Source organism: Chitinophaga sp. 9-1-y (genome assembly GCF_059511905.2).
The window spans coordinates 2,303,768-2,361,438 of the sequence record NZ_CM197955.1 but is presented as its reverse complement, the minus strand read 5'-3'; the positions used below and the strand labels follow the sequence as shown (position 1 = coordinate 2,361,438).

General features: G+C 45.3%; 45 protein-coding genes, 1 tRNA gene and 1 riboswitch (2 of these 47 running past the window's edge). Of the genes, 23 read left to right on the top strand and 23 right to left on the bottom strand.

Annotated features, from left to right (window positions below; translation table 11 throughout):
* Window positions 1–321: the start of an aminotransferase class V-fold PLP-dependent enzyme gene (locus AC5ZC7_RS09405; RefSeq protein ID WP_496159564.1), read on the bottom strand. It extends 852 nt beyond the left edge of the window; 321 of the gene's 1,173 nt are visible here — the first part of the coding sequence; the start codon lies at window positions 319–321; its stop codon lies off the left edge, out of view.
* Window positions 322–472: 151 nt separating this feature from the next.
* Window positions 473–590: riboswitch (SAM riboswitch) on the bottom strand.
* A gap of 125 nt (window positions 591–715) precedes the next feature.
* Window positions 716–1,963, bottom strand: coding sequence for an ElyC/SanA/YdcF family protein (locus tag AC5ZC7_RS09400; protein ID WP_496159565.1), 1,248 nt, complete (start codon window positions 1,961–1,963; stop codon window positions 716–718).
* Between the two features lie 358 nt (window positions 1,964–2,321).
* Between AC5ZC7_RS09400 and AC5ZC7_RS09395 the strand changes: the two genes are divergently transcribed.
* Window positions 2,322–4,370: an ATP-binding protein gene (locus tag AC5ZC7_RS09395; protein ID WP_496159566.1), complete on the top strand. Its 2,049-nt coding sequence runs from the start codon at window positions 2,322–2,324 to the stop codon at window positions 4,368–4,370.
* Between the two features lie 8 nt (window positions 4,371–4,378).
* Window positions 4,379–5,071 carry a uracil-DNA glycosylase family protein gene (locus AC5ZC7_RS09390; protein WP_496159567.1) on the top strand — a complete coding sequence of 231 codons (693 nt, stop codon included), beginning with the start codon at window positions 4,379–4,381 and terminating at the stop codon, window positions 5,069–5,071.
* 18 nt (window positions 5,072–5,089) lie between these two features.
* Here AC5ZC7_RS09390 and AC5ZC7_RS09385 read toward each other — a convergent pair whose 3' ends face one another.
* From AC5ZC7_RS09385 to AC5ZC7_RS09345, 9 genes are all read right to left on the bottom strand, one after another.
* Entirely contained in the window at window positions 5,090–5,305 is a 216-nt protein-coding gene (locus AC5ZC7_RS09385) for a hypothetical protein (protein WP_496159568.1), read from the bottom strand.
* 43 nt (window positions 5,306–5,348) lie between these two features.
* Complete coding sequence (locus AC5ZC7_RS09380; protein ID WP_496159569.1) at window positions 5,349–5,633, bottom strand: DUF6881 domain-containing protein; 285 nt, start codon at window positions 5,631–5,633, stop codon at window positions 5,349–5,351.
* A gap of 2 nt (window positions 5,634–5,635) precedes the next feature.
* Window positions 5,636–5,941, bottom strand: coding sequence for a hypothetical protein (locus AC5ZC7_RS09375; RefSeq protein ID WP_496159570.1), 306 nt, complete (start codon window positions 5,939–5,941; stop codon window positions 5,636–5,638).
* A gap of 375 nt (window positions 5,942–6,316) precedes the next feature.
* Window positions 6,317–7,147: an SDR family oxidoreductase gene (locus tag AC5ZC7_RS09370; protein WP_496159571.1), complete on the bottom strand. Its 831-nt coding sequence runs from the start codon at window positions 7,145–7,147 to the stop codon at window positions 6,317–6,319.
* A gap of 133 nt (window positions 7,148–7,280) precedes the next feature.
* Entirely contained in the window at window positions 7,281–8,231 is a 951-nt protein-coding gene (cbiB, locus tag AC5ZC7_RS09365; RefSeq protein ID WP_496159572.1) for an adenosylcobinamide-phosphate synthase CbiB, read from the bottom strand.
* Entirely contained in the window at window positions 8,216–9,238 is a 1,023-nt protein-coding gene (locus AC5ZC7_RS09360) for an aminotransferase class I/II-fold pyridoxal phosphate-dependent enzyme (RefSeq protein ID WP_496159573.1), read from the bottom strand. The genes cbiB and AC5ZC7_RS09360 overlap by 16 nt, the downstream gene beginning before the upstream one ends.
* 12 nt (window positions 9,239–9,250) lie before the next feature.
* On the bottom strand, window positions 9,251–10,720 hold the full coding sequence (locus AC5ZC7_RS09355; RefSeq protein WP_496159574.1) for a cobyric acid synthase: 1,470 nt from the start codon (window positions 10,718–10,720) through the stop codon (window positions 9,251–9,253).
* Between the two features lie 158 nt (window positions 10,721–10,878).
* Window positions 10,879–13,488: a M1 family aminopeptidase gene (locus AC5ZC7_RS09350; RefSeq protein ID WP_496159575.1), complete on the bottom strand. Its 2,610-nt coding sequence runs from the start codon at window positions 13,486–13,488 to the stop codon at window positions 10,879–10,881.
* A gap of 145 nt (window positions 13,489–13,633) precedes the next feature.
* Entirely contained in the window at window positions 13,634–14,203 is a 570-nt protein-coding gene (locus AC5ZC7_RS09345; RefSeq protein ID WP_496159576.1) for a DUF308 domain-containing protein, read from the bottom strand.
* A 168-nt stretch (window positions 14,204–14,371) separates the two neighbouring features.
* Between AC5ZC7_RS09345 and AC5ZC7_RS09340 the strand changes: the two genes are divergently transcribed.
* Window positions 14,372–15,283, top strand: a complete 912-nt coding sequence (locus AC5ZC7_RS09340; RefSeq protein WP_496159577.1) for a fatty acid desaturase — start codon at window positions 14,372–14,374, stop codon at window positions 15,281–15,283.
* Between the two features lie 143 nt (window positions 15,284–15,426).
* Window positions 15,427–16,419 (top strand): L-glyceraldehyde 3-phosphate reductase, encoded by a 993-nt coding sequence (gene mgrA, locus AC5ZC7_RS09335; RefSeq protein WP_496159578.1) that lies wholly within the window; start codon window positions 15,427–15,429, stop codon window positions 16,417–16,419.
* Between the two features lie 20 nt (window positions 16,420–16,439).
* On the opposite strand, the gene AC5ZC7_RS09330 is transcribed toward mgrA, so the two are convergent.
* Window positions 16,440–17,510 carry an oxidoreductase gene (locus tag AC5ZC7_RS09330; RefSeq protein WP_496159579.1) on the bottom strand — a complete coding sequence of 357 codons (1,071 nt, stop codon included), beginning with the start codon at window positions 17,508–17,510 and terminating at the stop codon, window positions 16,440–16,442.
* A gap of 148 nt (window positions 17,511–17,658) precedes the next feature.
* On the opposite strand from AC5ZC7_RS09330, the gene AC5ZC7_RS09325 reads away from it, so the two are divergent.
* The 4 genes from AC5ZC7_RS09325 (at window position 17,659) to AC5ZC7_RS09310 (ending at window position 27,202) form a co-directional block, all read left to right on the top strand.
* Entirely contained in the window at window positions 17,659–22,521 is a 4,863-nt protein-coding gene (locus tag AC5ZC7_RS09325; RefSeq protein ID WP_511911470.1) for a PKD domain-containing protein, read from the top strand.
* Between the two features lie 209 nt (window positions 22,522–22,730).
* Complete coding sequence (locus AC5ZC7_RS09320) at window positions 22,731–25,109, top strand: ABC transporter permease (RefSeq protein ID WP_496159581.1); 2,379 nt, start codon at window positions 22,731–22,733, stop codon at window positions 25,107–25,109.
* A 127-nt stretch (window positions 25,110–25,236) separates the two neighbouring features.
* Entirely contained in the window at window positions 25,237–26,487 is a 1,251-nt protein-coding gene (locus tag AC5ZC7_RS09315) for a hypothetical protein (protein WP_496159582.1), read from the top strand.
* Window position 26,488: 1 nt separating this feature from the next.
* Window positions 26,489–27,202, top strand: coding sequence for a phytanoyl-CoA dioxygenase family protein (locus AC5ZC7_RS09310; protein ID WP_496159583.1), 714 nt, complete (start codon window positions 26,489–26,491; stop codon window positions 27,200–27,202).
* 109 nt (window positions 27,203–27,311) lie between these two features.
* On the opposite strand, the gene AC5ZC7_RS09305 is transcribed toward AC5ZC7_RS09310, so the two are convergent.
* From AC5ZC7_RS09305 to AC5ZC7_RS09290, 4 genes are all read right to left on the bottom strand, one after another.
* Window positions 27,312–29,120, bottom strand: a complete 1,809-nt coding sequence (locus tag AC5ZC7_RS09305; protein WP_496159584.1) for a RagB/SusD family nutrient uptake outer membrane protein — start codon at window positions 29,118–29,120, stop codon at window positions 27,312–27,314.
* A gap of 27 nt (window positions 29,121–29,147) precedes the next feature.
* A complete protein-coding gene (locus AC5ZC7_RS09300) occupies window positions 29,148–32,699 on the bottom strand; it encodes a SusC/RagA family TonB-linked outer membrane protein (RefSeq protein ID WP_496159585.1) in 3,552 nt (1,183 codons plus the stop codon).
* Window positions 32,700–32,758: 59 nt separating this feature from the next.
* Window positions 32,759–33,802, bottom strand: a complete 1,044-nt coding sequence (locus tag AC5ZC7_RS09295) for a FecR domain-containing protein (protein ID WP_496159586.1) — start codon at window positions 33,800–33,802, stop codon at window positions 32,759–32,761.
* A gap of 66 nt (window positions 33,803–33,868) precedes the next feature.
* On the bottom strand, window positions 33,869–34,480 hold the full coding sequence (locus tag AC5ZC7_RS09290) for a sigma-70 family RNA polymerase sigma factor (protein ID WP_496159587.1): 612 nt from the start codon (window positions 34,478–34,480) through the stop codon (window positions 33,869–33,871).
* Window positions 34,481–34,584: 104 nt separating this feature from the next.
* Between AC5ZC7_RS09290 and AC5ZC7_RS09285 the strand changes: the two genes are divergently transcribed.
* The 3 genes from AC5ZC7_RS09285 (at window position 34,585) to AC5ZC7_RS09275 (ending at window position 35,475) form a co-directional block, all read left to right on the top strand.
* The gene (locus tag AC5ZC7_RS09285; RefSeq protein ID WP_496159588.1) at window positions 34,585–34,752 is read left to right on the top strand and encodes a phosphatidate cytidylyltransferase; all 168 of its coding nucleotides are present in this window, start codon (window positions 34,585–34,587) and stop codon (window positions 34,750–34,752) included.
* A gap of 98 nt (window positions 34,753–34,850) precedes the next feature.
* Window positions 34,851–34,924: transfer RNA gene (locus tag AC5ZC7_RS09280), tRNA-Pro, on the top strand.
* A gap of 260 nt (window positions 34,925–35,184) precedes the next feature.
* Window positions 35,185–35,475, top strand: coding sequence for a DUF3892 domain-containing protein (locus AC5ZC7_RS09275; RefSeq protein WP_496159589.1), 291 nt, complete (start codon window positions 35,185–35,187; stop codon window positions 35,473–35,475).
* Between the two features lie 356 nt (window positions 35,476–35,831).
* On the opposite strand, the gene AC5ZC7_RS09270 is transcribed toward AC5ZC7_RS09275, so the two are convergent.
* Window positions 35,832–36,200, bottom strand: a complete 369-nt coding sequence (locus tag AC5ZC7_RS09270; protein ID WP_496159590.1) for a hypothetical protein — start codon at window positions 36,198–36,200, stop codon at window positions 35,832–35,834.
* 558 nt (window positions 36,201–36,758) lie between these two features.
* Here AC5ZC7_RS09270 and AC5ZC7_RS09265 point away from each other — a divergent pair.
* From AC5ZC7_RS09265 to AC5ZC7_RS09250, 4 genes are all read left to right on the top strand, one after another.
* Window positions 36,759–39,428: a sigma 54-interacting transcriptional regulator gene (locus tag AC5ZC7_RS09265; protein WP_496159591.1), complete on the top strand. Its 2,670-nt coding sequence runs from the start codon at window positions 36,759–36,761 to the stop codon at window positions 39,426–39,428.
* Window positions 39,429–39,583: 155 nt separating this feature from the next.
* Entirely contained in the window at window positions 39,584–40,339 is a 756-nt protein-coding gene (locus tag AC5ZC7_RS09260) for an NAD(P)H-binding protein (protein WP_496159592.1), read from the top strand.
* An 80-nt stretch (window positions 40,340–40,419) separates the two neighbouring features.
* On the top strand, window positions 40,420–40,596 hold the full coding sequence (locus AC5ZC7_RS09255) for a hypothetical protein (RefSeq protein WP_496159593.1): 177 nt from the start codon (window positions 40,420–40,422) through the stop codon (window positions 40,594–40,596).
* Between the two features lie 137 nt (window positions 40,597–40,733).
* Window positions 40,734–41,627, top strand: coding sequence for a bestrophin family protein (locus AC5ZC7_RS09250; RefSeq protein WP_511911468.1), 894 nt, complete (start codon window positions 40,734–40,736; stop codon window positions 41,625–41,627).
* 206 nt (window positions 41,628–41,833) lie between these two features.
* Here AC5ZC7_RS09250 and AC5ZC7_RS09245 read toward each other — a convergent pair whose 3' ends face one another.
* Window positions 41,834–42,568, bottom strand: coding sequence for a PIN domain-containing protein (locus tag AC5ZC7_RS09245; protein WP_496159595.1), 735 nt, complete (start codon window positions 42,566–42,568; stop codon window positions 41,834–41,836).
* 469 nt (window positions 42,569–43,037) lie between these two features.
* Here AC5ZC7_RS09245 and AC5ZC7_RS09240 point away from each other — a divergent pair, with 469 nt between their 5' ends.
* From AC5ZC7_RS09240 to purE, 7 genes are all read left to right on the top strand, one after another.
* Entirely contained in the window at window positions 43,038–43,520 is a 483-nt protein-coding gene (locus AC5ZC7_RS09240; protein WP_496159596.1) for a MaoC/PaaZ C-terminal domain-containing protein, read from the top strand.
* A 293-nt stretch (window positions 43,521–43,813) separates the two neighbouring features.
* A complete protein-coding gene (locus AC5ZC7_RS09235) occupies window positions 43,814–44,440 on the top strand; it encodes an RNA polymerase sigma-70 factor (protein WP_496159597.1) in 627 nt (208 codons plus the stop codon).
* A gap of 52 nt (window positions 44,441–44,492) precedes the next feature.
* Window positions 44,493–45,431: a FecR domain-containing protein gene (locus AC5ZC7_RS09230; RefSeq protein WP_496159598.1), complete on the top strand. Its 939-nt coding sequence runs from the start codon at window positions 44,493–44,495 to the stop codon at window positions 45,429–45,431.
* Window positions 45,432–45,573: 142 nt separating this feature from the next.
* Window positions 45,574–48,747 carry a TonB-dependent receptor domain-containing protein gene (locus AC5ZC7_RS09225; RefSeq protein WP_496159599.1) on the top strand — a complete coding sequence of 1,058 codons (3,174 nt, stop codon included), beginning with the start codon at window positions 45,574–45,576 and terminating at the stop codon, window positions 48,745–48,747.
* Between the two features lie 12 nt (window positions 48,748–48,759).
* The gene (locus tag AC5ZC7_RS09220) at window positions 48,760–49,557 is read left to right on the top strand and encodes a hypothetical protein (protein ID WP_496159600.1); all 798 of its coding nucleotides are present in this window, start codon (window positions 48,760–48,762) and stop codon (window positions 49,555–49,557) included.
* A 225-nt stretch (window positions 49,558–49,782) separates the two neighbouring features.
* Window positions 49,783–50,901, top strand: a complete 1,119-nt coding sequence (locus AC5ZC7_RS09215) for a 5-(carboxyamino)imidazole ribonucleotide synthase (RefSeq protein WP_496159601.1) — start codon at window positions 49,783–49,785, stop codon at window positions 50,899–50,901.
* 5 nt (window positions 50,902–50,906) lie between these two features.
* Window positions 50,907–51,404, top strand: a complete 498-nt coding sequence (gene purE / locus AC5ZC7_RS09210) for a 5-(carboxyamino)imidazole ribonucleotide mutase (protein WP_496159602.1) — start codon at window positions 50,907–50,909, stop codon at window positions 51,402–51,404.
* A gap of 46 nt (window positions 51,405–51,450) precedes the next feature.
* Here the strand turns inward: purE and AC5ZC7_RS09205 are convergent, their stop codons facing one another.
* The 4 genes from AC5ZC7_RS09205 to AC5ZC7_RS09190 form a co-directional block, all read right to left on the bottom strand.
* Window positions 51,451–53,448 (bottom strand): WD40/YVTN/BNR-like repeat-containing protein, encoded by a 1,998-nt coding sequence (locus AC5ZC7_RS09205; protein WP_496159603.1) that lies wholly within the window; start codon window positions 53,446–53,448, stop codon window positions 51,451–51,453.
* 311 nt (window positions 53,449–53,759) lie between these two features.
* Window positions 53,760–54,818, bottom strand: coding sequence for an ankyrin repeat domain-containing protein (locus AC5ZC7_RS09200; protein ID WP_496159604.1), 1,059 nt, complete (start codon window positions 54,816–54,818; stop codon window positions 53,760–53,762).
* A gap of 5 nt (window positions 54,819–54,823) precedes the next feature.
* Entirely contained in the window at window positions 54,824–55,540 is a 717-nt protein-coding gene (locus AC5ZC7_RS09195; protein WP_496159605.1) for a DUF6882 domain-containing protein, read from the bottom strand.
* Between the two features lie 66 nt (window positions 55,541–55,606).
* Window positions 55,607–56,557, bottom strand: a complete 951-nt coding sequence (locus tag AC5ZC7_RS09190; protein WP_496159606.1) for an MBL fold metallo-hydrolase — start codon at window positions 56,555–56,557, stop codon at window positions 55,607–55,609.
* Between the two features lie 146 nt (window positions 56,558–56,703).
* Between AC5ZC7_RS09190 and AC5ZC7_RS09185 the strand changes: the two genes are divergently transcribed.
* Complete coding sequence (locus AC5ZC7_RS09185; RefSeq protein WP_496159607.1) at window positions 56,704–57,195, top strand: hypothetical protein; 492 nt, start codon at window positions 56,704–56,706, stop codon at window positions 57,193–57,195.
* A gap of 6 nt (window positions 57,196–57,201) precedes the next feature.
* Here the strand turns inward: AC5ZC7_RS09185 and AC5ZC7_RS09180 are convergent, their stop codons facing one another.
* Window positions 57,202–57,671, bottom strand: partial view of a phosphotransferase gene (locus AC5ZC7_RS09180; RefSeq protein WP_496159608.1) — the end only. The gene runs 517 nt beyond the window's last position; 470 of the gene's 987 nt are visible here — the last part of the coding sequence; its start codon lies off the right edge, out of view — the gene reads right to left on this strand; it ends in the stop codon at window positions 57,202–57,204.

Below are 57,671 nucleotides of genomic sequence, written 5' to 3'. Positions count from 1 at the left end.
TACTTTATGAAAGAGGCGGAAAGCGCCGCCATAGATATCGTCTACCGCCACAATTTCATCGCCGGATTTCAATAATTTAATGACAGCATCAATGGCTGCCAACCCGCTACCAAAAAGGGATGCAGCGGCCCCTCCTTCCAGTTGAGCGATAATTTTTTCTGCCGTTTCGCGGGTAGGATTATTGGAACGTGCATAGTCGTATCCTTTATTTACACCGGGTGCGTCCTGCACAAAAGTAGACGTTTGATAAATAGGTACTGCAATAGCGCCAGTGCGGGGATCTACGGGAATAGAATGGATTAATTCTGTAATTGTGCTCATCTGTTTTTGATTTTTAGTTTGATGAAAATTGATTAAACAGGTCCGTTAAATGAGCGTATCGCGGGAAGGTAGGGGCATAAAAAAACTCACCTGGAGCCAGATGAGTTTGATCATTATATAGATATAATAATGTATTGCAAAACTTGTATCTGACTTATCTTTCCCCGCTAAAAACGGGGATGGATGCAGCACCTTTCTCCCCGCTTTTAGCGGGGGGATGGTTGCTAAGGTATCGTTGGGCCATGTCCCTCCTCCTTTCTTGATAAGCTATTTAAAGAACTGGTGCAAAGATAAGGCAGAAAATCAAACCACCAAATTTATTTTCCTACAAAATTAGTAGACTATTGTTTCTTTAGTTTTTATGGGAGATAAATACCTCCCGGCAGCCCGCGTATCAAGGATCTAATGGATCGAGCGGATTAGCCTGCAGGGAACGGAGGTCAGGTAAGAACGACAAAAAATAGAGATCCGATTGCTGGATATCTGCCGCAGGCATATATCCCAGTTCTGTAGTACAACGCTGTTTAAACACCGGGCTGTTTACATATACCAGGTGCATGGCATCAGACACGCACAACATTCGTTTATTAACGGGGATGCCGCTTCTCCACGCGATGCGGATGGCATTGCGCACATTGGTGGTGGTGTGTCTCGCGTAAGGATCTACCATTACCGCGTCTGCTGGTATTTTCAGTTCGTTGACCAGGTATTTCTTCATCTCCACCCCTTCTGCATAAGCGGTGCCTACCGGTCTTACATGTCCGCCGGAAACAATGATAAATGGTGCCAGGCCTTTACGGAACAATTCTGCGCCGGCGCGGCAGCGTCCTTTACCCGCGTCGCTGATCACCTCTTTGCCTGCAGGGCTGGCGCCGAGTATGAGCATGGCCGAATAGGTATACTTTGTCCAGTCCGTTTTTTTTATTTGCGTATATGCTTCTGCGTTAGTAGCAGACATAGGTTCATAGCGACCGGCTTCGTCGCGGCGATTGAGAACGAGCAGGTCCAGCGCCAATGCCAGGGATGGCTGGAAAAATAAATAAACCTGTTGCTGCTGCTTCCCTATTTGCGTGATACTTCGTTGTACGGCGGTTTTATAAGAAGGAGCCTGCACATAAAACCTTGCCGAGTCAATCATGGGATAGCGCATACCGCTGCCATTCGTATAGGCGTTAATGATATAGTTAACCCCTTCGGCGGCATCTTTCCAGGCAGCCGTAAGCAGCCCGGCGTCACTTTCGGAGGCATGTAGTTCAAATAGCCCGCTGGCACGCATTTCCTGCAGCAGCCTTCCAAAAGGTGCAGGGTGTTGTTGCAACAACCGGTTAAGAGCCTCACCAGTTTGCTGAATAACGGCATCCGAAAATAAAAGTGCGGGGGCATTTTCCCCTTTACCCACGGGATGGGTTATACGCTGTTTATAGGTATCTGCCAGCGATTTAAGGACGCTGTCTTTACACAGCAATAACGGTAAGTCGGGCAATCGTTCCAACAGTGTAAACAGGTAAAAATTACGGTCCTGCAATACGTTTGGGCCGGTTACAAACTTATACTGCGGATCCGGGTTTACTGATTGACTGTAAACAAATGGTGATAATGCAAGGAAGAGCAAACAGGTAAGACAACTTTTCAGATAGTGCATCAGGGAAAAATTATATCGCAACAATACTACAAAAAATAATAAAGGCCTTCGTTCCCTTTAAAGTTGTCTTGTATACCGAAACTAAAACAGGGACTACCTGTATAGCCATCTTTCAATACATAAAAAAATATAATGTATGAATTACCACAATACATATATAATTCAGAAGTGTACAAATACCCATATCATTGTTTTACATTGATTATCCATTAGTTACGCCCAATAAATTCATTTATTTTCGTGGGCCGTATAACGAAATACGAAGCCAACGTCCAATTTTAATATCACGATGTATAGAACCCACGAGAAAAAAACCTTTGTACGCTATACTGTACTAACGATAATGGTTTTGGTGCTGATGACATTTTTTATGATCATCTTTTTACGAAAACGCGAATCTCAACAGTTAGGTATTGTTGTGAAGGACCTTGTTGCCACAAAAACAGATGCCGGTCATATTGACCTGGCCATGCAGTTGTTATATGGCGCTGATAACAATTTTCGTATTTATACGCTCACCTACGATAAACATTATCTAAATATCTATGCAGGTCAGCTGCAGGCGATTGCCGCGCACCTGGACAGCGCCGTTAGCTCCCGGCAGGATGAACGGCAGATGGACGCCCTACTCGCGGATAAAGCCCGGAAATCACAACTGTTCTTACAAACACGGCTATACGTAGATTCCCTGTTACAATTATCACAGGTATGGGATACCGCCAACCAACCACTGCCCATGCAGCAGTTAGGCGATATCAAAATATCGCAGCCGATACGGCAGGCCGATACGTTGATTACTACGGAAACGGCGCAGACCAAAGGCCGGAAAAAATTGTTCGGCCGCATCAAAGATGCCATCAGCAACAAGCCCAATATCCAGCAAACAAAAAAGGAAGTAAAAATTGTGCAGTATGATGCCCCTGCCAATAACAAAGCATTTACCAAAGAGCAGCTACAAAGAATACAGGACGCCTATACGAAGTTTATCAAAAAGGCGGCAGAAAGCCATAATAACCTGAAGCAGAAAGAATATGCGCTGGTAATTGCCAATGAGCGCTTATTTACAGAACTGCTTCATCAAATGGCAGCGCTGAAGCAGCATATGCTGGAGGAAACAGATAAACGACGCCTGCAACTGGGACAAGATATTGACCATTCGTTATATAAACTGGATAAGCATAATTACTGGGAAATTCCTTTAATCCTGCTAATGGCGGGCATTATCATTTATGGTCTTATTCGCTTATACCGGTATGAGCTGGCCCTGTTGAAAGCCAAGCAGGATGCCGAACACTTTGCGCAACAGAAAAGTGATTTTGCCGCCACTATCAGCCATGAACTCCGTACTCCGGTACAGTCCATCCTGGGCTTTACCTACCTGCTGGAACAGGATAAAACGCCCGAAACGGTATCGGCTATACGCCATTCGGCGGACCTGCTGCTGCAGGTAGTGAATAACGTGCTGGATTACACGCGGATGGAAACAGCAGAACCGGTACTGCGACAGGAAAAATTTGCGCCCCGTACTGCTATCGAAGAAGTATGTCATTCACTGGCCGTGCAGGCGGAAATGAAATCGCTTTCTTTAATCGTGAACATCTATTTTCCCAGCACCCTGCTGGTGATGGGTGATGCCTTCCGGCTTAAACAGGTACTGATTAACCTGGTGGCCAACGCCATTAAATTTACGGAACAGGGCAGCGTTACAGTAACAGCGCATGTGCGGGAGAATAACTTGTTGCAGGTCAGTGTAAAAGATACCGGGCCGGGTATTTCCCATAAAGAATTACCTTTGGTGTTCGACGCTTTCTCCCAGGGAAATAATCATTATCATAAAGGCAGTGGATTAGGATTACATATTTCCAGGAAAATCATTGATCTTCACAAAGGAAAAATCAATGTAGAGAGTCTTCCCGGGAAAGGCACGACATTCTATTTTGAAATCAGGTACCAGTTGATAACACCCTCTCCTGCTACCAAAAAAATTATTGTCCCCGTGAACAGTTCATCCGCAAGCCCCATTATTCCAGCGGGCATTAGATTGTTAGTGGTAGAAGACAGCATCCTGAATCAGAAGCTACTGGCCCTTATGCTGGACCGGATGCAGGCATCTTACCTGATTGTTTCTTCCGCCGAAGAGGCGTTGGAAGTATACCAGCGGGAATCCTTTGATTTTGTGCTGACAGACATCGACTTACCGGGTATTGATGGCCTGATGCTGACTGCCATGATCCGGGAATTACCCGATAAAAAGAAGGCTGCCGTGACCATTATTGCCATTACGGGTAATGTGTTGGAAGATGATATTGCGCTGTACCTCCGCTCCGGCCTAAATGATTACATCATGAAGCCTTACCGGGAAGAAGACATCCTGGAGAAAATTACCCGCCATCATCAAATGGTGTAAATTGCGGCATGACCATCGCCGATCAGATTATTGCATTCAACAGCCACCTGCATTTTCCGGGCAAACTGCCGGCAGGTATCCGTGTCATGAATCCTTTTAAGGAAGGCCCCGGCATTATGGATATCATGACACAGTTTTACAAAAAATTTTATGATGATCAACGCCCCCGGCAGCTGATCCTGGGCATTAATCCCGGGCGACTGGGCTCTGGTTCCACCGGTGTTCCCTTTACCGATACCAAAAGAATGCTGGATAAGTGTGGTATCGAAATTAAAGGGCTGAAAACCCATGAACCCTCCTCCGTATTTGTTTATGATGTAATAGACGCCTATGGCGGCGTAAAACCCTTTTATCAACACTTTTATATCAGCAGTATTTGTCCGCTTGGATTTACGGCATTACAGGCTGGCGGGAAAGAAGTGAATTATAATTATTACGATAGTGCCGCGCTCACCAAAGCTGCCTATCCTTTTATTGTGAGTAGCTTAAAAGAGCAGTTGGAATGGAATATCAGTCGTGAGGTTTGTTACTGTATGGGTACGGGAAAAAATGCAGCATTTCTGCAGGCATTAAATGCACAGGAGCGATTCTTCAAAACAATTGTGCCATTGGAGCATCCGCGGTTTGTGATGCAGTATAAAAGCAAAACCAAGGACCAGTACGTTGATAAATACCTGTCGGCTTTTGCGGAACATCCATAACCACGCTTTGTGGATTTTTTACGCTGTTTGCATGGCAATCTGATCGGCGATACTGTTGAGTAAACCCATTTCGAAACGATGGCCGTTGTCTGTAGCGCCTGGTGCACGTACATATCCGTCTTCATCTTTCTCCATCATAACTTCCTCTCCATTTACATCTACCAGGAAGCGTTCGGCGGAACTGGGCTTTACATAAAAGCGACCTCCGGATGTTTTAATCATGAAAGCGTTCATAAGATCTTTTTCCAGATCTTCAGCAAATCACGGACCAGCTATGTCAGGACAAAAAATAATAATATTGATTCCAGATCAGTTCAAATTCCGCCTGCGTAATCAGTTCAGGAACAAATTGTTTATCGCCGCTGATATCGGCTATTTCAGGCATTACGAGGTCTGACAGCGCGGTGCCGCCAAAATGAAAATTACAATTGGCGATCCCGAAGCTTCCATCTTCATAGATTTCTATCTTCCGGTTTTCAAAACGCTGATTGTCAATTTCACTATACAGGAATATTGGCTGATCTTCAAAGCGATGCAGCCATGAAATTTTCAGGTATTCCATGCCTATACTTTTACCAAACGGCAGTCCCACGTATCTGTTGGTTTTTCAGTGGGCGAATCCGGCGTCACGACGCCCGTTATCTGGTAAATATTTCCTTCCTCGTGTAACCGGTCCCCTATCTGAGGTGTGAGATCCTCTTTAAACCTGATAGTGGCAATGATACCAAAGGATTTGTAACTGTGAATTTTTACAATATTCGCAGATCTTACGGGCAACAAGTATTCAGACTTCTTGCGATTGTGACTCCGGTAAAGGGAGAACATCAGCCATAATGCCAGGGCAAACAGGCTAAGTAGCAGCAGATTCACGGCTTTAATTAGGTTTAGGTGATATAATCTTTCAATGGTTAAAGCGTACCTCCCGTTGGCTTGGTGAGGCAGTATAACAATATAGCGATTTTAATATATGTAAACAAATTTTTTTGAGCGGAAAGCATAAAGCGGAAAGCAAAAAGCTATTTTAGCGGATAATCAGAGCGGATTTTGTCTTTTTCAGGATTAGGCTGATTATACTGATTTTATTTTTTGATTAAGAAAGGAAAGGGGAGATAGCAGCGGATATCCGCTATTATCTCCCCTTTCCTTTTAAATCTTTAAAGATAAAATCGATCTAATCAGTATAATCAGCCTAATCCTGAAAAAGACAAAATCCGCTCTGATTATCCGCTAAAACGGCTTTCCGCTTTATGCTTTCACCTCATTGAACACCATTAAAGGATCATCATACTTGAAGGGGTATTGCAGTGCATACCTGAGTTTACGGGAACTGACTATTTTGTAGGGCTGCTCTTCTGCTGGTAGCTTGCGGGGTAATGGTACCCCCATTGCCAGTGCGGCGGCTTTATAATAGTTGGATCGCTGCGGATGTCCGCTGGCGCAAGCGTTGAACACTTCTCCCCAGATTTCTTTTTCAATGACGGCCTGGATAACGCCAATACAATCGTCCCGGTGTATGACATTCATAGGTTGCTCATTGTTCCGTTTGCCCTCGCGGATACGATTGGCATCGGGCAGGCGATCGTAACCAATCAGCCCCCCGAAACGCAGGATGGTCGTTTCAAAGCGGGTGGCCATGAGCAGTTGTTTTTCGGCAGCCCGTAAAGCAAGTCCATTTGGGGTTTCAGGCAACTCCTGGCTTTCCTCTGTGACTAGTCCGTTGACATCCGCATATACAGAAGTAGAACTAATGAATATTACTTTGGTGATGGGCGTGGTTTCCAGGAAACTGCTCAACAGGGCTATTTCTTCCACATGTGCTTCCGCCCCCCTTTCTTTGCGGGGAGGAATATTGATGATGAGTATATCTGCGTCCCAGAACGCATCGGGGCCGGTGAGAACGTCTGTAGATAAAATAACTTCATAGGCTTCCAGGCCCAGGGCGGTGAGTTCTGCCACGCCGGCGGCAGAAGTTCTGGCTCCCTTTACCCGGTAGCCTGCTTCCTGGAGATGAAGCGCCAAAGGCTTACCCAGCCAACCACAACTTAAAATACTAATCTTCGTTTGCTTCGTGTGCATATTAAAACTTTACCATGACCTAACCACTTCCTTACTATATCCGTAATAAAACGCCGTTTGGATTTTACCGGGTTATATTCTATCCCCCTGACAGGTGTGCGGAAAGCGCCGGCGCGAAGTTATAGTATCGGGACTATTGTTGGGCATGCCAAAGCAGGTAATATTTTATGGATGCAATACAAATAATCATAACGAAAGTAACGGCATGGTTGATATATATGACTTTGCTGAATTCTTCGTGCTCAATATCCCTTTCATTTTCGCCGATAAAAGGTTTGTGTACCAACTCGCCTCCGTAGGTATTGGGTCCGCCGAAGCGGCAGTCGAGAATACCTGCCAATGCGGCTTCCGGGTAGGCGGAGTTAGGGCTGGCATGTGCTGAACCATAGCGGATCATGAAATGCCAGGCACGGCTGCTGCCGTACAATAAAATCATGAGTAATGCGGTGATGCGTGCCGGGATATAATTTGCCACGTCATCGAGCCGGGCGGCGAAACGGCCAAAATACCGATACTGCTCATTTTTATAGCCGATCATTGAATCAAGCGTATTGATCATTTTATACAACATCATCCCGGGTAAACCGAGTATCGCATAAAAGCAAAGCGGCGCTATTACGCCGTCGCTCAGGTTTTCTGACATAGATTCCAGTACGGCTATACGAATTTGCTGTGGTGATAACTGCGCCGTGTCGCGGCCTACAATCCATGATAGTCGCTCACGCCCTGCTTCTACCCCATTTTTGTGCAGGATATCGAATACTGCTTTACCTTCCTGCAACAGGCTTTTATTAGCCAGTGCAAAGAACACAAAAATGCTGCTGAAAGCGTACCAGGCCACTGGCCATTGTTCCAGCCCCCGTTGGGTAAAGTAGAAAAAACAAAAAGCGGCGGTACACAAGAGAATCGTGAGTAAAGCGCCCTTCCAAAAACGGGCAGCTCCCCTGTTCAGCCATTGGGTACCTTTGCGGATCAGTGTACCATACAGCTTTACCGGGTGAGGCCAGCTACGTGGATCTCCCAGTAATAAATCAGCGGCATATCCTAACAGTAACGGCAATACGAATTTTAATACAGGCTCCATTGGCGCAATGCGGTAATCAGTAATGTATTATCGGCGGAACTTTGACAGGCCACGCGGCAATGTCCCTGTTCCAGTCCGTAAAAATTAGAGGCATCCCGGATAAGGATACCATGGTTTTCCATCAGCCATGCTTTCAGCGAAGCCGCGGTTCCTGTCAGTGTTTCGAACAGAAAAAAATGTGTATGCGTACGCGATACCTTAAACTCCGGCATTTTACGGATACCTTCCCAGAAATGAAAGGTATCCTGTAATAAGGATTCTTTTGATAAAGCAAATTGTGTTGGATGTTCCAGGATGTAATAGCCCGCTTCCAGCGCCAGGCTGTTGACTGACCAGGGCATTCTGTAGGCACGTACACGGTCCAGCAGCTGCTTTCTGCCGGCAATATACCCCAGGCGTAAACCGGGAATACAGCAGCTTTTTGTGAGCGAACGGAGCACCAGTACATTAGGTAAGCGGTGCAAGTATGGCAGCATAGTAGCCGTAGCCAACGTAAATTCTATATAGGCTTCATCGATAACAAATATGGTGTGTTTATTCCGTTGAACCAGGTTTTGCAAAGCATGATCATCCAACGCCTGCCCCGTTGGATTGTTGGGGTTGCAAAGAAAAACCATATCTGTATTGAAGCTGGTATCCGGCGTTAGTTTATCCCACAACAGGTATTGTACCTGGTGACGGTACAGTTTGCAGGCATCCGCATATTCTGCGAAGGTAGGTGCAACGATGGTCACCGTAGCACCGGCAAAAGCCTGTGCTACCAGGTAAATCGCTTCCGTGCCGCCATTAGTGACCAGGATGCTGCCTGCGGGAAGGCCTGCCTGCTTTTCCAGCATGCCCTGCAATTTTTGGGCCCCCGCATCGGGATAATGATCTATGCCACCAATCTTATTGCCAAGATGAGTTTTCAGTCCTGCCTGCAGACCACCATACCACACATTAGAGCTGAAGTCCGCTTTAACGGGTTGGTCAAACAGGTAGCCATCGTCGCCGTGTCCTTGTATCATAAGATCCTAATATTATAATTCCAGTGCCTTATAAACAGCTGAAATGTCAAGATGTTCACGAATATGTGTGGCCAGTTTGTTATATTGTTCTTCTTTGAAACTTTTATAGTCAAATTCCTTTACTGCTGCGGGTTTACCACATTGTGCCAACAGATCGCTGACAATAATATCGTTATCGAGGATCCCATGCAAATAAGTACCCCAGCACCTGGAATGAAGGAAATAGCCATCGGTGGCGCCAGTGGTCAGTTCATTGAGCGGAGCAGGCTGCCGGGCAGTAGTTTCTCCCATATGAATTTCATATCCTTCGCAAATTTTTTCTTTCCCCCGGTAGCGGAAGCTACGTTGTTGTGTCGTTTTTTCACGGGTAAGGACGGTGGTTACCGGTAATAATCCCAGCCCGGGAATGCTGCCCACAGGGCCTTCTACGCCGAACGGATCCGCTATCTCCTCACCCATCATCTGGTAGCCACCACAAATACCGATGACTACTTTATTTCGTTTATACGCTTCCGTTATAGCGGCCGCGGTACCATTATTTTTAATGGCCACTAAATCGCTGATGGTGTTTTTACTGCCGGGAATGATAATAATATCAGCAGCGGTAATTTCAGCGGGATTATCGGTATAAAAAATGTGGACGCGCCCGTCTTTCTCCAGCGCGTTGAAGTCCGTAAAGTTAGACATATGCCGCAATAAAACTACGGCAATATTGATGCGACCGGCCATGTGCTGTTTATGCTTCAGCGAGCCGGCTACGGAATCTTCTTCTTCAATATGGATATCGTGATAATAGGGCAGCACACCTGTAACCGGTACACCGGTGAGGCTTTCCAGCTGTTTGCGCCCGTCTTCAAACAGGCGGATATCGCCGCGGAATTTGTTGATGATGATACCTTTGATCAGTGCTTTTTCTTCCGGTGGTAACAGCGCGATGGTACCATATACGCTACCGAAAATACCGCCGCGGTCAATATCTGCAATGAGGTATACAGCAGCGCCTGCGTGTAGGGCGATACGCATGTTCGTGATATCGCGGTTCCGGAGATTGAGTTCAGAGATACTACCGGCGCCTTCCATCACAATAGGATTATAGCGTCCGGCAAGCCGGTTAAAGGATTGTTTTACTTCTTCAAATAAGGCGTGCTTATCCTTCTCCATAAAATATTCCCAGGCTGACTGGGTACCGGCAGGTTTGCCATGTAAAACCAATTGCGCGCGCTGATCGCTGGTAGGCTTCAGTAGCACCGGGTTCATATCTGTATGAGCAGGAACACCCGCTGCTTCTGCCTGAACGGCCTGTGCACGGCCTATTTCCAGTCCATCGGGTGTAGCATAGCTGTTGAGCGACATATTCTGCGCCTTGAAAGGGGCCGGCGTATATCCATCCTGCCTGAAAATACGGCAAAACCCGGCGGTAATCACGCTCTTTCCCACGTCGGAAGCGGTACCCACAAACATGACTGGCCGAAGTTGTTTCATATGCATCTCGTCGTTAAGTGGGACGAAGATATATAAAGAAGCAGAAAGCTTAAAGCAGAAAGCAAAAAGCGATTGGAGCGAATGAACTAAAGCGAATGTAATATTCGCCGTCATCATTCGCTCCAATCGCTTTTTGCTTTCTGCTTTAAGCTTTCTGCTTACTTAAACTGATCGTCGCTTAACCCGCCGTTAACGGTAGCAGTTTTCAGTCGCAGGTTAGTATTATATCCGCCCATGTTGGTCTCCATTTTGAATGGAAACTGGATACCACTTACTTCGCGATAATCGCTGTAATCGACGGTACCTTCTGTGCCACCGCCTTCTTGTCCGGCGAGTGTTACTGCGCGTACTTTCAGGCCTGTTTTAGCATCGTAATAGTTACGAAATAATGCACCACTGGGGGTTGCAATGTTCACCACATAGGCAGGGGAACCATTCACATCTTCCGTTACCGGTGCCAGTTCCAGCTTGGCATTGTACTCCGGTGCTGCAAAGTAAAGTTCAGGAAACAGCAGGTATTTATCTTTCTGGATCGCTTTCTCTGTTGCGGAAAGCGGCATTTCCTTTCCGGCGTTCATCATGGTGATATTATTACCATTTATCACCAGCTTCATAGCCGTCAGATTTGCGATAGGAATAAATACCTGCACTAATGCCTTATCGGGTTGTTTGTGTTTCATGGTAAATTCCAATGCTGTGCCGGCTACTTCCCCCTCTTCGAGCAGCGCAACGTCTTTTACGGCTTTCAGTTTATCGGCGCCGCCAATGGCATCAATGTACTTTTTCAGTATAGTCGTGGCCGTAGTACCGGCAGGTACCGGCTGACCGGCATCCGCTTTCCAGTTGTTATTGGAAGGATTGATATCCGGGAAGTTACCCAATGGATCAATCAGTACGCTGCTGAGTTTAACGGTAGACGGGTAGTGGAATGTCCAGGAGGAACCACGTTGCCATACTTCAACCGGGAGGCGTACGGTATCTGATTTACCATTTACGTCTTTGATGGCAATTACTACCGGCATTGGCAATTGTTCCAGGTTCTGGACGGTAATCATAGCACCTTGTGCCGGATCACCTTTTACGTATTGTACCCCTTTCACACCCTGATCCAGTTTCCAGGTGTTAAAGAACCAACCCCGCCAGAACCAGGCCAGGTCTTCACCGGAAGCATTTTCCATGGTACGGAAAAAGTCCCATGGCGTAGGGTGCTTAAATGCCCAGCGTTTAATGTATTCACGGAAAGCGTAATCAAAACGTTCTGGTCCGAGGATTTGATCGCGGAGCAAGCTCAGTCCCATACCGGGTTTGAAGTAAGCGGCGATGCCGAGGTAGCCCATGTCGAGTACATCGGGGGTATTTAAAATAGATTCTGCTTTATTGGAGAACAACATTGGTGCAATTCGCTGTGCCGGCTGTGGCACTTTGAATTCTCCTTTGTTGAATGCAGCCGTAGAGATACCATTGATGAAGGTGTTGAAGCCTTCATCCATCCAGGCATATTTACGTTCGTTGGAGCCAACGATCATCGGGAACCAGTTGTGGCCGAATTCGTGATCGGTTACGCCCCACAGGCCTCCTTTAGTGGATTTCCAGGAGCAGAACACGATACCGGGATATTCCATCCCTCCTACCGTACCTGCTACGTTGGTAGCTACCGGGTAAGTATATACGTACCACTGTTTAGAGTAGTGTTCGATACAGCCTTTTACAAATTCGGTGGATCTGCCCCAGGCGCTGTTGCCGGCAACTTCTACCGGGTAGAGTGACATCGCCAGGGATTTCTTTCCACCGGGTAAATTAATACGGGCAGCATCCCAGATAAAGGCGGCAGAAGCGCCCCAGGCTACGTCGCGGGAGTTCTGGCATACGAAATGCCAGGTGCGGTTACCTTTTGCGGTGCCGGTATTAATTTCAGAGCTGTCGCGGATAAACACGGTTTCATCACTGTTGCGTGCTTTCGCCAGGCGGCTGATTTCCTTCGGCGTTAACACCTGTGCTTCATTCACCAGTTGACCGGAGCCACTCAGCACCATGTTGGCAGGAGCGGTAATATTATAATCGAAGTTGCCATACTCCAGGTAAAACTCTGAAGCGCCCATGTAGGGAATATTATTCCATCCGAGAATGTCGTCATATACAGCCATACGTGGATACCATTGCGCAATTTCGTATATCCATCCGTTAGCGGTGCGTAAACGGGAGGTACGGTCGGTACCATATTCCGGAACGGTGTAAGCGTATTCGATTTTGATCTGCAGTGAGGTGCCCGATTTCATGGCATCGGCCAGTTTAATCTGCATGCGGGTATCGTTCACCAGGTAGTTGGCGGCGATGGTTTTGCCGTTACTGATGAGGCTAACTGTTTTAAGCTCAAAGCCCTGGGTGTAAGTTTTATTCGCGAATCGATCGCCGGAAACGGCTACGGTAGCGGACCCACGGGAGTCTTCCCGGTATATATTCTGATCCAGCTGCAACCATAAAAAGGGTAGTTGATCCGGGCTGTTGTTTTTATAGGTAATAACCACGGTACCACTGATCCGGTGTTGTAAAGTATCCAGGGTTACGTCTAACTTGTAATCGGCACCATTTTGCCAGTATTTTGGGCCTGGTTGTCCGCCGGCACTGCGGAATTCATTACCAGGGGCCGGGTAAAACAATGGAGCAAACGCCTCATGTTGGTCATATTTAGACGTCGTTTGTGCTGCTCCCTGCTGTATCCCGCCACATAGTAACATGGCTGCGATAGCATAGATTTTGTTGCGTTTCATCGGAAGAGATTAGATTATGATAAATCGAATATATCAAAAAAAGCATAAAGCGTAAAGCAGAAAGCAAAAAGCTATTGGGGCGAATGACCATTGCGGAATTATATACGCTTTGATCATTCGCCCCAATAGCTTTTTGCTTTCTGCTTTACGCTTTATGCTCTTTCTTTACTTGTCTTAGCCGGAAAGCGAAAGCAATGCTGAGTACACCGGTAGCCCAGAAGGCGGTGGCCATGAGTCCGAGGATGGCGGCAACACCCAGGGCCGGGTTATCGAGTATAACGATGGCAATGATAATTAAAAGAATTCCTCCCACCAGCAACCAGCCCCAGTTGGGGATTCTTTCGGTTTGCAGCTGAATAGAAAAGCCAATGAGGCTGATCCCCTTGAACATAAACCAGAAAGCCAGGAACAACGGGAGTACCGCCATACTGATAGCGGGATAGCCAATCAGGATACCACCTATCACCACATCTACCATCCCGGAAGCCAGCGACCATCCCCAACCCGTATGGGACGAGCGGTTGCTGAGCGCAAAAGCGATTTCAAAAATACCCGTTACAAATAATGTGACACTAAAAAAAATACTTAGCAACACATAGCTGCTGAAAGGATTGGAGAAAACAATGAAACCGGCAACCAGGAAGATAATCCCGTTAAGCAGATAGAGCCACCAATACTTCACGTTATTACGAATAGCTGAGATGATTTGTGACATAATCGTTACTTTAATGTTAATAAAGCGTAGTAGTATGTTTCCTCTAACACCTTCTATCGCAAAAAGTTCGGCGGAATTTCATTCACGGAAAAACGGATGAAAGCACATAACTTTGTCAAAATGATTAAAATCATAGTTTAAACAAAAGACGGAAATTATCTTTGCGGAATGAATAAGGCGATCAAGCAAGACAGAAAACCACCTAATTGGTGGCATCAGGCAGACTTCATGGGCATACACGCTGTGCCTCTATTAGCTTTTTTTACCGGCACAACAGCATTTGACTGGATCTTATGTGGCGTATTGTATGTGATCCGTATGTTTTTTGTGACAGCGGGTTATCATCGTTATTTCTCGCATCGCGCCTTTAAAACGTCGAGATTCTTCCAGTTTATCCTTGCTGGTGGTGCGCAGAGCAGCTTGCAGAAAGGCGCTTTATGGTGGTCGGCTAATCACCGTATCCATCACAAACATAGTGACACCCCTGAAGACCCGCATTCAGCGAATGTTTACGGCTTCTGGTATGCACATATTGGCTGGATCATGGGACCAGAATACAAACCTACCCGTTTTGACCTGATCAAGGATCACAAAGCCAAAGAATTGTTATGGCTGAACAAATGGCATATGGTGCCTGCTGTGATACTGGCAATAGCCGTTTATTTTGTGGGTAACAAAGTAAATGGTACCGGTTGGTTCGACTGGCATGCAGGGTTATCTACCTTACTGATCGGGTTCTTCCTGAGTACGGTGATATTGTACCATGGCACGTTCACCATCAACTCTCTCATGCATAAAATTGGTAATAAAAGATATTATACCGGAGATGAATCCCGCAACAGTGCTATCCTGGCATTGATTACTTTGGGAGAAGGCTGGCATAACAACCACCACTATTATCAGAGTGCGGCCAGACAAGGCTTCTACTGGTGGGAATTTGATATCACTTACTATGTTATCAAAACGTTAGGCCTCCTCGGAATTGTATGGGAAATACGTCCGGTACCTCCGAAACTGAAGAACAGCAATAAGCTTACACAGCTGGCTGCTGAACGCATTCCGGTAGAAGAGGCGCACTAAAACCAAGAGCAGAAAGCATAAAGCAGAAAGCAAAAAGCTATTGAGGCGAATATGACCCGCTACAATAGCTTTTTGCTTTCTGCTTTATGCTTTCTGCTTTTCCCTTTTATTTTTTATCTTGTCTCCCTAAAATTCAGCATTCCATGCAATACGCTCCAGCAGCCAACAGATATGATCATATGACCTATAACCGTTGCGGTAAGAGTGGCATTCAGCTACCGGCCGTTTCACTGGGATTATGGCACAACTTCGGTTCTATCGACAATTTTGAAAATGGACGTAGTATTATCCGCCATGCATTCGACAAAGGGATTACCCATTTCGACCTGGCCAACAACTATGGCCCGTTGCCCGGTAGTGCAGAAGAAAATTTCGGTCGCGTCCTGAAACAGGATTTTACCGGTCATCTTCGTGATGAACTGATTATTTCCACCAAAGCCGGTTATACCATGTGGCCTGGCCCTTATGGCGACTGGGGCTCCCGCAAATACCTTGTTTCCAGCCTGGATCAGAGTTTACGCCGTATGCAGCTGGACTATGTAGACATCTTCTATTCCCACCGCCCGGATCCTTCCACGCCTATAGAAGAAACCATGGGTGCACTGCACAGCATTGTGCAACAGGGAAAGGCATTATACGTAGGACTTTCCAACTATACCGCCGAACAAACCAGTACTGCCGTGGCTGTGTTGAAATCACTGGGAACACCCTGCCTGATTCATCAGCCCAAATACAGTATGTTTGAACGTTGGGTAGAAAATGGCTTACTGGATGTACTGGAAGCAAATGGCGTGGGTTGTATTCCTTTCTCTCCCCTGGCGCAGGGCTTACTGACGGATCGTTACCTGAATGGTATTCCGGCCGGTTCACGTGCCAGCAAGCCAAGTGGCTTTTTACAGGAAGGAGATGTAACGCCGGCAAAAATTGAAAAGGTGAAAAAATTAAACCAGCTGGCGCAACAACGCGGACAATCGCTTGCCCAGATGGCGCTGGCCTGGATCCTGAAAGACAAACGTATTACCACAGTATTAATTGGCGCCAGCTCTGTAGCACAGCTGGATAATAACCTGGATACGTTAAAAAATACTGCTTTTACGAAAGAAGAACTGGATGCCATTGAAACCATCCTGAAATAATTTCCGGACGTGCAAAGATGCTACCTGCGCATCTTTGCACGTTCATATTGTATAGGCCATTTTATTTCGGCCTGTAATGTGTGGGCCGCATGTAAGGGGAAATAAGGGTTTCTCAGTAGTTCCCTGGCCATGAGTACCATATCTGCACGTCCTTCTGCAATAATATCTTCTGCTTCTTCGGCAGTAGTGATCAGTCCTACCGCACCTGTGGCGATGCCCGCTTCCTTTTTTACCTTTTCTGCAAACGGCGTTTGATATAACGGGCCGGGTTTGATTTGCTGATGTGCCGCAAGGCCGCCGGAGGAACAATCTACCAGGTCTACCCCATTTTCTTTCAGGATCCTGGCCAGTTGCACCGATTCTTCGGGATTCCAGCCACCTTCTGCCCAGTCGGTAACGGAAATTCTGACCAATAACGGATATTGCTCCGGCCATACTGCACGCACGGTGGTCACTACTTCCAGCAGGAGGCGTATCCTGTTATCAAAACTGCCGCCATATTCATCGGTGCGATGGTTGCTGAGCGGGGATAAAAAGCTGTGCAGCAGGTACCCGTGCGCTGCATGTAACTCCACCACTTCAAAACCGGCCTGTAAGGCACGAATAGTAGCCGCTTTAAAATCTTTTACCACCTGGCGTATGCCCGTTTCCGTCAATGCTTCCGGTAATGGGTATACGTCGTTGAACGGAATGGCGCTGGGCGCCACCACCTGCCAGCCGCCAGCGGCGGCCGGGAGCGTACCACTGCCTTCCCAGGGCCTGAGGGTACTGGCTTTCCGGCCGGCATGCGCCAGCTGAATACCAGGAACCGCGCCCTGCGCGGCAATAAAGGCTGTGATGCGTTGCAGCATAGGAATATGTTCATCTTTCCAGATACCCAGGTCATGGATGGAAATGCGTCCTTCCGGCGACACGGCGGCAGCCTCCGTGAGCACCAGCCCGGCCCCTCCTACTGCCCTCGTTCCAAGGTGTACCAGGTGCCAGTCGTTCGCAAAACCATCCTCCGATGAATACTCACACATAGGGGATACCGCGATGCGATTCCGGAATTCAACTTTTCTCAGTGAAAAAGGACTGAACAAATGCGACATAATCCATTGCTTTTAAGTTCGTTAAAATTAAGCATAAATCGTATAGCGAAAACATAATATTCAAGTACTTATCTATCCCGGAAAAATACCCGGAAATGCTTAATTTTAAAGCCTTATACCTATTATTACGATGCATCTGTTCCCTGTCATGCGCAACGTTGTTGGAGCCCTGTTGCTATTTCTGTTTACCAATTTCTTTAACACTCCTGGCGCCTATGCGCAACAGAAAGCTGATTTTTCTGCCACGGTAGTCAGTGACTGTGAATCCGTAAGCACTACATTCAGTGACTTATCTACCGGCACACCGGTGGCCTGGCAGTGGGATTTCGGTAACGGTAATACCAGTACGAAAAAGAAGCCGGCAGCCACCTATGTAAAAGTAGGCAGCTATACGGTGACGCTGAAAGTGACCTATGCAGACGGAAGTACCCAAACCAGCACAAAACCAGACTACATCCACGTAAGAGCCAAGCCTACGGTTGATTTCAGTGTATCCTCCGCCAAAGGTTGTGTGCCTTTCACCCCTACCTTTACAGACAAATCCAAACCCGGCGACGGCAACCTGCAGAGCTATAGCTGGGATTTTGGTGATGGAGGCGCCGCTGAAAATGCATCCAGCACGGTTACACATAATTATACCGTACCAGGTGTATATAGTGTGCTCCTCACCGTTACCAACAGTTACGGCTGTACGAATTTCAAAGTGATGGACAAAGCTGTGGACGTTGCAGCCGCGTTAAATGCGGACTTCACCGTAGCAGATAAAATGCTTTGTAAAGCACCGGTAGATGTATTGTTTACCAATACTTCTTCCGGCGCCGGCACCCTGGGCTACAAATGGGAGTTTGATGACGGTGGCAGCAGTACCGCCAAAGATCCGGGGAAACATAACTTCACCACCAAAGGCACCCACAGCATCAAACTCACGGTAAGCAATGAAAGAGGTTGTACTGCCGTAAAAACGGTCAACGATATTAACGTTGCCAATTATACCACCACGCTATCGGCGCCTACCCTTTCCTGTACGGGTCAATATGCCAGCTTTCTGGCCAATTTTACTCCTGTACAACCACAAAGCACTACCTGGGAAGTAAATGGGCAACCTACCTGGGGATATAACAATACCTACGCTTACGTTCCCACCACCGCTGGCCCCGCAAAAATAAAAGTAACCGCAATGTTTGGAAACTGTGTGGATGTAGTAGAGAAAACAATTGATGTAAAACAAACACCATCAGTAGCCATTGTCACCGATAATAAACCCATTTGTAACGTACCGGCCACCGTTTCTTTCACTGGCAATACTACCTATGCGGACAGTTGGACCTGGAGCTTTGGGGATGGCCAATCTTCTACCCAGCAGAGTCCGACGCATGTGTATAACCAGGAAGGGATGTTTTACATTACCATGGAGAGTAAAAACAAGGAGGGTTGCGCGGCCAGCACTACAGCCAATCTATATATATTCAAAACAACCGTCACTGCTTATGCCTCCAATTATACTGGTTGCGAAGGTTTGGCCGCTTCTTTTGTTGCTGGTATCAGCAGTACTGACAAGATAAAAACATTCCTGTGGAATTTCGGTGATGGCAGCACCTCCACGGAGGAGTCGCCTACTCATACTTATCCGAATGCAGGCAATTACCAGGTTACCTTAAAATATACTACCGCTAACGGCTGTACGGGTACCACCACTGTACCCGCCAGCATATGGGTATATAAAAAGCCTACACCGGATTTCAGCTCTCCTAACGCCCCTACAGTATGCGGTAACTCCACCACTTCTTTCATCGGCACATCAGACGTAGGAGATAACTGGTACTGGAATTTTGGCGATCCTTTTACCGGGTCTGGTCAGAACACATCGCATAGTTACCTGGAGCCGGGAACCTATGATATCACCTTAACAGTCACCAACGGTACCTGTCCTAACACAATTACGAAGAAAGCCTACATTACTACCGTGAATCCTTTCCCCAGATTTACCGTCAACCCGGTAAACTGCGACAATCGTATGACCGTTAGCGTTACAGAGAACTCCCTTGGCGCTACCAGCTGGAAATGGAGCTGGGGAGATGGAAAAGATACCAGCTATACTGCGCATAGTGATGTGGTAACACATACCTATGCCAAATCCGGTACTTATACGATACAACTCACCACTTCCGATGGTCATTGTACTACCTATCTTAGCGGCCAGGTAAGAATCATAGCTCCTTCTCCCGTAACTATCACCAGCGATAAAACAGTACTCTGTAGTAACGAAACAGTTACCGGGCGTGTAACACAGGAAGATGTGAGTATACACAGCACCTATCCTTATCATTGGACGATGGACGGCGGCGATAACTGGTGGTATAATTACACTAACACTATCACCTACTCCAATTTAACCCCTGGCAAGCATTCCCTCGGTTTAAAAATCATAGACCAACTGGGTTGTCCCAATCCCAGCAACAATATAGATCTTACAATACGCGGTCCGCTAGCAGACTATAACCTGCCCTCACAAATAGAATGTAAAGGGACCGAACTTACCTTTACTGATAATACCGATCTGACAAACAGTAGCGGCATTAAAAAATGGGCATGGAATTTTGGCGACAACACTTCCCTTCAAACCTTTACCAGCCCGCCATTTAAGCATACCTACGCCACCGCAGGAAATTATGTAGCTACGCTTACCGTTACCGATAAAGACGGCTGCGTCAATACTTTTGGCGGTAAATACCTCCAGGTAAATGGGCCGGTAGCGGATTTTAACGCCGATGCGTATGTAGTCCAACCCGGCAGCCCGGTGAACTTCTGGAACGCATCCTCCGAATTTGGTGGCACTATTACCAACTTTAAATGGGAGATGGGAGATGGCACCAGTTCTAACGAGTGGTATTCCGTTACACATCAATACCCCGACAAAGGCGTATACCCTGTAACCCTGAAGATGACAGATGACAACGGCTGTACCGATTCAAAAACCAAAACCATCAAAGTATCTGCTGTAGGCGCAGGTTTTACTTATACCAGCTCTTTTGTAAACGGAGGCAATTGTGCGCCCATGATTTTCCGTTTTAACAATACCTCCATCAACTACAACACCTGTTCATGGGACTTCGGAGATGGCGCCACATCCGACCAGGCCTTTCCCGTACATACCTTTACCGAGGCCGGGCACTACAAAGTAACGCTGAAGGTAAAAGGTATTGCTGATTCAGAAGATGAATACAGCGAGGTAGTAGTGGTAAAGGGGCCTTATGCCACCATTACTACCAGTGCCGAAGGGGGATGCCTGGAAAAAGAAATATCGTTTACGGTGAAGCCGGAAAATGCCACTTCATTTAGCTGGGATTTTGCAGATGGTGATGTAGAAGAAACAGACAAATTGAATATCACCCACCGTTTTACCGACCCGGGTATTTACAAGCCGCGGTTGTTGCTGAAAGATGATGCCGGCTGTAAAGGCCAGGCCTTCCTGGATCATCCGATTGTAATAGATCAACTGGATATTAAGCTCAACCCCAATCCGGCAAAGATATGCGGAGAAGGCACTTTAACTTTTGCACCTGCGTTTAACAGCTACTCAGTGGATGAGTTGAATATACCTCCCACCTTCACCTGGACCTATGATCCGGCACTGACGGCCAAAAATACCAACACCACTACACCTGAGTTTTACCTCGATAAAGCGGGCACTTACCCCTTTGGACTTACCGCTACCACCAAATATGGATGTACCCAAACCGTGGAGGTACCGTACAACGTATACCCACAACCGTTAGCATCTATCAGTGGATTACCGGAAGTATGTAAAGATGCACCCATCAGCTTTGAAGGCAAGGTTAGTCCGGCGACCGATGTTACCTGGGACTGGGAATTCGGTAACGGCAAAACCGGCACGAAACAACAACCGGCAGCGCAAACCTACTCCCAGTCTGGCAATGCAGTGGTAACGCTGACCGTAACCAGCAAAGACGGCTGTATCGACAAAACCACCCATGCCCTGACGGTATTGCCTTTACCGGATATTAAGGCCAGTGCGCCGGCAGAATTTATTTGCCTGAATAACACGACCCTCTTACATGCCGGCGGTGGCGTAAACTACGAGTGGACGCCCGCAGCGGGCCTCAGTGATCCTACCATTCCGAATCCTGTTGCCGCGCCAACAGTGACTACTACCTACCAGGTAAAGGTTACGGACAACAAGGGCTGCGTAAATACCGACCAGGTAAAAATCAGGGTTGTACAACCGTTCACCATTCACGCTACGCCGGATACCATACTCTGTTTGGGCGATCCGTTGAAACTGCGCGTTTGGGGTGCTGATTATTATCTGTGGCGTGGGTTTGGACTGGATAAACCTAACTCCCCTACGCCCCTTGCCATGTTAAAACGTACTGGCCGGTTCACGTATGATGTAACCGGGTATGATAAAGACAACTGCTTTTCTGACCAGACTTCGGTGACCGTAAATGTAAACCCCACCCCTATCGTCAACGCTGGCATTGATCGGCAAACCATGGCCGGGGTGCCGGTATTTCTTACCAGCAACAACAGTAATGACGTGATCCGCTGGACCTGGACTCCACCGGAATACCTGGATTGTTCCGGTTGTCAGCGGGTACAGGCACTACCTAACCTCAGCACCCTTTACAAGGTGGAGGTAGAAAACGTATATGGCTGCAAGGCATCAGACGACGTGATGGTACATGTACTTTGCCAGCAGAGCGCCATCTTTATGCCGAATGCATTTACACCCAATCACGATGGTAAAAACGAACGGATTTACCCCAAAGGGAAAGGCGTAAAAGAAGTAGAATGGCTGCGTATCTACGACCGATGGGGCACCCTGGTGTTTGAAAGAACACACTTCCCCGTGAACGTACCTTCCGCAGGATGGGATGGGCGCAGCAATAACCGCGAAGCGCCGTTGGGTACCTATATCTACTCCATGCAAACCGTGTGTGAAAGTGGAGAAAAATTTGAGTTTAAAGGAAATATTACTTTAATAAAATAATTCACTTTACAGGAAGGGGTCTCAAAATTACTTTTGAGACCCTTTTTATTTTATGCCACTGTATCAAAAGCGGACAGTTTTTGTATCAAAAACGGACAAATGGATTCCCTTCAGTTATCAATATCCCAGTAAATCAGCGTTATTGCTATCTGGCACCATCTTGGACCGCCATTTCCCCAATAGTTACAGATGACCCTTCAATACATTTTATGTTCAAAAACTTCCTAAAGGTGGCCTACCGGAGTTTGCTCCGGAATAAAGGCTTCTCTTTTATCAACATAACGGGGTTAGCCATTGGCATGGCCGCAGCCATGCTTATTTTCCTCTGGATACAAGATGAATTGAGCTACGATCAGTTCCACAAAAATAAAGACCGGATATACGAAGTCTGGAACCGGGTACCGATGGATGGGAAAATAACCTGCTCGAACACCACTTCCGCATTACTGGGGCCAGTTGTAGAAAAGGACCTTCCTGAAGTGGAGCGGGCGGTGCGGGTTAATTACCCGGATCAATATCTCTTTTCCATCGGCGATAAGAAAATGATGAAATCGGGCTCCATTGTGGATACAGGGTTCCTCCAAATGTTTAGTTTCCCGATGCTGGAAGGCAACCCGCTAACCGCCCTGAATGGTGCCACCAACATCGTGTTGACAGAAAAAACCGCCAAAAGTTTGTTTGGCAATGAATCTGCCATGGGCAAGGTGATAAAACTGGAAAACAAATATGACTTCACGGTTACAGGTGTACTGAAAGATTTACCTGTTAATACCAGGTTTGAATTCGACTGCCTGCTACCCTGGGAATGTATGAAATTGAGTGACCGTGCTGATTTCGGCTGGGGCGACAATAGTACGCTCACTTACGTACTGCTGAAACCCAACGTAAATGTGGCGGCAGTATCCGGTAAAATCAAAGACTTAAAACAACATTACCACGATGAAGCCAAAACCATAAAATGGGAACTTTTTATATACCCTATGGATCGATGGCGGCTATACTCCAGCTTCACTGACGGCAAGGAAGATAATAACGGCCGCAGTATGTTTGTGAAGCTGTTCAGCATCATCGCGTTGTTTATCCTCCTCATTGCCTGTATCAACTTCATGAACCTCAGCACTGCCCGCAGTGAGAAACGGGCGAAGGAAGTAGGCATCCGTAAAGTAGTAGGCGCACAGAAACGTTCCCTGATCGGCCAGTTTATCGGGGAATCCATATTCCTGGCTAGTATTGCCGGCATAGTAGCCCTGGTGATTGTTCAGTTAAGTTTGCCTGCCTACAACCGGCTCACAGAAAAGCAATTATTCATTGATACCTATAACGGCTATACGTGGATGGCGTTTATTGGGTTTATATTGATTACCGGCCTGCTGGCTGGCAGCTACCCCGCATTTTTCCTGTCTTCTTTTCAGCCGGTAAAAGTATTAAAAGGCACTTTTAAAAGAACCCATGCATTGATAACACCAAGGAAAGCGTTGGTGGTGTTGCAGTTTTCCTTCGCTATCCTGCTCATCATCTGCACGATTGTAGTGAAGCAGCAAATTGATTATGCCCGTAACCGGGAAACGGGGTATAACCGGGACCATCTTATTTATCATTCACTCGCCGGGGACGTCGGTAAAAATTATGCCGCTATCAAAGAGGAATTACTGGCCTCCAACGTGGCTACTTCCGTCACCAAAACCAATTCTCCGCTAACAGAAAGGTGGAGTGACGGCTGGGGTCAAAGTTGGGAAGGGAAAGACCCGAACGACCGTACTACATTCGACAGATATATGGCAGATGAAGGACTGGGTGCTACTGCGGGTTTACAATTTATACAGGGACGCGATTTCGATTTGAAAAAATTCCCTACAGATTCGTTCGGATTAATCATCAACGAGTCTTCCCTGAAAGTAATGAAGTTTAAAGATCCGATTGGTAAAGTAGTATCAGACCTGGGAGTAAACTGGCATATTGTGGGGGTGATCAAAGATTTTATTCTTACCAGTCCTTATGAACCCACCAGGCCCATATTGATTTCCGGTGGTAAAAGTAAATTTTTGACCTTCAATGTGATGCAGATAAAACTGAATGGTCGGCAAACCACGGCAAAGAACCTGGAAAAAGCGGCGGCCATTTTCAAAAAATACAACCCGGGATTTGCTTTCGAGCCTAAGTTTGTGGATGCAGAATATGCCAGGAAATTTGAGAATGAACAACGTCAGGGTACCCTGGCAGGCTTGTTTGCCGGGTTAACGATATTCATTTCCAGCCTGGGCTTATTTGGATTAACCACTTATATGGCGGAAAGCAGGATCAAAGAAATTGGCGTCCGGAAAATCATGGGGGCTTCCGTTGCCAGTATCACCACCTTGTTATCGAAAGACTTTATAAAACTGGTAGTGATTGCCTTCTTTATTGCGGCGCCATTGGCAGGCTGGATAATGCATGAATGGCTGCAAAGCTACGCTTACCGGGTAGGTGTTTCCTGGTGGATATTTGTGGTGGCAGGTGTCTTAGCTGTGGCAATTGCGTTGCTGACAGTCAGTTACCAGTCGATCAAAGCAGCCCTGGCCAATCCAGTGAAAAGTTTGCGGGCAGAATGAGGCAGCTAAATGCTAACTGTTAATTGCCAATAGCTATTTTCATTCTTATCTACCAAGTTAAAGAAAACATAAACGGCTGCTTCATTCATAAAAAATGGGTTAATTAGTACGCGCTAAAAACCCTGTCATGCAGCACCTCAGCGAACCCACACATTCGTGGTCCCTTTCCGGGAAGCTTTTCTTCAGATTCTGGAGCGTTTATTTCCTGCTATACTTCACGGGAAATTTCGGCTTTTCCCAATCTTTCTGGACGCCACTCGCTAACTTGGCGGGCAAGTTGCTGATTCGCCGCGACTTTGAAGTCACTGTATGGACTAACGGTAGCGGAGATACGACTTACAACTACCTGGTTGTTTTCTGCGCGTTCATGTTATCCTTGCTGATCTGTATTGTATGGTCCGTGCTGGACCGCAAAAGGAAAAATTACGACCGGCTGTTGTATTGGGTGACGGTGCTATTCCGTTATTGCCTGGCTACCGCCATGCTCAGTTATGGTATGGCCAAGCTAACAAAAACACAGTTCCCATTTCCTTTTCTGGCCAAGTTGGATGACATTTTCGGCAATACCTCCCCGATGGGGCTGGCGTGGTCCTATATGGGCTATTCCACTGGCTACAATATATTCACCGGGTTGGCCGAATTCCTTGGCGGATGCTTTCTTTTCTTCCGCAGCACCCGCCTGTTTGGTGCCTTATGGTCAATGACGGTGATGTTGAATGTAGTAGCGATGAATTTCTGCTATGACATCCCTGTAAAACTATTCTCCACGCATCTGTTCCTGATGGCAGTGTTTATCGCCATACCGGATGTACCGCGATTGCTTCAATTCTTCTTCTCACAAAAGCCGGTGACAGTGTCTCCGCTATGGGTTCCTGTTTTCCGTACAAAATGGAAACGTATTACACTCATCTCTTTAAAATACCTGGTTGTTGGCACTCTTTCCGGATTCTTAATATATGAAGGTATTACTATTGCAAAGGCCGCACATCCGGATATAAAAAACGCGCCATTATATGGTATTTATGAGGTATCACAGGTACGTGCGGACTCGTTGTTCAACCCCTGGGTAATGGATATACGACACTATCAAAAAATGTATATTGAAAAAGACAACGGGCTCACTACCCGAAAAAATAATACCGAACTTTCTTATTACGATTCAAAAACAGATACGGTAAAACATCAGTTTTCTTTCTGGGCTAACACCGGCGATACGGTACACCTCCATTATCAGCTGGCGGGGAAAGATGTATATTTGATGGATGGCACTGCCGGCAAAGACAGTATCCATCTGCAACTGAAACGAAAAGATCCCAATGAATACCTGCTGGTAAACAGAGAATTTCATTGGATCAATGAACATTCATTGAATCGGTAATATGAATATAGCCAAACACCGGGAACGAATATACGAAGACGGCTTCACCGTGATAGAAAAGGTATTTGACCACACCGTTATTGACGCCATGCTGGAAGTAATTAATCGCACGGATACCTCCGGTCCTTTATTCCGTAAAACGAACGACCTTTTTGCGATCCGTCGTTTTCTGCAGACAGTACCGGATATGCCTCCACTGATTTTTACGGCGCAGCTGCAAAGCTTACTGGATGGGATTTTCGGCGAAGGCTTTTTCCCGGTAAAATCTATTTATTTCGACAAGCCCGGGCAATCGAACTGGTTTGTGGCCTGGCACCAGGATCTCACCATTTCTGTGGCAGAAAAAATAGCCGTAGATGGCTATGGTCCGTGGACGGTGAAACCGGGCCAATTTGCCGTGCAACCTCCTGTTCACATCCTCGAAAACAATTTTACCATCCGCATTCACCTGGATGATACCGATGAAGAGAATGGCGCTTTGAAAGTCATTCCCGGCTCACACCGGAAAGGCATTTACCGGGCCGACACTCTTGATAGGAACATAACACCGGATGTTAGTTGCAACGTACCCAAAGGAGGCATCATGCTGATGCGTCCTTTGCTCATGCATGCGTCCGGTCGCAGCAGCAACGGGCATAATCGCCGGGTGATACATATTGAGTTTAGTAATCAGATGCTTCCGGATGGGCTACGTTGGGCAGAGCAGAAAGCATAAAGCCGAAAGCATAAAGCTATTGTAGCGAATGACCAGGGCGTATATAATATTCGCAATAATTATTCGCTACAATAGCTTTATGCTTTCGGCTTTACGCTTTTAGCTTCTCCTAATATCCCTGATTCTGTTTCAGCACGGATGCGCCATTCTTCACACTCAGGTCTATCTGGCGTTGGGGAATAGGGTACCTTACATTTTTGGCCGCAAAGTTACCGTTAACAATATCTGTAGTAATTGTCTTTTCGTAGGTGAAATAACGATTGAGTTCTGTTTGTGCGATGCCCCAGCGAACGAGATCGAAATAGCGGTGTCCTTCCATGGCCAGTTCCAGCTTACGTTCAAATTGAATGGCTTTAAGCGCCCAGGCTTTACCGGATGTGGCAAAGGCACCTACCGGGTAAGGGCTTACCTTATAATTGGCCGCTGGGGTGTTGGTATATCCTGCCATTGGATGTGACGGATCCAGGTAGGTTTTCACCCAGCCTGCCGGGTTAGCAGCGCGGGAACGAACTGTATTGACATGTTCCTGTGCAATCCCCAGATCTCCGGCCTGCGCCTGGCATTCTGCTGCCATGAGTAATACATCGGCAAAGCGGATCAGCACATAGTTAATAGCATTGCCGGGTGCCCAGCCATTACCGTCGTAGTATTTATCCTGTGTGGCCTGCATATATACGTTCTTCAAAGCAGAGTAAGGACCGGCTGAATGCTGATCGCGGATCCAGTCCATACCAGGATGATTTCCCCAATCCAGGAAAGGGATACCCCGGCGCCCTACGGTCCAGTCGAGCCGTGGATCAAGATTATCGGCATCCGGCGTGAATGATTCACTACTGGTAATATCCATATCATTCTTCACCGGGTGATCATTGAAATTATCTATATAAGGGAGTCCTTTTGCATCTGTCCGGAAAGAATTTACCAGGTCCTGTGAAGGCTGATAAAAACCGCAGCAGCTAAAAGGGCCATTATAAGGGTAATTCAGCATCTCTCCCTGGTTAGCGTTACCGGTGCCTCCGGAGCCATCATTAGCGCTGTATTGGATAGAAAAAACGGCTTCTGAATTATTTTCGGTGAAGGCATCGAAGTTATCATGGAATTTTTCCATCAGGTGGAAAGGCACGCCTTTAGCGTTAACCCCGTTGGCAATGACATCTTCAAAAATCGGTAATGCATCTGCATATTTTTTTTCGTAGAGATAGGTTTTAGCCAGGTAAGCTTTAGCGGCCCAGCTATTGGCACGACCTATCACGTCCTGTACTTCGTTCAGGTTCTCCGCCGCATATTTGAAGTCGGCTTCAATCATGGGCCAGATATCCTTATCGTTAGGTACCTTATAATCGTCTACATTCAGTTTCAGGTAGCTTTCTGAATTCTCATCTACCCAGGGTACATTATCAAACATTTTCTTCAGGTCGGAATAAAAATGTCCGCGGAGGAAACGTGCTTCAGCAGCCAGTTCCTTCTTCTCATCTGCTGACATATCCGGTACACCTTTCAGTATATGCAATACAAAGTTGCAGCGGCGCACCCCTTCATAATCCACGCGCCACTTATCGTTGAAGAAGCCGTTAGTGGCGTTGCCAAAGAAAGTGCCTATCTGCAGAATGGCGGCGGCATCGCCGGGGTCACTGCCTTTGTGGGCCTCTCCACCGCATACGCTGCCATAAATCCAGTTATCCGGTGATACGGTGTATCCACTGCCTCCGGCGAGATTGACCATATCTCCGTCTTTAAAATCCTGTCCATCCAGCGCACCATAGGCGCCAATCAACAGCGTATTCACCCCTTTCTTGTTTGTGAGCGCGCTCTCTTCCAGGGAAGATTGCGGCGTACGCTGGAGAAAGCTTTTACCGCAACCGGTCAGCAAGGGAGTTGCAATAGCCGCACTCAGTAGTATATGATAAAATGATTTCATGATCATACTTTTTTAAATGAGCAATTGTTAGAAACCCAGGTTAATACCTATCAGGAACTGGCGTTGATTAGGATAAGCACCTTCGTCTACACCAAAGTCAGTGATATCGGACCCACCAATTTCCGGATCTAAACCGGAGTACTTAGTGATGGTAAACAGGTTGGCGGCCTGCACATACACACGCAGTTTTTCCACCTTTAAGCGGGTAAGTGCACCGCCTTTGAAGGTATATCCCAGCTGCATGTTTTTAGCGCGTAGATAAGCCCCGTTTTCCACCATGTAAGAGTTAGGAACGTTGTTGGTACTGGTAGACCCATCCACTTCCTGTATAGGTGCCTTCGCGTTGTGATGATCCGGTCTCCAGGAATCATAGAGGGCGGTTTTGCTTTTGGCGCTGATAAAGGGTCCGTAGAAATCATGCCACCACCGTACGTTGTTCCAGATCTGGTTACCATGTGTGCCAAAGAGGAAGATGCTGAAATCAAATCCTTTGTAAGTGACGCCGATGTTCAATCCATAAGAGAAATCCGGATTAGGGTTACCCAGGAAGGTACGGTCGTCCGGGGTGATAATCCCATCGCCGTTTACGTCCTGGTAACGGAAACGACCCAGCCCCTCTCCTTCCTGGTAGCTGGCATCCGGTGTATTGGTGGCCTTTTGGGCTTGTTTATCGGCAGCGGCTAATTCTTCTGCGCTATTCCAGAAACCAATTACTTTGTAGCCAAAGAAAGAAGATACCGGCTGTCCTACTGCATTGCGGATAATGTTACTGCCATCAAAACGGCGGCCATCACTATCGAAGTAGTCTACGCCGTCGGCAATTTTGATGATTTTATTTTTATAGGTAGTCAGTGTACCCGTTACGTTTAGTTGCAGGCTTTTATTGATATTTTTATGCCAGCCCACGGAGAAGTCGAAGCCTTCGTTTTTCATTTGGGCAATGTTCACATATGGCTGTGCAGAGGTACCTGCGAGGCCCGGCAGTTCTGGGTTGTACAGCAAGTCCCTGATATCTTTGCGGTAGTAATCAGCGGAGAAGTCCAGTTGTCCGTTGAACAGGCTCGCATCGATACCGAGGTTAGCATTGACATCGCTTTCCCATTTGGCATCGGGGTTACCGATCTGGAAGCTGGCAAATCCGGCGGTGAGGCCATTGTTTACACCGGCCAGGTCATAGTAAGTAGAGCTGCGTTTACCGCCGTAGAGGAAGTAACCGTTGTTGACGCCAAGGTTTAACTGGTTCCCCATGATTCCCCATCCTCCCCGTAGTTTCAGGTCAGATATCCAGCTTACCTTCTTCATAAATTCTTCCTGGGAAATACGCCAACCGGCAGTAATAGCGGGGAAGGTACCGTAAGGATTATTTACAAACTTGGAAGAGCCATCGCGGCGTAGGGTAGCACTTAACAGGTATTTATCTTTATAAGCATAATCTACCCGGCCTAATATCGAAAACAGTCCTTCTGATTCGCGGTTGCTGTAGTTGGTTTGTACGCCAGTACCGGTAGACAGGTCAGGGAAATAAGGGTCGAAAGTGAAATAATCCTTCGTAGTACCTCCTACGGCCCTGTTGCGGCTATCAAATGCTTCTGTACCTGCTATCACTTTCAGGTCGTGCACATTGTTGAAAGTTTGATGCCAGGTAAGGGTGTTGGTCCAGGTCCATGCATGGGAGTTAGTAGAGCCCTCTGTATAGGAGTTGCTGGTAGCATTTTCCTTATTCTCGTATTGTGGATAGGTAAAAGAATGGGACCAGCCGGACGCGATTTCACCGCCAAAGCTGGTGCGGAAGGTGAGGGTCTTCAGGAGGTCTACTTCTCCATATACATTACCAAACAAACGGCTGTTAAACCCTTTATTATTACGGCTACGTGCTTGTATGGCTACCGGGTTATTGGCATCGCCCAGCGCATCCCCGGCGGAACCGGCATAATTGCCTTTGATATCATATACCGGGATAATGCTCTGTTCACGCAAGGCGTGACCAATGGCTGCATCTGCGGTGTTAATATCTACCGTTGGGTTTTCTGACATAGAAAACGCCAGGTTCTCCCCTACGCGGATACGACTGCTGATATTATACTGGGTATTAGAACGAATCGTATAACGGCGTAAATAGGTATTCATCAAAGTACCCTGTTGATTAAAATAATTCAGGGAGAAGAGATAGTTTCCTCTATCACCGCCGCCACTCACCGCCACATTGTGGCTGGTAATGGGCGCCGGACGGAATATTTCGTGGTACCAGTCGGTACCCGCTTTATTTGCCTTTACAATCTGGTAGAAGCTATTATAATCATCCAGGTCGGTATAGTTTGGATTGAGGTAATACAGGGAAGGATTTACCCGTGGATCGCCTTCCATAGCGCCGGATGGCAATATATAATCCGGGATCACCGGTGTAGTGCCATGGCCATACTGATCTGTTCCCGGATCGGCGCCGGAATTTTTATAGGCGAGCCATCTGAGGTCGGCCTGTTCTTTTGGATTCAGGGTGTTCCATACATTTCCCCTCTTGGGGTATTGGCGACCGTAGTAGCCGTCGTAAGTAACTTTCACTTTACCACTGCCTCGACGGGTAGTGATAATGATCACCCCATTGGATGCGCGGGAACCGTAGATAGAAGCAGCTCCGGCATCTTTCAGTACCTGCAGGTTAGCCACATCATTGGGGTTGAGGTCAGCGATATCCGTGGTAGGTACCCCATCTACTACATATAGTGGCGAGTTGGAGCCAAAAGTATTTACCCCGCGGATACGGATTTGCGGAGCCTCTCCTGGTTGTCCGGAGCCGATGACCGTTACGCCGGAAGCTTGTCCCTGTAACTGTTCTGTTACCTGGGCAGAAGGCTGTTTAATCAAGTTATCGATGTTTACCACGGCTACAGATCCTGTGAGGTCTTTCTTCTTCTGGGTGGTATAGCCGGTTACTACAATTTCGTTGAGTGCGCTGGCGCCTTCTTTCAGGGTGATATTGATGAGTTGTCTACCGCCAACGGCCAAACGCTGCGTTTCATATCCGATGAAACTTATTTCCAGTTCATCGTTGCTTTTGCCGGGAGCGGAAATGGAGTAAGAACCGTCTGCGCTGGTTACGGTACCGATGTTGGTACCACTAAGGCGCACCGTAACACCGGGAAAGGGATTTCCTTTTTCATCTTTCACCACTCCCCTGACAGGATGTTGTTGCTGTACGGCTCCTGATTCTGCGGGAGCGGGCGCCGGTGCTTTTTCACTGACCATATAGAAGTGTTCCCTTACCTTTTCGAAGTGGAGGTTGAAGGGCGTCAGGGCTTTGCCCAGTGCTTCTTCCGGCGACTGGCAGGTGGCGACGGACACTTGTACTTTTTTATTTTTTACCAGGTTGCTTTTATAAGCAATAGAAACATTGAAGTGGGCTTCAATGAGATGCAGTACATTTTTCAGGGAAGATTCATCGGGTTGCTCTTCCCCGCTGTTATTCGCTTCCGGGGGCGTTTGCGGACCAGCGACGGCAGCGAGGTTTTGTGCCGACACCGTTTGGAATAGGAAATACAGGGCTAATGTTTGCATTAGCAAAACACGTAAACCTTTTTTCATGTTGAACAGGTTTTAACGATTAAGGAATAGACTACTTATATAGTTACGAGCGGCGATGCCTATTTTTTACGGATCCAAACTTCATCGCCTCTTTGGTTGAATTGCATATGGAAAACCTTTCCCAGCTGAGTCATCATGGTATCGGGGTTGTAAATAACAGGCATTGACCCGGATACCTTATAGCTTAATAATTGTGTGTCGCGTACGATCAGTGTTTTCCCAAACACTTGTTGCATAAAGGTGGCGGCATCGCTGAGGGTGAAGTCGTCCATAACGAGCCGGCCGGTATGCCAGGAAGTAAAGTTGTCCGCTATCACGCTCTTCTTCGTATAGTCGCCATCCACCTTGTTATACCGCACCATTTCACCCGGATGCAGGTACAGTTCTGCGGACTTGCCGTCTACCGGTGCACCTATATTGAGTAGTATACTACCCTGTTGCAGCACCACCACGATCTCTTTACCGCTGTTGTTTACATTGAACTGCGTACCTAATACTTCTACGTTGAGGTGATCGTAGGTATGAACAATAAACTTCTGGTGGGAGGCCGTATGTTTTACATGAAAGAAAGCTTCGCCATCGAGCCATACTTCCCTTTTTCCGCCGGTTGTTGCCGTATAAAGTAATCGTGAATTGGCATTCAGGGTTACTTCCGAAGAGTCAGGCAACATCATTTTTTTTGTTTCGCCCAGTCTTGTATACCCGCTCATCATCACCTGCTGATGGGTGCGTGATTGCCACCACCACCACCCCGCGCTAGTCAGTAGCACGCCCAATAACAATGCGGCTGCGTATTTTCCTGTTTGTTTCCACCAGGGTATAGGTATAATAGTATTGACAGTTGTTGGCTCTTCCTCTCCCAGCCCGTTCCAGACGGCATCCCATAGCTGTTCCTTCTCCGTATTGGAGAGGGTGTATGAACGGAATTTTATACTATGCACCAGCTGCCGGGCGTCATGGATAATAGGTGCTTTTTCGGGGTGCTGGCGGAGCCATGTTTCCCAAAACACATTTCCCTGTTCCGGGTGCAATACCCATTCCTGGAAAGCTTCATCCATGGCAAACTCCCTGGCGGTGTATGATAAATAGTTGCTGACTGCCAAGAGAACTGCTTTTGTTTAAAGAGACCGTAGTGAAAGAAATCTCATCACTTTTTTTAAAGTTTTTTTTTATTTGCTTAAAAGCAGCAACAGGAGCGGGAGAGAGAGATTTTTCCGAAGGATACTAATGGCTTTGGAGATGGTATTATAAACGGAATCTACCTGCATGGACATTACATCGGCTACTTCGTCGTAACTGAGGTTTTGGAAGAAACGGAGGTAGATGGCTTCCCGTTGGCGGCGGGTAAGGTTGGCCAGTCCTTCCTGGAGGAGGCGTTTCTGCGCTTCCATCGTTTCCTGTTGGATCAACTGATTTTCGAGGGGGAGTGTATATTCAAATTCGAAGGCTTCCCAGGAATCGCGGTGCTGGCAGCGGCGGTCTTTGCGAAGTGCCCGGAGGAGTCGTCTTCTCAGGCTGCTGATCAGGTAATAGCGTACATGCTGGATATCGGCCGACAGATGTGTTCTGCTGATCCAGAGGTCCTGGAACAGGTCCTGCAGGCAGTCTTTTACCCTTTCTTTATCCTGGCAAAAATGCATGCCATAATGAAAGAGATCATCGATGTGTGCATCATATATTTCGGCGAAAGCGTGGCGGTCACCTTGTAGAAATCGTCCCCAAAGTGAGGAATGGGAAGTCACCACGCGCAAACCTGATTTATGGGCTTTCCCAGTGTACATACTATTTTGGTTGATATCTTAAAGCTTGTGAATTATTCTGACAACTGCAAATATATTTTGGTACAGGATATGTCTGGGGGTATATATCATTAAAACTGAAGACTATGAAGCACCTTTCTTATTATTTATTAACCGGCCTGGTTCTTTTTCTCAGCAGCTGCCAGGTTATAGGCGGTATATTCAAAGCCGGTGTATGGACAGGGATATTGATAGTGGCCATCGTAGTAGGGCTGATTATATTTTTGATAAGCCGGGGCGGAAAGCGGGATTAAACCGGAAGTATTTTTAAAAAAAGTATACTTAATATTTTGAAAAATAAAATAATTGGCTACTTTTGCATCCCGTCAAATCACAAAAATACCGGTTAAAACGGGACGTAGCGCAGCCCGGTAGCGCGCTTGCATGGGGTGCAAGAGGTCGCTAGTTCGAATCTAGTCGTCCCGACGAGAATTTAAAACCCGCTCTGGTAGCGGGTTTTTTGTTTGTATGATTTACCCCAATTTTCAGCATTCCCGCTATCTTCCATTCTGAATATCCACCGGTTGGAATATCGTAACCCTAAAGTTTAATTTCTATCAACGTAAGTGTATTCCCATGTTATAGCCGTCGATATATCGAATCGTTCAATTTAATAGTAATTACGGGTTTCCGGAAATTATTTATTGCTAAAATCTCCATTTTGCAGGTCAATTAAATCATCAATTATGACCAGACATCAAGTTACCTGCATTAACAAACGTGGTAGCCACTATGACGCTCATGAAAGAATTTCCCATATCGGAGGGCTAAACGATAATGGAACCCGCTGGAAATTGACGGAAGATGAAGCAATCAAATCAATTGAACAGGGTAAGCACCAATTCTTCGTTAATGTTAATGGCCGAAGCGCAAATGTTATCATCGCGTTGCATGATAAACGAAAATATCTCAAAACAGAATCTGATGGATACAGCCCCAATAACCTGCTGAATCTTCCGGAATGTCCATCAAGCTAGAATTTCCCCCAAAGATCATGGATTTATTGAATCATCAATAGAAGAAAGGCGACTCAAATCCACCAGGAAGTGGTTCGAAAAATGTACAGGCAGGTCGACAGAAGAAAAGCTTACTCGTAAATGAGTAGGCTTTTTTGTTTTGGTGAATTTTGTTGGTTATGCCCCATTATATCAAAGGTAGAAAAATGGAAACAAGTCACAGAAACCACACCTGCCGGGTCTTGATGATAAATTGAGTACCTATTTTCATGCATATAAGAAAAATAAAACAGCCAGGTCTTCAAGTCCTTTGACCTGAAGCCCTGGCATCTTAATGACTCCGATGGGACGGCCCAACAGCATACCATCTTTACCGATCAATAAATAACCAGCGCATACGCTGCTTGTATTTCTGCTGCAGTTATAACATGACTTAAAATTACGGTATTGGTAGAGTTACTGACACATATCACCAGGTCACCTTCCTGAACCGTCAAGTACTTAGTATAACCATTAAAAGGACCGGAGCTATTAGTTCCATAAACTCCTGTATTGTAATTTAAGGCCTCATAATATTTATTTCCCAAGGGAAACATTCCTGAAAGATCATCAATCTGGAACCTGATCTGGATACGCGCTCTGGCCGGAGCACTGTGCAAATGGTTTGCACCCGTAGCTTCTACATGAAGGTTACCAATAAATAACATCAGCAGCAGTACAGCAGCAAAATAAAATAGTTTCTTCATAATTTGTTAGGTTTAAATGATAATGAAATTCCCTACACTCTTTTTAGGATAAGGGTTTTAATAGAATGACCTAAAACTATCAAACATAAATGCGGAATAGTTGCATTTGTTTGCGTTACGTTATCAGGAAACTTTACTTTTTGTAGGCATTGATAACACAGAGATAACACATGTAAACACCTTCCGGGCTATGAAATGAGCTACACTAATAAAACAAAGATGAGAAGTCAGCATCACTAATCATAGGGAAAGAAACTACTGTTGTTTATTATTCATTGCTGAAGGTCGCTAGTTCGAACCTAGTCGTCCCGACGAAAAAAAGCAGGATGGTATTTATACCATCCTGTTCTTTTTTAACCCCATCTGCAATCCTATTCAGGCTTACAATTGGCGCAAATACTTCGTTTATCTTTGTGGTCAGCAATGTGCGTTTTTCGTGATTATAGCTTCCCCCTTCGGGAAACAGCAATTTTTACACTTTCTCCCGGAAATGTTATAAACTTGTGTTAGTCGGGTAATTAAACTAAAAATCTAAAAAAACCTTACCACAAATTAACCATGAAAGATAAGGGCGTCAGGAAAAGTAATCCGAACTCACAAGCTGATAAGAAAGCAACTGTTTGGGCTCACGAGCTCCCTCAAACAGTTGAAAACATTAAAAGAGAGAATCAAATTCTGCTAACCCTCAGCAATGATCTAACCAGGATTCGTGATAAAAATGACTTTATTCTTCTTTTCAAAAAAGGAATCAAGGAGTTGTTTCACATCAGCCATACGATTATTACGCTAATCGACTATAAAGACGAAACATATACACCATTTCTGCTTGACAATGCCGCCTCCCCTGTTAGTACTGATGATGGGTACCAGGAAATTGTGCAACCTCATTATTCATTAGATGCACCATTTATTCAATCTGTTCTCCAATCAGAAAAGCCAATATCATTTTTGCTGGAGGATCTCATAGATAAGCCGCAGTACCCGCCGTTTCTACGCGTAAATTGCGAAAAGGGGGCAGTTGAAATGCTAATGACTAAACTTATGAAGGATGGCAAACCAATGGGATTTCTTCATATTTATACAGATAAACCGGGCGGCTTTAATGTTGAATTCAGCAATATCATCCACCGTATTGCGCCACAAATTTCAAGTGCTGCTTCTAATATTATTAAGAACGAGGCGCTGATCAAATTGGAAAATGAAAAATCTTTTCTGTTGGACTTCTCAAGTGAGATTGCGGCAGTACGCACCAAAGAGGGGCTTACTCATACTATTAGTGCAGCATTACAAAAGTTAAGTCCTTCTGGAAGTTTTAGTATTCGGAGAATCAATGAAGATAAAAGCACACTTAGTCCCTATGTTCACGATTTTACAAAGGCTCATAACAAAAAAATTATAGCCTCGCTGGAAAAATCCAATTTCCTGATCAATGATGGTCTACAAAATCGTATACTTAGCAGTTCTATTCCGCTCTTGTTGAATATAGACAGAGAAATACAACGCGGCATAACTTCTACCTATTTAAATGATTGGAAACAACTCGGGATTGAAAACCTGGTGGGCATCCGATTACGTAATGGGGTAACAGACCTGGGCATATTATTACTTGATATCAATGAAGTAAATGTCAGGTTATTACAAGGCATTTGTGCTCAGATATCTATTGCCATGGCAAATATTATGGCCAACGAGCAAATCAGCAGAACACAGGAAGAGCAAGCATTTCTCCTCAATTTCAGCAAGGATATCTCCCGTGTAAGGACACGGCAGGACTTGCAGAATGCTATTTTCACGGTGCTGGCTAAAACACTACATACGCAACTGGCAATGATAAGGGTAATTGAAGAGGATGGCATACATTTGTCATCATTCATGTATGACCGGTCATTATTCACAAATGCAAAGGATTCCTTTGATGACATGGCCGGGGTTCGCATAACCGTTGATGAAACCTATACAGCGCAGGTATTGGCAAGCGAAGAAGGTATCATGTTCAGTGTTGAAGACGAGCTAAAAAGTGACAATGCCTATGCTGTATTATGGAAGTCAACAGGACTAAAAAATATGTATGCGTTACCTTTACGTGTAGGTGATAAAAATATTGGCACCATCTGGATACTTGCAAACCGCTTAAGTTCTTTGATAATAAAAGGTGTCTGTGCTCAAATATCTATTGGCATAGCCAATATCCTGGCAAATGAAAAGCTGCTTACTTATAAAAAGTTGCTGGAAGTTGAAAATGATTACCTGAAAGAACAGATCGAAACTATCTATAATTTTTCGGAAATTATTGGCAGCGGTGAACAGATGCAAAAAGTATATCGGCTGATTTCACTTGTAGCAGATTCAAATACCAGTGTTTTAATTACAGGCGAAACCGGAACTGGTAAAGAATTAATTGCCAGGGCTATACATAACGCATCACCGCGAAAGGACAAGCTGATGGTAAAAGTAAATTGCGCTGCATTACCGGCAAGCCTTATAGAAAGTGAATTATTCGGACATGAACGAGGGGCTTTCACTGGCGCTACCGATCGCCGTATTGGCAAGTTTGAGTTAGCCAATCACGGTACGTTATTCCTTGATGAAATTGGGGAACTATCGCTCGATGCGCAGGCCAAAGTATTACGTGTAATCCAGGAACGCGAATTGGAACGAATAGGTGGTAAACAAACGATCAGTCTTGATGTTCGACTGCTTGCTGCTACCAATCGCAATCTGGAAGAAGAAATAAAGGCTGGTCGTTTCAGGGCAGACCTATATTTTCGTCTGAATGTATTTCCTATCCATCTGCCACCACTTCGGGAACGCCCGGCAGACATTGAACCGTTAACGAAATTCTTTATCCAGAAATACACCAGAAGTACCGGCCGCAAAATCAAAAGCATATCTCCCAAAGCATTGCATAAACTTCGCAGTTACTCCTGGCCGGGAAATGTAAGGGAGCTCGAACACTTTATAGAACGCAGTATTCTCCTGTCGGAAAACGGTAAAATTGAGGATGTATTTATACCAGACAATACAGGCGAAGAGAGGCACAATCCTGCTGATTTTTTTAATCGGTCTTTAGATGAGGTCGAACGCAGTTACATCATCAAAGCATTAAAACGATGTGGTGGTAAAATTTCTGGTGCTGGTGGGGCTGCAGAAATTCTGAAAATCCCAGGTAATACCTTACATTCAAAAATGAAAAAATTAGGTATTTCAAAAAGCGACTACTTCTCTTAAGTATTCACTTTATATAGTGACCCCAATCGTTATTTCACGAAATATAGTGAAATAAAATAACACAATTTCTCATATACAATTCATTATCAACACTTTATATCAATTGGCATTGATTTGGCCTATCCAGGACAGACCATCACAATTAAAAATAAAGTATGAAAATCTTAGTTATTGGCGGTTCCGGCCTTATAGGAACAAAAGTTGTAGCAAAGCTTCGTCAGCAGGGTCATCAGGTTATCGCAGGTTCCCCATCTACAGGTATCAATACCATCACAGGAGAAGGCTTAACAACAGCCATGAAAGACACTGATATTGTTATTGACCTTGCCAATTCCCCAGTATTTGAGGATAAAGCTGTAATGGAATTTTTTCAGACTGCAGGCCGTAATTTATTAGGTGCTGAAATCAGTGCCAGCGTAAAACATCATGTGGCCCTTTCCATAGTAGGTATTGACGCAATGGAGAAGGTAGGCTATATGAGAGCTAAAATTGCCCAGGAAGATCTGATCAGGAAATCTGGTGTACCTTATTCGATCATTAGAAGCACTCAATTTATGGAGTTTGTTGGCGCTCTTGCTTCTCAGGCCACACAAGGAACCGAAGTACATCTTTCAGATGTAGATTTTCAACCTATTGCAGCGGAGGATGTAGCCACATTTGTTGTAAAATACGCGTTGGCAGCACCTCTTAACGGCAAAGTAGAAATCGCCGGCCAGGATCGTTTGCCTTTGTACGAAATAGTGGACCGTTACCTGAAATTCACCAAAGACCCTCGTACAGTAATATCAAATGGCAGAGACGAATACTTTGGAGGAGAAATTACCCATTCAGCGCTTGTTCCGGCGGGTGAGGCACAACTAGGTGCTATCAAATTCGAGCAGTGGTTAAACAACCAAAAACAGAGTGCTTAACATACAAACAGCTATCTGCTTAAAGCGCTATCGCATTAAGCAGGTAGCTGAATATTATTTCACCATTCAAATCTAATATTATGAATCTGTTTTCCCATAAAGCCCCAAAAACCGAACCCAATAAGGATGTAATCATCCCTCATGAACAGGAATATACAAACGAGGGGGGTGAATATCTCGACGATGCTATTCGAATGGAAGATGTGCAGTTACCGCTCCAGGAAGCAGATGAAACTTCCATTATCGAAGAAAATTAGTCTGCAGCAACAAACATCACAAAATGTATACTGGCAAATCATATAAAATATCCGAGTTTCTATTCTGGACACGCAGGAATCTCATTATTCTTGTACTAGTTGGTGCTGTACCTACCATATTATACCAGCTATTTGACTTGAAATGGTTATCCGTTCCCTGGCCAATAATAGCTTTTCTTGGTACGGCAACTGCTTTTGTAGTTGGCTTTAAAAATCAGCAGACCTATAACCGTACCTGGGAAGCCAGGCAGGTATGGGGATCAATTATAAGTGCCAGCCAGGCATGGGCCATCATGTGCAGGGATTTTATTACTGACCGGGAAAGCGCTCAAAAAATTATTTACCGCCACTTAGCCTGGCTAACTGCTTTGCGTTACCAGCTTAGAGAAGGGCGGGGATGGGAAACAATAAACCAATCGTACAATAAGGAATACTCACAGTTTTACACCATTCCCGAAAAAGAATTATCCATTAATGATGAATTACTAAAATTCATTCCAATAGAAGAGTTGGAAAAAATTCTGCCTCAAGGTAATCCGGCTATTCAATTATTAAGCCATCAAAGCCTGGCCCTAACAAACCTGCTAAATGAAGGCAAAGTAGATAACGCCAGGTTTATGGAAATACATAAATCCATACGGGAACTTTCGACGCTGCAGGAGAAATGTGAAAGAATAAAAAACTTTCCTTATCCCCGGCAATACGCAACCATAAACAGAATTTTTGTACGGCTGTTTTGTATTTTATTACCCTTCGCTATGCTTAAAGAATTCGATGAACTTAATGTTATTGCCTCCGGTTTTTTAAAGGGTCAAATGGTTTGGATGGTGTTACCATTTAGCGTTTTGATATCCTGGGTATATACCTCTCTGGAACAAGTTGGAGAAAGTACGGAGAATCCATTTGAAGGCAATGCAAATGATATTCCTATTTCACAATTGAGCAGAGGCGCGGAAATTGATATACGAGAGATGTTGGGCGAATCTAATTTGCCACCCGCATTGAATCCCCGAAACAATATTGTAATGTAACGGGATCCATTCATACATATTTGTCCTGGAAAACAGGACCTGGGGACCGGGCAGGTAGTAAAGCGGTAATTATATGTGACCATGCTTATGGCTTATGGCTTATACCTCAGACCAAGAGCCGGTTGCTCTGTTTATGCGAGTCGTTATACAGTCAGCATTCATTTGTCGTATAAAGAAAAAATTATCGCCGAACGCTGCCCCTTAAGCTAAAGCGCTGCAGCCATTTCCTCCGCATTGATAATTACCCGCAACCCGAAGAGCGCCCGAATCTCTTCCTTTGCCAGATTAAAATCCTGGTCAAAAGTCAGGAAATTGGTGCACCCGATATGCTCTGCTATTAGTAAATGCATGATATCGGCCATGCCAATCTGGAACTTTGATAACACGAGTAACTTCTCGATTTTATCTGGATCGGTGAGCGAGAAATTCTCAATATTGACTAAGGTCACTCCTTCCATCGATAGCCAGCCTCCATATGAATCTGGAAACAATTCAAAAAGCCCTGGGCCCAGATTATCCCAGGGAGAGGCCAGGCTTTCACATTCGACTACGAAATCATCATACATGGCTTTTACAATTTTACTCAATTCCTTGGAATTCATTTTATGGATAGTTTTTGCGCCTAGTTCCGCAGAAAGCACATTTAAGATTCGATTTTTCGCCGTTATTTCTGCATATTCTATTGTGCACAATGGACTATACACCAAGCCTAGTGATTCTAACTCAAATAGTCTCTCAGAGATCGCCATAAGTTTGGCTGTTCTACTGCTGTTCTTCCTCCAATATTTTCTGATTAAAACGGATTCCATCTTAGGCTGACCACACGTCTCGCAGAATGTGCTCAGATACTCCGCATACGAATCCTCCAGTTCTATGAGAAAAGAGGTATCACAATATGACAATGAATTATCGAGCTTGCCATCCGCATGTAAATTATCCATATTAACCTATTTTAATTCGGTTACTACCTACCTGCTAGCTATCATACAAATGATGATCAGATCTCCTATCATGCAGTAATCCAACCGCCCGTACTAACCCATTTCTCAACTCCTGGTAGATTTTTCCTTTTTATCATATGGCTTAAAAACATTGTTACAATATAAATACACCGCAACAACTGAAGTAGTAACACCAATTGCTATATTTATGAGTAAGTTTCAAACTTCGACGCTTCTGGCTTGTCGATAATGAATCTTTGTGCGCTGCCATTATTTCGCTGTCTTTTCAGCCATAATGAAAAAGAAAGGTAGAATAGGTATTATTCGCTTTTACAACTGGAGGAGCGGTATCATAACCTTAAATTTAGTGAAAACATTCATTTTAAGCATTTTTTGAATACTTTTGCCTCCACTCAATAAGAGCACAGAATAGTCTAACTTACAACTGATAACATAAAACTGCGCCATAATGGACACAAGCGAAAATCGAAAAATGGTGATAATTAATTCTTACGAGGAATATAGCACGTATCTTGGGAAAGAATTAGGTGTTTCCGATTGGCATACCATAGACCAGGAACAGATTAATAAGTTTGCGGACGCAACACTGGATCACCAATGGATTCATACAGATCAGGAAAAAGCTAAGCGCGAAGGCCCATTCAACGGAACCATCGCTCACGGCTACTTAACATTGGCGTTAATCCCATATCTGTGGAAGCAGATTGTAGATGTTCGCAATATTAAAATGGAAATAAACTATGGTATAGAGTGTTTTAAATTTGGCCAGCCTGTTTTGGTGGACAGTGAAGTTCAGCTAAAGGCTAAACTCAATACCATAGTAAATTTAAGAGGGGTCACTAAAGTTATTATCGAAGCCACACTTACTATTAAAGATCAGCCGAAGCCTGCTTATACTGGTAATGTGGTGTTCTTATATCATTTTAAGTAATATCTCTGAAAATCGCAATTCTATATCTCATAGGTGTTGACATTATTGAGGCGTCAACACCTATGACTTCCAACAATAATTTCCGATACACTTTTCTGGTACGAGAAACAGCAGATCTTTAGCCGGAATAGCTACCTCCGGCCTTTCCATAAGTTGTGGTACCCCAAAAAATCCCATAGAACACTCCCCTCTCCCCCACACCTGCCAATTACAACAAATCTCAAAATCCCCGATACCGGAAAATTAATGCTTTGGTAACATTGCACGTTTACATTTGCGTCATATATCAACTCATGAACGCGAACCCACAGGAAGATATGGAATTGCTGCAGGGCATCCGGCAAAATGATGCCGGCGCTTTTCGTCAGTTGTTCGACCGTTACTGGCAGCTACTCTATCAGCTGACCGTGCGGAAAATAGCCGATGCGGAAGACGCAGAAGATATTGTACAGGAGCTTTTCATTGAGCTATGGCGGAAAAAGGAACCCTTTGAACTGCGGGTGAGCCTTCGAAGCTACCTGGTTTCCTGTATCTATCTGAAAATATTCCAGTACTTCCGAAAAAAAGGGTTCCGGGAAAAGCATTATGAAGACTTTGCCCGTTACGAAGCACAGATCAGGTTGTCGCCCGAAGCTGCGGAGCTGAGCGCTCATGCCTTTGAATCGGAATATGGCAAACTACAGGATATTATCATGGAAACTATTGCGATGATGCCGCCGCAGATGCAGCACGTATTTTCCATGAAACACTACCGTGGTATGAGTACCAACGATATTGCCGCTGAATTGAATATCTCGCCCGAGTCTGTAAAAACCCACCTGAAGCTCGGTATGGTCCGTTTGCGTAAAGCCGGCGCTCAGTATCCTGCCGGCGTTATACTACTCCACTCCTTTTTGGCGATTATAGAGCGTTCATATTAATTTAACATAGCAGGCTTCCCCCATTCATCGTGTTTGCGCAATTACCATTTGTATGGCGCAACCTAAAAAACGATTAGACCAGCTGCTGCATCAATTTATCTATCGCAGCGCTGATCCGAAAGAAGAGTCCCTGTTATGGCAATGGCTCTGGCACCTGGACATCCCGGAACAGGATACTGTTACGGACAACAGTCGGCAGGAACGATTGTGGAACAGTATTTATTCCCACACGCTTATCACTACTTCCCGGCGCCGGCAGCTTCGTCCATGGCGACTGGCAGCCGCGGCCGCGTTACTCTGTGGTGTTATTGCTATTGCCTGCTGGTGGCTGTTACCACAGCAGCAATCCGTCGTGCAATACGTGATCACCAGTGATAGCCAGCACCTGAAATCCGTCCTGCTGCCCGATGGTACATCTATTCAACTAAACGTGTCTTCCTCCCTCACCTATGCTTCCGATTATAATAAAGTTACCCGCAGGGTAATACTACAGGGAGAAGGATACTTCAAAGTAGCTGCTGATGGCCAGCGACCCTTTATCGTACAATCTGGTGAACTGGAAACGAAGGTGCTTGGAACAGCTTTTAATATTGAGGCCCACAAAGGAGCCACACAAATACGTATTGCACTGACAGCCGGTAAAATCGTGGTTTATCCTATACAACATCCACAACAAAAAACACTGTTGGAACCCGGGCAACTGCTACGCTATGAACCTGGTACCGGTAATACTAATACAGGTGCTTTTTCCAATGACGTAACCACCTGGACTACCGGCGGCCTTTCGTTTAACGGTATTCCCTTATCCGAAGCAATCCGGAAAATTGCCACTCATTATCATATCCGGATACAATATCACCCGCAACAAGCATATCATAAAACAGTAACAGCTTCCCTGGAAAAAACCAGTTGGCAGAAAGCATTGTCGGCCATCCTGTTTCCACATAACCTGACTTACCAGGTAAAAGACAGTACCGTGATTATTCATTAAGCATAAAAAAAGGAGATGCTACCAACATCTCCCTTTGTAATACCTGCATTAAAAAAACACAAGTATCAGTATGAACTACAATTTTACCCAAAAAAAAGGGAAGCACAAAAGGTACCAAAAAACAAAATGGCGGTTTCGGGTTATGCTGTTTGCATTACCGCTGCTGTTGCTGCAGCTGTCGGCCAGCGCACAATTTAGTCAGCTAACAGAAAAAGTGACGGTTCACCTGCAGGCTACCACGGGATTAAAACTGATTGAGGCTCTCGACAAACAAAGCAGTTACGGATTTACTTTTGCGGCAGAACAATTAAACGCGTTGAATATCCCCAGCTTTCATGCCACCGGCATCACATTGGGAGAAGTGCTACAACAGCTACATAAAGCATATGGGCTGGAGTTTTCCCTACAGGATAAAAATATTTCGGTAAAAGCAGCGCCGCCGGCAGCCGGTAAACAGGCTCCTGGAAAAGTAACCGGCAAAATCCTCGACGATGAAAACGGCCAACCTATTATTGGCGCCACTATCCGGGTCAACGACAAAGGCGTTGTGACCGATGTGGAAGGCGCCTTTACTTTACCCCTGCCAACAGGCAGGTATGAAGCGATCATCAGTTCTATCGGTTACGGCACCAAAGCCATTACCGATATTGAAATACGAGACAATCAAACCTTTATTTTAAATGCAGGGCTCAAAAGAAGTAAAGGACAACTCCAAAGCGTAGTAGTTACCGCCAATGCCCGCAAAGAAAGCGTGAATGCCCTCCTGTTGCAGCAGAAGAAAGCCGCAGAAATTACCAATGGCATCAGTGCGGAAGAAATATCCCGCACACCGGATAAAAACATCGGTGAAAGCTTAAAACGGATCAGTGGCGTCAGCACCAACGAGAATAAGTATGTGATTGTACGGGGCATCGGTGAACGCTATAATACCGCCATGCTCGACGGTATTACATTGCCCAGTACCGAAGCACAAAGCAGGAACTTCTCCTTCGACCTTATTCCATCAAACCTGGTAGATAATGTAATCGTTAGCAAAACAATTACACCAGATATGAACGCCAGCTTTGGTGGTGGCCTGATACAGATTAATACCAAGGATATCCCCGCCACTAATTTTACATCTGTCAGCGCCGGTATTTCTTATAATGATCAAACCACCGGTAAAGATTTTTACAGCCGCGTAAGAGGTAAATATGACTACCTGGGATTTGATGACGGCCACAGGGCACAATTCCCTGCCAACCTGCGACCAACACAAGATATCTATTACCCGGGGCATAAAATACCTTTCGATATCTTCGAACAAAGCCGCGAGTTTAAGAACAACGATAATTTCATCACTTATCGTTACAAAGCGATGCCATCGCAAAACTACCAGTTTACTATAGGCAGAACGCTGCGGCTTGACACCACCGGCCGCAATAAGCTGGGATATACCGGTTCCCTCAGCTACCGGAATACGCAAACCATCACCAACCACCAGGATCTGCGCCGTGGCGCCTGGAACGCCACAGACAGCACTATTAATAATGCAGGTGCTACTTATAGCTTTGTTACTACCATAGGTGCATTATTAAATATCGGCTGGCAAACGGGCAACAACCGTTTTAGTTTCCGCAACACCTATACCCGGATGTTTGATAATTCGTTGGTGAGAACCTTTGGTTATGACAGAGATGCGGGCAGGCCAACGCCGGATGCTCCTCCTATGCTCCAGGAAACAGATGATCCTACTTTCCTGGATCTGTTACAAAATAAACTGAGCGGGCAACACCTGGCAGGGAAAGTGAAAATAGAATGGAACCTGGCCAGAACAGCTATACACCGGAATGAAAAAGACGTCATCTTCACATCTGCCAGTCCCGAAAAAGTAGGTAATGGCTACATTTACACTTACGGTATGGGCAGTAGCAGCGAACCCAAGGAATTACCCATGTCCCGGTCGTACTTCCGGAATAATGAAACACGTTACAACTGGGCTGTTAATGCCGCCATACCTTTCCGCGTGGGGAGCATTTTCAGCACCTTCAAAACAGGGTATGCCGGGAATTCGAAAAAGAGCCGGTTTCGCTGGGAAATAGCACCATTTGCCGCTACCGGCAATTTTGCCGACAGCCTCCACTACCTGCCCGTAAGCGAATGGGGCAATCATATGTACGATTCCACCGGGTTTTTGTATGCGATCAACCCCTATGGGCTGGATTATTATGAAGCCAAAAGTCAATCTCACGCCGGCTTTGTAATGTTTGATCAGCAACTGTTGAAAAACCTGCGGTTGGTATGGGGTGTACGCGCAGAATACTATGCGTATACGGAACTCAACAACCCCACCAATACCAACCTGAGTTTTTATGCTCCCAAAGAAGATCCGAAATGGCAATGGATGCCCTCCGCCAATCTTACCTGGAGCGTAACCCGGCAGATCAACCTGCGCGCATCATGGAGCAATACCGTTGTACGCCCGGAGATGATGGACAACAGTCGCTTTAACCGCTACAGTCCTTATTATGACGGGCAACTGATGTCGGGAGGTATTGCCTCTACCCGCATTACCAGCTACGATTTTAAAGCAGAATGGTATCCCGGCGCCGGAGAAATTATTTCCGCAGGCGTTTTCCATAAATATTTTGATAAACCGGTTGAATTAGTCATCAGAGCCAATTCCGGCAATCCCGCTTATGTATTGCAAAATTCAGAATGGGCTAAAGTATATGGACTTGAATTTGAAGCCAGGAAAAATCTCGGCTTCATAGCACCGGCAGAATGGCTGCAAAACATTACACTATTCGGTAACCTCACGTTACAAAAATCTACCGTACAAAGTCAATATACGATGTATGATTCCCAGAACAATAAGGATGTCACTTATATATACGACTCCAAACGGGAGTTATACGGACAAGTACCTTTCCTGTTGAACGCAGGCATTACCTATAGCGGCAAACATGTTGGTTTTAATATCGCTTATAATAAAGCCGGGTACAAAACCAACCTGGTATCTGATCTGCCCACTTTAATGGAACGTGAAATGCCCCGGGAGCAACTCGACGCGCAGGTGAGCTACAGAATGTTCCGTAACAAGATGGAGGTGAAATTTAATATGGGTAATTTGTTAAATGGTCCGTTTCAGTATTACAAAAATCTCAACTCGAGGCAAAAGCCCGACTACGTAGACTCCAACGACCACCGGTTTGACTGGAGTAGCCGGTATGAATGGCTGCCGGGATACAGCGAAAAATATGAACCTGGCGACACCCGTACTTTTACCCGCTTCCTGGGCCGCACCTACAGCTTATCCGCCTCCTTTAATTTCTAATAACATCATCTCATGAAAAATATCCGCAGATTATTCATCTATATTTTCAGCATCTCACTGCTAACAACAGGTTGCAATAAAAAAGAACTGGCTATGCCATCACCAGCAGTAGTTAAAATTATGTTCCAGGGGTATTCCATTGGCGACACCCTGGAAGCGGTAAAAAATAACCAGGTAATTGCCACTATGAAGCCCAATACCGGGTTCTCTGTTATTTCCCTGGTAACCATTAACAGCGATAAGGAAGAAGTTCGCTTACGTAAAAAAGGGACCACCACTACACTTAATACTTTTGAGGTAAACCGCTCTCCTTTCGTGCAGCAGAGAAAAATATTCTTTGATGGTGAAACGGTGAATTACAAAATGGATCTGACGCCTGTCAGCAACCCGAAAAATATAGGTTTCCGGGTGTGTTTTAAAAGCGACTTCCCTTATTTCTACGGCGGGCCGGTAGATTTTGAAATTTTTGAACGGACCGTGGACAATAATACTTTTGAATACACGGATAAAAAAGTAAAAGAAGTAAAAAACGTTGGCAGTACCTTCGGCGAGTTTGTAGAATTACCCTATGTCACCTTTAACGATCAGGTAACGCGTAGTTACATATTTCACGTGTATAAGGCAGGCACCAAAGAACTGCCCTATAAAGAAGGAGTGGATTTGTCGGCCCTGCCAGAACCTGATTTTTACTGTGGGACTATTGATGTGAAGGCCGGACAGAGCGCATTGATCATGGTTAGCCCTTATTACTACGATAAAACGCTGGGCGACAGCTTCCAGATAGAAGATATTGCGTTTAGCTTCCGTTAAAATCTATTTATCCTTTAAAACCGGAAAGTCGCCTCTGTATTAGCACTGAGGCGACTTTCTTTTTTAATACCAGTGCGGCGCCCGGGCTTCTCCAGGCAATGCCTGGATACATTATGGGCTTTGCAAAAACGACATCTTTTTTATATATAATTTTTAAACTATGTATCTTTTTATGATTACAATCATTTGCAATAGTTTCATACCTTTGCCACCCAATTGTAATATATGATCGAAAATTTGAAAATAGGAATATTAGGAGGTGGTCAGCTGGGTGGTATGCTTATCAGGCACGCCATAGATTTTGGCCTCAGCATTTCGGTAATGGATAAAGACCCAAATGCGCCTTGCGCACGTTATACTTCTTTCTTTACTTGCGGAAATCCTACTTCTTATGAAGATGTGCTGAATTTTGGTAAAGGGATGGATGTTATTACGATAGAAATGGAAGCGGTAAATATCGATGCTTTACGCGAATTGGTACAACAAGGCGTAAAAGTTTTCCCTTCCCCCGATACGATTAAAACAATCCAGGACAAATATACCCAAAAGCAGTTTTTGCTGTCGCACCATATACCCGTTGTGCCTGGCCAGGCGATTGAAGGTAAAAGTGATCTTTATAAGTACGAAAATAAACTACCCGGCTGCCTGAAAAAACGCCGCAATGGGTACGATGGATATGGCGTAATGGTATTGAAAACCACAGCGGATATTGAAACAGCTTTTGATGAGCCATCCGTACTGGAAGAACTGGTAGATATCAAAAACGAAATTTCTGTTATTGTAGCAAGAAATGAACACGGTGCTGTGACCTGTTATGACCCCGTTAACATGGTATTTTCCGGAGAAAAGTTTGTATTGGAATTCCAGGAAGCGCCGGCACAGATAGAGGAAGCATTGCAAAAAGAAGCGATCGCACTCGCAGAAAAAATAGCAAATGCCCTCCAACTGGTAGGAATACTGGCAGTGGAAATGTTTATCACGAAAGAGAATAAACTGTTGGTAAATGAGTTGGCACCAAGACCACATAACAGCGGTCACCATACCATAGAAGCCAGCACTACATCGCAATATGAGCAACTGCTCCGCGCCATTTTAGGCTTGCCACTGGGTGACACGACCCTGCATTTGCCGTCTTTAATGTTGAATATACTCGAAACTGCAGCGCTGAGTTCAAACAGACAGGAAAAACTGCAGCGTTTATTGGAAGTACCTGGTGCGCATCTGCACTGGTATGGCAAAAAAGGCAGCAGATTAGGCAGGAAAGTAGGACATGTTACGATCACAGACAGTACCATGGAAAAAGTGGTAGCAAAAGCTGAAACCATTCGGAAAATTTTAAATTAAAAAATATGAAACAGGCAGAAGTAGGCATTATTATGGGCAGTAGTTCAGATGCGCCTATTATGAGTCAGGCAATCGAGGTGTTAAAGAAATTCGACATCGGCTTCGAATTTAATGTTGTATCAGCACACCGCAGCCCTCAAAGAATGTTTGAGTATGCCGCTGCTGCTGAAGAACGTGGCTTGAAAATCATCATTGCCGGCGCCGGTGGTGCAGCACATCTTCCCGGTATGGTGGCGGCTATTACCACTTTACCTGTGGTAGGTGTACCTATCAAGTCTTCCAACTCCCTGGATGGCTGGGATTCTCTTTTATCAATCGTTCAGATGCCTGGTGATGTACCTGTAGCTACCATGAGTGTAAATGGCGCACGTAACGCTGGTCTACTGGCCGTGCAGATATTAGCTACGCATAATCCTGCACTCAGAGAAAAGCTGGCAGCTATGAAAAAGGAAAATTATGAGAAAGTGCTCAAACAAGATGAGAGCTTAGATCAGTTTAAATAAATAATGTTATAAAAAAGCCTTACAGCCATCAACTGTAAGGCTTTTTTTATTCGGCCTTCCCGGAATACAGATACTTTACCATATCATATAGCAGTGGCATCCGGTTCCTATCCTTCATCAAAGCAGGACAATTGCTCTCCAGGAAACTGGTAATGGCCGGTGTAAACACCAATAACCTCTCTTCGTTAAAAATCAATGCACAAGGCAAGCGCATCGCATTAAGCTGCTCCGTATATGAATACTGAATCCTCAAAGTTTCTCCATTATCGTTTACCAAACTTATTGCCATCCAGTCAGTAGTCGTACTCCGCATATGATCCGAATTCAACAATATTTTACCCATTGCTGCCGAGTCCAGTGTTTTAATGCTATCCACTAATAAGATCAGCTTATTAAAATCAACATTATTTTCTCTGATATAGAAACCGGTGTTTTCTTTTCCTGGTCTGTCATCGATTTTTCTATTCACATTAAATGCCTGAATATCTTTTTTACACTGATCATACTCTTTTTGCGTAAATCCAAAATCAGCAATACCAGGCATCCTATTATAATCATTACATACTGCTTTCACCAACCGCTTCACGTCTTCTGCGTTTATTGTTTCTTTTGTAGTATTCAATTGGTTGGTATGCTTTGTCCCCTGGGAATTATTGTCCATCAATACATATTCATTCCCTTCTCTCTGGTATTCGAGGTTATCACTATACCGATGAAAACAGCCATGGCTACCGGTAGAGACAATAACCCGGTTAACGGGATGTTGCTGAAACAAGGAGAGATACTCCCCTTTACGGTTAGCCCTCATATTTCCATTGTCTATATCCACATGATAAACAGAATCGTTCGTATAGAATGCTATCTCATTCTTCTCCCCGTTAAAAGTCAATGTATTCATATCCGGACTTAGAGAAAGTGTTTGTAGTGTTGTCCATTTATCTTTCTCCACCTTCTTCCTGTAAATTACATTACCGGAGATTCCATAATAGTATTTACCATTAGCAGACATCCCGAATATCTCAGGTTCCATGACTACGGCTTGGTCACTCAGGATAGGATATTGCTGTATCCCATCATTTCCGGATATACCAATTACACTATTAAGTGCAAGCAAATAAAGTTTACCATTTACACAAACACCTGAAAATGGATCTCCGGTAACTTTTCCTATGGTAACCGTATCCAGTCGCTCATTTACATGCACCACAGATTTATCTTTCATCCTGAGATACAAATCATCATGTTCCGGATCTGCGTAAAAGTTATCAATATTGCTAATATGCTTCCATACCAAGGAATCTTTATCCGCCATAAAAACCATGTCTTCCTGTTTTACGAGGAGATAGTTCCTGAAAATAGCCACATCATTAAATTCCGGTCGTTGATTCGGGTTTGTCTTATTATATTTCTTTTGATCCAGGGGCGTGGCCAATAGCTTCCAGCTTTTGCCGCTATTGACAGAATAGGCCAGGGAATTCCAGACAGACCCCATTATTCCTTCCCGCTTACGGTTGAAAAACATCTTGGAATAGCGCTGCGTTCCATTCACTGCTGGGGAGGCTATTTCCCAGGTTTTTCCATAATCAACGGTATGGGCAATGCCTTTCCCCGCAATGCTCATCCAGGCTTCGCCATTAAAGAGATTTGCCGTTGCATCAATCCAGCCATCCTGTCCGAAATACACTGCCGTCCAGTTCCTCCCACCATTTTCCGTTCTGTAGATAACGTCATACTTACCTTTATTTTCAATAAATCCGGATGTAAAGGCCGTATCCTTATTAAACAGATTGGTCCGCTCCAGCAGCCATCCGTAAGACTTTTCTCCTTTATCCATCGGCGATATACTACGCCAGATTCCCTTTACGGAGTCGGTATAGGCTACTTCTCCACCCTTGGTTGTAATAACCATACTCCCGTTAGGCGCCACATTCAGCGTTCGGGCATAACTTCTAAAAGGGAAGGGTGATGTAGGTTGCTGTGCGGTAATTTCCTGGTTTGCTCCACAGCAGAGCAATAGTATAAGGGATATCACAACTCTGTTCATAGCGGGATCATTGAACATGATAAGTTAATACAGTACACGGTTTTGAGTAATTAAGTTACTTAAATAGTGGCAGATTTTCTGACAAAACTTGTTGCTACCCATCTTTTGGTACTGTATAATAAGAAAGCCTGTAAATCAAATGATTTACAGGCTTTCTTACTTTGCGAAACGTATAATTTACTTAGCCAGGATTTCAAAGCAGTCCACGATATCGCCAACCGTTTTCATTTGAAAGATTTAGCCGCAAATGGTGCACAATCAGGCAGACGCAGGCGTTCGTTTCCAGATGGGCCCGGCTTTACCAGCGATCCCTATTCAAATATCTTATTCAATTGTTCTCCCGGGTTACGAAAAAAATCTTCCACACTACTCAATTCTTTCAATTCTCCGTGTTCATAGTCTGCAAATGCCAGGCATTTCTTTTTGGGATACCAAACCAATAGTCCTTCTGCTCCATAGTTATCTGCATCCGACAGAAGATCCAGGAATTTATGCTTGTTCCAGTTTACTTCTTTCAAATCTACCACCCTGTTAAACGCTATATAACTTACATATTCGTTTCCGGGAATTTCCATGCGGCGGTTGTCGCTTCTCAGCACCTCTAATAGCTTAGCGGGGATTTTATACTTTTTCAGATCTGCCAGCCGCTGCTCTTCTTCATGCCACTGCGGCGGCTCCAACGCTTTGATATAGGCGATCATTTCTTCATTCTTCTTAGCCACGGCAGCGTTGTAAGGGCGTTCACCATACTTGTCCTTTATCGTAACATCAGCACCTTTTTCCACCAATACCTTCACGGTGTTGAAGTCATTGTTTTGTGCAGCCACACACACCGCCGTGGGATTATACGGGAACACCATATCGGGTATATGCAGGTTTACATCTACCCCTGCTTCCAACAATATTTTAATGGCTGGATACTGTCGGTTGGAAACGGCCTGTCGTAATGAGCGCCCATCGTCCTGTAAACGATATCCATTGGCCAGCAACAAGGCAATGTTATCATATTTATTCCCATACAAAGCGGCTGTCAGGGCTGTTTTACCTAATTTATCCGGTTGATTGACATGGGCGCCTTTGTCGATCAATAACTGCAGCACTGCCGGCTTACAGGTAGCAGCAGCTGTAATCAGTGCCGGAGACGCTTTATCATTAATGACCGCATTTTTCTCCAGCAGCCAGTGCACCACCTTCATTTTTTGTTCACTGAGTGCGAGGGTCAACGGGGACACATCAATATGCCGGGTGACATTAAACACTGCATTCAAATCCCATCCTGCCGACAACTGATTTTCCAATGCCTGCAAGTCTTCCTCCATAATTCGTGTAGCCAATTCCGTTAGTTCTGCACCAGGACCAAATAATTTCATGTTCGTTAATTTTTCCCATTTATTTGCGTGAGCCTGGACAGCTCATCAAAAGTAGCCGTAATCGTATTTCCATTCCAGGTAGCTGTTAACCCACCTGGGCCCTCTTCCACTGTATAACCTATCTGGCTGATATAATTGGTGAAAGTATTTTTATGATTCATCTCGAAAAAACTGATCAGTTGCGGAAAAACAGACAAGGGCCGCGCGAGGTTATTACGTTCTGCCTGATCAATCTTATCGCCTTTTATAGTAGCCAGTAAAACACCCTGACCATAATCAGCGAGGTAATAGGCGCTGTCATCAAACATACCCGCAGCAATCATACCGATGCGGTGAAGATCATTTTCTGTGGCTTCAAATTCGTCTTGCGTAAATAAGTCGATATGATGTTGTGCGCCAAAAGCTTTGAGTTGCAATGCCTCTTCCAGCACCGCCGGAGGAATAGCAGATTGTGTGTTAGCCCAGGCCCACAACCAGGACTGCGCACTATGCGAAAAAGTACCCAGCACCTGTAAAGGAAATACCTTTCCTTCCCCAAAGGTGATGGTGCCTGCTTCCAGGTCGGCATCCCAATTATGTTCGCCAATCACTTCATACAAATTATGTTGTTTATCCAGGCTGCTGCCACCATATTGCTCCAGTAGCGCTTGTGCGGTATTAGCGGGATTAACATTAACAGCGGGGGCATGTGCTCTCCCCGGAATATATTTAAAAAAACTCATAGCATGGTCTATTTGAACAGGTTCAAAAATAGGAATTTATTGGGCTCCAATACTAACCGGGTTTGTTTAAAATGTCAGCAATTTGGCTTGTTCCGGAATAATCAACTTCACCTGCAGCGGATTGTATTTTTTCAATTGCGCAGGGATCAGTTGCTCCCGCTTAGCTCCGGGTTTGATATGCGTGATCACTACCGGGAAACCCTTCAGTACCGCCGTACCTGATAAGGAAGCCAACGTCTGTAACTCCGACATTAACCAATGCGGTGTCAGGTGCCCGAACAATTGTTTATCTGGTTGTTCATTGGTGAAGGATACTTCTATAAAAAGCGCCTTCAATTTTTTATCTTTCAGTAATGGGGCTACGTGTTGCCATAACTGTTGCATTTTATCCGAATGTTCTACGGAATCCGGGCCTGTATCTCCCAGGTATAATACATATGCTTCTTTATACCGCACCAGGAAAGCCGTACTTTGGTAAGGGCTGCCATGGCTTAACGGGAATGCAGTTACCTGCATATCGGTGTTTTGCAGCGACGTTTCCACACCAGGCCTAAGCACCGCATAGTGGTATTTGCCTAAGGCTGGTTTCTCGCCTTCATCAGCAAAGTTGGCCCAGCTGTTCCAGGAAAAATATTTATCCTTAAGTACATCCAGGCAATAATCGAGGCCATAAATATTTTTAGTACTATCATCCGGTGAGTTGATAACCATGCCTGCGAGGTGATCCAGATGTGCATGCGAGATGAGGTAGCCTTTTATATTTTTCTTCAGGACATCTGCTGCGCTGCCCTTTAAGAGCTTTGCCTGTATGGCCTTTTTAATGCCATAGTGTAAAGTACCGGCGTCGAGGCATACATAGTCGTTGCTGCCCTGCGGGGCAATCATATAGGAAGAAAGATTGCTTTCATCAATACCACCTTTCACGCCTAACGGAATGACTTTAAAAGTGGCCTGCGAAAATGCAGTATGGCAGCACAACATAGCTGCAAACGTAACGATGGCTAAAACGGACTTCATGGCCTAAAGTTATATTTAATACGGGAATTTACGCGCCTCCGCCCTTGAGCTCCGATATAAAACGGCAAAAAATCCGGCCTGATAATGTATACAATTTCTATCTTCAGTAATATTTCAGAAAGACCATACTTATTAAACGCACATCCATGAACCGAATAATACCCATCGCTGTAGCTGTACTGCTCACGGCATCCTGCAAACCGGGCACGGCGACCAATACCACCACCTCAGATACTGCATTAGTTGCTCCCGCCGATAATCCGCCCAACAGTGTGGGCAAAAGCTACCAGGGTACCTGGATCCGGGTGGTGCAAAGAGACAGTAATAATTATGTTGTTTTTCGTCCCTGTGGCCAGGAACTGCAATTAATTCGTGTGGGCGAGAATGATTTATATGAACAAACGGGCATCGAATCGCAAACGATCAGGATAAAATCAGTCGTGCCGGTAGATAGTAACGCCGTTAGTGTTAAGAGTACAGGTGCCTCCACTTACACCTTTAGCTGGAAAAACAAGGATAAATACATTGTAGCCTGGACACCGAAGTATTCGGCTTCTTATCCGGCGCAGGAGTACTTATATGTAGACAGCGCGCATGCCAGCTTTCTCAAATGGGAAAAAGAGCCAGGTTGTAAATAAAATTTCTTATCCTATCAGATAGCTACTCCGAAGCAATGCTTTCGCCTGCGTTATCATCAGCTCCCGTTTAGGCGATTCAATATAGAACGTCCAGGAATCACGGCTTGGCCCCAGGAACCGGTATAGTATCTGTACCGCCAGATGTGCATTTAACGTGTCTTTGACTTCCGCATAGGTTATCAGGGTATTAATTCCGAAATAAAACTCCAGCATCCGCTTAATAGTCACCTGCATCACTTCCGACCCGAAGTACCATTGGCAAATGAGTAATTCGCTGAGCAGGTATGCCAGGTCGTATACCGGGTGACCGATGTGCGACTGCTCGAAATCGATGATGCCAATTGCTTCGGTTTCTTCGTTGAGTACAATATTCCTTGAGTTGATATCTCCATGCAACATGCAGTACAATTGGGTACTATAGCTGTCTGCCAGTTGTTGTACAGTGGCGGCCATTTCTGGTTCCAGTTCCCGGGACA

What these genes read in the sequence shown, in the direction of transcription:
- purE (WP_496159602.1), top strand. Translation starts at nt 50,907, where the DNA reads ATGAAACAGGCAGAAGTAGGCATTATTATGGGCAGTAGTTCAGATGCG.
- AC5ZC7_RS09205 (WP_496159603.1), bottom strand. Translation starts at nt 53,448, where the DNA reads ATGAACAGAGTTGTGATATCCCTTATACTATTGCTCTGCTGTGGAGCA.
- AC5ZC7_RS09305 (WP_496159584.1), bottom strand. Translation starts at nt 29,120, where the DNA reads ATGAAATCATTTTATCATATACTACTGAGTGCGGCTATTGCAACTCCC.
- AC5ZC7_RS09265 (WP_496159591.1), top strand. Translation starts at nt 36,759, where the DNA reads ATGAAAGATAAGGGCGTCAGGAAAAGTAATCCGAACTCACAAGCTGAT.
- AC5ZC7_RS09275 (WP_496159589.1), top strand. Translation starts at nt 35,185, where the DNA reads ATGACCAGACATCAAGTTACCTGCATTAACAAACGTGGTAGCCACTAT.
- AC5ZC7_RS09355 (WP_496159574.1), bottom strand. Translation starts at nt 10,720, where the DNA reads ATGAAACAACTTCGGCCAGTCATGTTTGTGGGTACCGCTTCCGACGTG.
- AC5ZC7_RS09370 (WP_496159571.1), bottom strand. Translation starts at nt 7,147, where the DNA reads ATGCACACGAAGCAAACGAAGATTAGTATTTTAAGTTGTGGTTGGCTG.
- AC5ZC7_RS09360 (WP_496159573.1), bottom strand. Translation starts at nt 9,238, where the DNA reads ATGATACAAGGACACGGCGACGATGGCTACCTGTTTGACCAACCCGTT.
- AC5ZC7_RS09220 (WP_496159600.1), top strand. Translation starts at nt 48,760, where the DNA reads ATGAAAAATATCCGCAGATTATTCATCTATATTTTCAGCATCTCACTG.
- AC5ZC7_RS09195 (WP_496159605.1), bottom strand. Translation starts at nt 55,540, where the DNA reads ATGAGTTTTTTTAAATATATTCCGGGGAGAGCACATGCCCCCGCTGTT.
- AC5ZC7_RS09255 (WP_496159593.1), top strand. Translation starts at nt 40,420, where the DNA reads ATGAATCTGTTTTCCCATAAAGCCCCAAAAACCGAACCCAATAAGGAT.
- AC5ZC7_RS09260 (WP_496159592.1), top strand. Translation starts at nt 39,584, where the DNA reads ATGAAAATCTTAGTTATTGGCGGTTCCGGCCTTATAGGAACAAAAGTT.
- AC5ZC7_RS09350 (WP_496159575.1), bottom strand. Translation starts at nt 13,488, where the DNA reads ATGAAACGCAACAAAATCTATGCTATCGCAGCCATGTTACTATGTGGC.
- AC5ZC7_RS09315 (WP_496159582.1), top strand. Translation starts at nt 25,237, where the DNA reads ATGCAGCACCTCAGCGAACCCACACATTCGTGGTCCCTTTCCGGGAAG.
- AC5ZC7_RS09235 (WP_496159597.1), top strand. Translation starts at nt 43,814, where the DNA reads ATGAACGCGAACCCACAGGAAGATATGGAATTGCTGCAGGGCATCCGG.
- cbiB (WP_496159572.1), bottom strand. Translation starts at nt 8,231, where the DNA reads ATGGAGCCTGTATTAAAATTCGTATTGCCGTTACTGTTAGGATATGCC.
- AC5ZC7_RS09400 (WP_496159565.1), bottom strand. Translation starts at nt 1,963, where the DNA reads ATGCACTATCTGAAAAGTTGTCTTACCTGTTTGCTCTTCCTTGCATTA.
- AC5ZC7_RS09215 (WP_496159601.1), top strand. Translation starts at nt 49,783, where the DNA reads ATGATCGAAAATTTGAAAATAGGAATATTAGGAGGTGGTCAGCTGGGT.
- AC5ZC7_RS09345 (WP_496159576.1), bottom strand. Translation starts at nt 14,203, where the DNA reads ATGTCACAAATCATCTCAGCTATTCGTAATAACGTGAAGTATTGGTGG.
- AC5ZC7_RS09320 (WP_496159581.1), top strand. Translation starts at nt 22,731, where the DNA reads ATGTTCAAAAACTTCCTAAAGGTGGCCTACCGGAGTTTGCTCCGGAAT.
- AC5ZC7_RS09380 (WP_496159569.1), bottom strand. Translation starts at nt 5,633, where the DNA reads ATGGAATACCTGAAAATTTCATGGCTGCATCGCTTTGAAGATCAGCCA.
- AC5ZC7_RS09230 (WP_496159598.1), top strand. Translation starts at nt 44,493, where the DNA reads ATGGCGCAACCTAAAAAACGATTAGACCAGCTGCTGCATCAATTTATC.
- AC5ZC7_RS09310 (WP_496159583.1), top strand. Translation starts at nt 26,489, where the DNA reads ATGAATATAGCCAAACACCGGGAACGAATATACGAAGACGGCTTCACC.
- AC5ZC7_RS09390 (WP_496159567.1), top strand. Translation starts at nt 4,379, where the DNA reads ATGACCATCGCCGATCAGATTATTGCATTCAACAGCCACCTGCATTTT.
- AC5ZC7_RS09340 (WP_496159577.1), top strand. Translation starts at nt 14,372, where the DNA reads ATGAATAAGGCGATCAAGCAAGACAGAAAACCACCTAATTGGTGGCAT.
- AC5ZC7_RS09285 (WP_496159588.1), top strand. Translation starts at nt 34,585, where the DNA reads ATGAAGCACCTTTCTTATTATTTATTAACCGGCCTGGTTCTTTTTCTC.
- mgrA (WP_496159578.1), top strand. Translation starts at nt 15,427, where the DNA reads ATGCAATACGCTCCAGCAGCCAACAGATATGATCATATGACCTATAAC.
- AC5ZC7_RS09330 (WP_496159579.1), bottom strand. Translation starts at nt 17,510, where the DNA reads ATGTCGCATTTGTTCAGTCCTTTTTCACTGAGAAAAGTTGAATTCCGG.
- AC5ZC7_RS09385 (WP_496159568.1), bottom strand. Translation starts at nt 5,305, where the DNA reads ATGAACGCTTTCATGATTAAAACATCCGGAGGTCGCTTTTATGTAAAG.
- AC5ZC7_RS09240 (WP_496159596.1), top strand. Translation starts at nt 43,038, where the DNA reads ATGGACACAAGCGAAAATCGAAAAATGGTGATAATTAATTCTTACGAG.
- AC5ZC7_RS09200 (WP_496159604.1), bottom strand. Translation starts at nt 54,818, where the DNA reads ATGAAATTATTTGGTCCTGGTGCAGAACTAACGGAATTGGCTACACGA.
- AC5ZC7_RS09325 (WP_511911470.1), top strand. Translation starts at nt 17,659, where the DNA reads ATGCGCAACGTTGTTGGAGCCCTGTTGCTATTTCTGTTTACCAATTTC.
- AC5ZC7_RS09290 (WP_496159587.1), bottom strand. Translation starts at nt 34,480, where the DNA reads ATGTACACTGGGAAAGCCCATAAATCAGGTTTGCGCGTGGTGACTTCC.
- AC5ZC7_RS09300 (WP_496159585.1), bottom strand. Translation starts at nt 32,699, where the DNA reads ATGAAAAAAGGTTTACGTGTTTTGCTAATGCAAACATTAGCCCTGTAT.
- AC5ZC7_RS09270 (WP_496159590.1), bottom strand. Translation starts at nt 36,200, where the DNA reads ATGAAGAAACTATTTTATTTTGCTGCTGTACTGCTGCTGATGTTATTT.
- AC5ZC7_RS09225 (WP_496159599.1), top strand. Translation starts at nt 45,574, where the DNA reads ATGCTGTTTGCATTACCGCTGCTGTTGCTGCAGCTGTCGGCCAGCGCA.
- AC5ZC7_RS09190 (WP_496159606.1), bottom strand. Translation starts at nt 56,557, where the DNA reads ATGAAGTCCGTTTTAGCCATCGTTACGTTTGCAGCTATGTTGTGCTGC.
- AC5ZC7_RS09185 (WP_496159607.1), top strand. Translation starts at nt 56,704, where the DNA reads ATGAACCGAATAATACCCATCGCTGTAGCTGTACTGCTCACGGCATCC.
- AC5ZC7_RS09245 (WP_496159595.1), bottom strand. Translation starts at nt 42,568, where the DNA reads ATGGATAATTTACATGCGGATGGCAAGCTCGATAATTCATTGTCATAT.
- AC5ZC7_RS09395 (WP_496159566.1), top strand. Translation starts at nt 2,322, where the DNA reads ATGACATTTTTTATGATCATCTTTTTACGAAAACGCGAATCTCAACAG.